Origin of the sequence: Variovorax sp. NFACC27, assembly GCF_048301545.1 — a bacterium.
GTDB classification, from domain to species: domain Bacteria; phylum Pseudomonadota; class Gammaproteobacteria; order Burkholderiales; family Burkholderiaceae_C; genus Variovorax; species Variovorax gossypii.
The window spans coordinates 392319-448130 of the sequence record NZ_CP157613.1 but is presented as its reverse complement, the minus strand read 5'-3'; the positions used below and the strand labels follow the sequence as shown (position 1 = coordinate 448130).

57 protein-coding genes (2 of these 57 running past the window's edge) are annotated in these 55812 nt (G+C 67.8%); 41 read left to right on the top strand and 16 right to left on the bottom strand.

Features of this window, described 5'->3' with window-relative positions; genetic code table 11:
- Together atzF and ABL840_RS02095 are read right to left on the bottom strand one after the other, a co-directional pair.
- On the bottom strand, window positions 1-360 hold the 5' end (the start) of the coding sequence (gene atzF, locus ABL840_RS02100; RefSeq protein ID WP_093301305.1) for an allophanate hydrolase. 1377 nt of this gene lie to the left of the window's left edge; the window shows 360 of its 1737 coding nt (coding positions 1-360); the start codon lies at window positions 358-360; the stop codon falls past the left edge of the window.
- Between the two features lie 219 nt (window positions 361-579).
- The gene (locus ABL840_RS02095; protein ID WP_093301303.1) at window positions 580-1440 is read right to left on the bottom strand and encodes a M48 family metallopeptidase; all 861 of its coding nucleotides are present in this window, start codon (window positions 1438-1440) and stop codon (window positions 580-582) included.
- Window positions 1441-1499: 59 nt separating this feature from the next.
- Here ABL840_RS02095 and ABL840_RS02090 point away from each other — a divergent pair, with 59 nt between their 5' ends.
- From ABL840_RS02090 to ABL840_RS02065, 6 genes are all read left to right on the top strand, one after another.
- Window positions 1500-2939, top strand: a complete 1440-nt coding sequence (locus ABL840_RS02090) for an AmpG family muropeptide MFS transporter (protein WP_093301302.1) — start codon at window positions 1500-1502, stop codon at window positions 2937-2939.
- A gap of 178 nt (window positions 2940-3117) precedes the next feature.
- Entirely contained in the window at window positions 3118-4320 is a 1203-nt protein-coding gene (locus tag ABL840_RS02085; RefSeq protein WP_176947454.1) for a beta-ketoacyl-[acyl-carrier-protein] synthase family protein, read from the top strand.
- Window positions 4317-5183 (top strand): beta-ketoacyl synthase chain length factor, encoded by an 867-nt coding sequence (locus ABL840_RS02080; RefSeq protein WP_240652255.1) that lies wholly within the window; start codon window positions 4317-4319, stop codon window positions 5181-5183. Before ABL840_RS02085 ends, ABL840_RS02080 begins: the two co-directional genes overlap by 4 nt.
- Window positions 5184-5300: 117 nt before the next feature.
- Entirely contained in the window at window positions 5301-6023 is a 723-nt protein-coding gene (locus ABL840_RS02075) for a response regulator (RefSeq protein ID WP_093206862.1), read from the top strand.
- Between the two features lie 112 nt (window positions 6024-6135).
- Window positions 6136-7338 (top strand): ATP-binding protein, encoded by a 1203-nt coding sequence (locus tag ABL840_RS02070; RefSeq protein WP_093429368.1) that lies wholly within the window; start codon window positions 6136-6138, stop codon window positions 7336-7338.
- Between the two features lie 162 nt (window positions 7339-7500).
- Window positions 7501-8772: an O-antigen ligase family protein gene (locus ABL840_RS02065; RefSeq protein WP_093301297.1), complete on the top strand. Its 1272-nt coding sequence runs from the start codon at window positions 7501-7503 to the stop codon at window positions 8770-8772.
- A 41-nt stretch (window positions 8773-8813) separates the two neighbouring features.
- Here ABL840_RS02065 and ABL840_RS02060 read toward each other — a convergent pair whose 3' ends face one another.
- Together ABL840_RS02060 and ABL840_RS02055 are read right to left on the bottom strand one after the other, a co-directional pair.
- Complete coding sequence (locus ABL840_RS02060; protein WP_093206858.1) at window positions 8814-9023, bottom strand: zinc-finger domain-containing protein; 210 nt, start codon at window positions 9021-9023, stop codon at window positions 8814-8816.
- 14 nt (window positions 9024-9037) lie between these two features.
- Window positions 9038-9991, bottom strand: a complete 954-nt coding sequence (locus ABL840_RS02055) for a branched-chain amino acid transaminase (RefSeq protein WP_093206856.1) — start codon at window positions 9989-9991, stop codon at window positions 9038-9040.
- Between the two features lie 143 nt (window positions 9992-10134).
- Here ABL840_RS02055 and ABL840_RS02050 point away from each other — a divergent pair, with 143 nt between their 5' ends.
- Entirely contained in the window at window positions 10135-11133 is a 999-nt protein-coding gene (locus tag ABL840_RS02050; RefSeq protein WP_093206855.1) for a recombination-associated protein RdgC, read from the top strand.
- A gap of 131 nt (window positions 11134-11264) precedes the next feature.
- Here the strand turns inward: ABL840_RS02050 and ABL840_RS02045 are convergent, their stop codons facing one another.
- Window positions 11265-12479 (bottom strand): M20 aminoacylase family protein, encoded by a 1215-nt coding sequence (locus ABL840_RS02045; protein ID WP_093301296.1) that lies wholly within the window; start codon window positions 12477-12479, stop codon window positions 11265-11267.
- 32 nt (window positions 12480-12511) lie between these two features.
- On the bottom strand, window positions 12512-13840 hold the full coding sequence (locus tag ABL840_RS02040) for an MFS transporter (RefSeq protein WP_093206852.1): 1329 nt from the start codon (window positions 13838-13840) through the stop codon (window positions 12512-12514).
- Between the two features lie 202 nt (window positions 13841-14042).
- On the opposite strand from ABL840_RS02040, the gene ABL840_RS02035 reads away from it, so the two are divergent.
- Entirely contained in the window at window positions 14043-14987 is a 945-nt protein-coding gene (locus ABL840_RS02035; RefSeq protein WP_093301294.1) for a LysR family transcriptional regulator, read from the top strand.
- On the opposite strand, the gene ABL840_RS02030 is transcribed toward ABL840_RS02035, so the two are convergent.
- Entirely contained in the window at window positions 14984-15421 is a 438-nt protein-coding gene (locus tag ABL840_RS02030; protein WP_093301293.1) for a glycerate kinase, read from the bottom strand. The two genes, ABL840_RS02035 and ABL840_RS02030, sit on opposite strands and share 4 nt — an antisense overlap.
- Window positions 15422-15570: 149 nt before the next feature.
- Between ABL840_RS02030 and ABL840_RS02025 the strand changes: the two genes are divergently transcribed.
- The gene (locus ABL840_RS02025; protein ID WP_093206848.1) at window positions 15571-16026 is read left to right on the top strand and encodes a hypothetical protein; all 456 of its coding nucleotides are present in this window, start codon (window positions 15571-15573) and stop codon (window positions 16024-16026) included.
- A 77-nt stretch (window positions 16027-16103) separates the two neighbouring features.
- Here ABL840_RS02025 and radA read toward each other — a convergent pair whose 3' ends face one another.
- A complete protein-coding gene (gene radA / locus ABL840_RS02020; RefSeq protein ID WP_093301291.1) occupies window positions 16104-17495 on the bottom strand; it encodes a DNA repair protein RadA in 1392 nt (463 codons plus the stop codon).
- Between the two features lie 35 nt (window positions 17496-17530).
- On the bottom strand, window positions 17531-18541 hold the full coding sequence (locus ABL840_RS02015; protein ID WP_093206845.1) for a Bug family tripartite tricarboxylate transporter substrate binding protein: 1011 nt from the start codon (window positions 18539-18541) through the stop codon (window positions 17531-17533).
- A gap of 105 nt (window positions 18542-18646) precedes the next feature.
- Between ABL840_RS02015 and ABL840_RS02010 the strand changes: the two genes are divergently transcribed.
- From ABL840_RS02010 to ABL840_RS01875, 28 genes are all read left to right on the top strand, one after another.
- On the top strand, window positions 18647-19159 hold the full coding sequence (locus ABL840_RS02010; protein ID WP_093301290.1) for a MarR family winged helix-turn-helix transcriptional regulator: 513 nt from the start codon (window positions 18647-18649) through the stop codon (window positions 19157-19159).
- Between the two features lie 127 nt (window positions 19160-19286).
- A complete protein-coding gene (gene hpaR / locus ABL840_RS02005) occupies window positions 19287-19724 on the top strand; it encodes a homoprotocatechuate degradation operon regulator HpaR (RefSeq protein ID WP_093206842.1) in 438 nt (145 codons plus the stop codon).
- Window positions 19721-20359, top strand: coding sequence for a fumarylacetoacetate hydrolase family protein (locus ABL840_RS02000; protein WP_093301288.1), 639 nt, complete (start codon window positions 19721-19723; stop codon window positions 20357-20359). Before hpaR ends, ABL840_RS02000 begins: the two co-directional genes overlap by 4 nt.
- The gene (locus ABL840_RS01995) at window positions 20356-21126 is read left to right on the top strand and encodes a fumarylacetoacetate hydrolase family protein (RefSeq protein ID WP_093206839.1); all 771 of its coding nucleotides are present in this window, start codon (window positions 20356-20358) and stop codon (window positions 21124-21126) included. The genes ABL840_RS02000 and ABL840_RS01995 overlap by 4 nt, the downstream gene beginning before the upstream one ends.
- 69 nt (window positions 21127-21195) lie before the next feature.
- Window positions 21196-22176, top strand: coding sequence for a Bug family tripartite tricarboxylate transporter substrate binding protein (locus tag ABL840_RS01990; RefSeq protein ID WP_093301287.1), 981 nt, complete (start codon window positions 21196-21198; stop codon window positions 22174-22176).
- A gap of 18 nt (window positions 22177-22194) precedes the next feature.
- Entirely contained in the window at window positions 22195-23661 is a 1467-nt protein-coding gene (gene hpaE / locus ABL840_RS01985) for a 5-carboxymethyl-2-hydroxymuconate semialdehyde dehydrogenase (protein ID WP_093301285.1), read from the top strand.
- Window positions 23658-24632 (top strand): tripartite tricarboxylate transporter substrate binding protein, encoded by a 975-nt coding sequence (locus tag ABL840_RS01980; protein ID WP_093301284.1) that lies wholly within the window; start codon window positions 23658-23660, stop codon window positions 24630-24632. Before hpaE ends, ABL840_RS01980 begins: the two co-directional genes overlap by 4 nt.
- A gap of 3 nt (window positions 24633-24635) precedes the next feature.
- Window positions 24636-24971 carry an aromatic ring-opening dioxygenase subunit LigA gene (locus ABL840_RS01975; protein ID WP_093301282.1) on the top strand — a complete coding sequence of 112 codons (336 nt, stop codon included), beginning with the start codon at window positions 24636-24638 and terminating at the stop codon, window positions 24969-24971.
- Window positions 24968-25795: an extradiol ring-cleavage dioxygenase gene (locus ABL840_RS01970; RefSeq protein WP_093301281.1), complete on the top strand. Its 828-nt coding sequence runs from the start codon at window positions 24968-24970 to the stop codon at window positions 25793-25795. Before ABL840_RS01975 ends, ABL840_RS01970 begins: the two co-directional genes overlap by 4 nt.
- A 16-nt stretch (window positions 25796-25811) precedes the next feature.
- A complete protein-coding gene (locus tag ABL840_RS01965; protein WP_093301279.1) occupies window positions 25812-26219 on the top strand; it encodes a 5-carboxymethyl-2-hydroxymuconate Delta-isomerase in 408 nt (135 codons plus the stop codon).
- 27 nt (window positions 26220-26246) lie between these two features.
- The gene (gene hpaH / locus ABL840_RS01960; RefSeq protein ID WP_093301278.1) at window positions 26247-27050 is read left to right on the top strand and encodes a 2-oxo-hept-4-ene-1,7-dioate hydratase; all 804 of its coding nucleotides are present in this window, start codon (window positions 26247-26249) and stop codon (window positions 27048-27050) included.
- 9 nt (window positions 27051-27059) lie between these two features.
- Window positions 27060-27881, top strand: a complete 822-nt coding sequence (hpaI, locus tag ABL840_RS01955) for a 4-hydroxy-2-oxoheptanedioate aldolase (protein WP_093301276.1) — start codon at window positions 27060-27062, stop codon at window positions 27879-27881.
- 32 nt (window positions 27882-27913) lie between these two features.
- Window positions 27914-28384 (top strand): ester cyclase, encoded by a 471-nt coding sequence (locus ABL840_RS01950; RefSeq protein ID WP_093301275.1) that lies wholly within the window; start codon window positions 27914-27916, stop codon window positions 28382-28384.
- A gap of 43 nt (window positions 28385-28427) precedes the next feature.
- Window positions 28428-30179: a dihydroxy-acid dehydratase gene (gene ilvD, locus ABL840_RS01945; protein WP_093301273.1), complete on the top strand. Its 1752-nt coding sequence runs from the start codon at window positions 28428-28430 to the stop codon at window positions 30177-30179.
- A gap of 36 nt (window positions 30180-30215) precedes the next feature.
- Complete coding sequence (locus ABL840_RS01940) at window positions 30216-31211, top strand: Bug family tripartite tricarboxylate transporter substrate binding protein (protein ID WP_093301272.1); 996 nt, start codon at window positions 30216-30218, stop codon at window positions 31209-31211.
- 19 nt (window positions 31212-31230) lie between these two features.
- Window positions 31231-32031: a class II aldolase/adducin family protein gene (locus ABL840_RS01935; protein WP_093301270.1), complete on the top strand. Its 801-nt coding sequence runs from the start codon at window positions 31231-31233 to the stop codon at window positions 32029-32031.
- A 19-nt stretch (window positions 32032-32050) separates the two neighbouring features.
- Window positions 32051-33028 carry a 2-dehydropantoate 2-reductase gene (locus ABL840_RS01930; protein WP_093206821.1) on the top strand — a complete coding sequence of 326 codons (978 nt, stop codon included), beginning with the start codon at window positions 32051-32053 and terminating at the stop codon, window positions 33026-33028.
- Window positions 33029-33249: 221 nt separating this feature from the next.
- Window positions 33250-33453 (top strand): hypothetical protein, encoded by a 204-nt coding sequence (locus tag ABL840_RS01925; RefSeq protein WP_170217205.1) that lies wholly within the window; start codon window positions 33250-33252, stop codon window positions 33451-33453.
- Window positions 33454-34400: 947 nt separating this feature from the next.
- The gene (locus ABL840_RS01920) at window positions 34401-35582 is read left to right on the top strand and encodes a polysaccharide biosynthesis/export family protein (protein ID WP_093206820.1); all 1182 of its coding nucleotides are present in this window, start codon (window positions 34401-34403) and stop codon (window positions 35580-35582) included.
- Complete coding sequence (locus tag ABL840_RS01915; RefSeq protein ID WP_093301269.1) at window positions 35579-36034, top strand: low molecular weight protein-tyrosine-phosphatase; 456 nt, start codon at window positions 35579-35581, stop codon at window positions 36032-36034. The genes ABL840_RS01920 and ABL840_RS01915 overlap by 4 nt, the downstream gene beginning before the upstream one ends.
- On the top strand, window positions 36031-38292 hold the full coding sequence (locus ABL840_RS01910) for a polysaccharide biosynthesis tyrosine autokinase (protein WP_093301267.1): 2262 nt from the start codon (window positions 36031-36033) through the stop codon (window positions 38290-38292). Before ABL840_RS01915 ends, ABL840_RS01910 begins: the two co-directional genes overlap by 4 nt.
- Before the next feature lie 267 nt (window positions 38293-38559).
- Window positions 38560-39339, top strand: a complete 780-nt coding sequence (locus ABL840_RS01905) for a sugar transferase (RefSeq protein WP_240652256.1) — start codon at window positions 38560-38562, stop codon at window positions 39337-39339.
- Window positions 39340-39467: 128 nt separating this feature from the next.
- Window positions 39468-40541 (top strand): hypothetical protein, encoded by a 1074-nt coding sequence (locus ABL840_RS01900; protein WP_418116176.1) that lies wholly within the window; start codon window positions 39468-39470, stop codon window positions 40539-40541.
- Window positions 40538-41683 carry a polysaccharide pyruvyl transferase family protein gene (locus ABL840_RS01895; protein WP_093206815.1) on the top strand — a complete coding sequence of 382 codons (1146 nt, stop codon included), beginning with the start codon at window positions 40538-40540 and terminating at the stop codon, window positions 41681-41683. Before ABL840_RS01900 ends, ABL840_RS01895 begins: the two co-directional genes overlap by 4 nt.
- Before the next feature lie 17 nt (window positions 41684-41700).
- Window positions 41701-42771: a glycosyltransferase gene (locus ABL840_RS01890; protein WP_093206814.1), complete on the top strand. Its 1071-nt coding sequence runs from the start codon at window positions 41701-41703 to the stop codon at window positions 42769-42771.
- A complete protein-coding gene (locus tag ABL840_RS01885; RefSeq protein ID WP_418116175.1) occupies window positions 42768-44081 on the top strand; it encodes a hypothetical protein in 1314 nt (437 codons plus the stop codon). The genes ABL840_RS01890 and ABL840_RS01885 overlap by 4 nt, the downstream gene beginning before the upstream one ends.
- A gap of 5 nt (window positions 44082-44086) precedes the next feature.
- A complete protein-coding gene (locus ABL840_RS01880; protein ID WP_093301266.1) occupies window positions 44087-45322 on the top strand; it encodes a lipopolysaccharide biosynthesis protein in 1236 nt (411 codons plus the stop codon).
- 33 nt (window positions 45323-45355) lie between these two features.
- Window positions 45356-46036: a phytanoyl-CoA dioxygenase family protein gene (locus ABL840_RS01875; protein ID WP_093301264.1), complete on the top strand. Its 681-nt coding sequence runs from the start codon at window positions 45356-45358 to the stop codon at window positions 46034-46036.
- Between the two features lie 12 nt (window positions 46037-46048).
- Here the strand turns inward: ABL840_RS01875 and ABL840_RS01870 are convergent, their stop codons facing one another.
- From ABL840_RS01870 to ABL840_RS01860, 3 genes are read right to left on the bottom strand one after another with little or no spacing between them, the layout of a single operon-like run.
- On the bottom strand, window positions 46049-46864 hold the full coding sequence (locus ABL840_RS01870; protein ID WP_176947453.1) for a hypothetical protein: 816 nt from the start codon (window positions 46862-46864) through the stop codon (window positions 46049-46051).
- Window positions 46865-46900: 36 nt separating this feature from the next.
- A complete protein-coding gene (locus ABL840_RS01865; RefSeq protein WP_093301263.1) occupies window positions 46901-47602 on the bottom strand; it encodes an alpha/beta hydrolase in 702 nt (233 codons plus the stop codon).
- A gap of 32 nt (window positions 47603-47634) precedes the next feature.
- Complete coding sequence (locus tag ABL840_RS01860) at window positions 47635-48570, bottom strand: DMT family transporter (RefSeq protein WP_093301261.1); 936 nt, start codon at window positions 48568-48570, stop codon at window positions 47635-47637.
- A gap of 118 nt (window positions 48571-48688) precedes the next feature.
- Here ABL840_RS01860 and ABL840_RS01855 point away from each other — a divergent pair, with 118 nt between their 5' ends.
- On the top strand, window positions 48689-49654 hold the full coding sequence (locus ABL840_RS01855; RefSeq protein WP_093206809.1) for a LysR family transcriptional regulator: 966 nt from the start codon (window positions 48689-48691) through the stop codon (window positions 49652-49654).
- Here the strand turns inward: ABL840_RS01855 and ABL840_RS01850 are convergent.
- Window positions 49608-50369 (bottom strand): hypothetical protein, encoded by a 762-nt coding sequence (locus ABL840_RS01850; protein ID WP_093301260.1) that lies wholly within the window; start codon window positions 50367-50369, stop codon window positions 49608-49610. The genes ABL840_RS01855 and ABL840_RS01850 overlap by 47 nt on opposite strands.
- A gap of 4 nt (window positions 50370-50373) precedes the next feature.
- Window positions 50374-51474 (bottom strand): alanine racemase, encoded by a 1101-nt coding sequence (alr, locus tag ABL840_RS01845; protein WP_093206807.1) that lies wholly within the window; start codon window positions 51472-51474, stop codon window positions 50374-50376.
- 182 nt (window positions 51475-51656) lie between these two features.
- Between alr and lplT the strand changes: the two genes are divergently transcribed.
- The 3 genes from lplT (at window position 51657) to ABL840_RS01830 (ending at window position 54466) form a co-directional block, all read left to right on the top strand.
- Window positions 51657-52961, top strand: coding sequence for a lysophospholipid transporter LplT (lplT, locus tag ABL840_RS01840; RefSeq protein ID WP_093206806.1), 1305 nt, complete (start codon window positions 51657-51659; stop codon window positions 52959-52961).
- Between the two features lie 111 nt (window positions 52962-53072).
- Complete coding sequence (locus ABL840_RS01835) at window positions 53073-53966, top strand: DMT family transporter (protein ID WP_093301258.1); 894 nt, start codon at window positions 53073-53075, stop codon at window positions 53964-53966.
- A gap of 11 nt (window positions 53967-53977) precedes the next feature.
- The gene (locus tag ABL840_RS01830; RefSeq protein WP_093206804.1) at window positions 53978-54466 is read left to right on the top strand and encodes a glutathione peroxidase; all 489 of its coding nucleotides are present in this window, start codon (window positions 53978-53980) and stop codon (window positions 54464-54466) included.
- A 19-nt stretch (window positions 54467-54485) separates the two neighbouring features.
- On the opposite strand, the gene ABL840_RS01825 is transcribed toward ABL840_RS01830, so the two are convergent.
- A complete protein-coding gene (locus ABL840_RS01825) occupies window positions 54486-54926 on the bottom strand; it encodes a hypothetical protein (protein WP_093301256.1) in 441 nt (146 codons plus the stop codon).
- 101 nt (window positions 54927-55027) lie between these two features.
- A protein-coding gene (glcF, locus tag ABL840_RS01820) for a glycolate oxidase subunit GlcF (protein ID WP_093301255.1) crosses the window boundary here: on the bottom strand, window positions 55028-55812 show its 3' portion. The gene runs 457 nt beyond the window's last position; the window shows 785 of its 1242 coding nt (coding positions 458-1242); its start codon lies beyond the right edge, outside the window; it ends in the stop codon at window positions 55028-55030.

Sequence of the window (55812 nt, the reverse complement as noted above, 5' to 3'; positions counted from 1 at the left end):
GCCGCCCGACACGTAGCGCGCGTCGAAGGCGTTGGGCACCTCCCCATACGGAGAACGGGTGCCGTTCAGGCCGCAGGCGAACTGGTCGAGGTTGGTCTTGCCGGCCAGCAATGCACCGGCTTCGAGCAGGCGCTGCACCACGGCCGCATGCGCCACGGGCAGGCGCTCGAAAGCCGGACAGGCGGCCGTGGTGGGCACGCCGGCCACGTCGATGTTGTCCTTGACCGCGAAGCGCAGCCCGGCGAGCGGCAGGGCGAAATCCAGCGCCCCCGCAGCCTGCGCGTGCGCCACGGGCGAGGCGAACCTGGCAATCCAGGCCGCTTCGGGCGATCCGCTCTTCGGGTTTTCTTCATGCACCATCTTCAGGCATCCAAACATGTACACATGTTGTGATGCAAGCGGCGTGCCAGTGACCGCCGGCGCGATGCGACTCACGCGCGGCGCGCGTCAGTCAGAAAAACAGAATGGGGAGTGGAGTTTTCGCGAAACACCGCGGAACCGGCTTTGCCGGGCCGCAGGTGTTGCCCCCGGTAGAGGGAAGGCGTGCGCGACACGAAGTGCGCGCAGCCTGGGGGCGAGCTATTTCTTTGCTTCGCGGTACAGCTTCTCGACCTTCGGCAGGTTCGACTCGAGCTTCGCGATGCGGTCAGGTCCGCTGGGGTGCGTCGAGAGGAAGCTCAGGCCGCCCTGGTTCTTCGAAGCCGTGGCCATCTTCTTCCACAGCGACACCGACGCCTGCGGGTCGTAGCCCGCGCGCGCCGCCAGTTCGAGCCCCACGAGGTCGGCCTCGGACTCGTCGCTGCGACTGAACTTGAGCGTGATGAGCTGCGTGCCGGCACGCGCGGCCAGGTCGCCCACCTGCCCCCATCCGAGCAGTTGCGCGCCGATGGAGAGCGCCGCGCCGGTGCCCGCGCTCTTGGCCATGCGGGCGCGTGCGTGTTCGCGCAGCGCGTGGGCCATCTCGTGGCCCATCACCATCGCGACCTCGTCGTCGGTGAGCTTGAGCTGGTCGAGGATGCCGGTGAAGAAGGCGATCTTGCCGCCGGGCATGCAGAAGGCATTGATCTGCTTGCTGCCGATGAGGTTGACCTCCCACTTCCAGTCGCGGGCGCGCGAATTCCACGGCGTGGCGAAAGGAACGAGGCGCCTGGCGATGGTGCGCAGGCGCTGCAGCTGCGGATTGCTTTCGCCCGCCAGCGCCCCCTTGGCGCGCGCCTGCTCGAGCAGCTGGCCGTACTGCTGCACGCCGGCCGCCTCGATCTGCTCGACCGGCACGATGTTGCGCGCCACCGAAGGCTTGCCCACCTCGACCTGCGCCAGCGCCGGCTTCGCGAGGACCGCGCCGGCGGCGGCCAGCAGGAAGGCCCGCCGGGGATTCCAGGCGGAAGCTGCGGAAGGAGCCGCAAGGGCGAAAACGGGGCGATCGCATCGTGTGCACATAGGAGCGGGATGATAGGAACAAATGAAGACAAGAAGGCGGGAAGCCCGGGGCCTTGCTCATGGACAATCCGGGGCACATGTCCGCCTCGCCCGCAGAAACCCCCACGCCCCCCTCACCGCCCTGGCGCGACGCGCTGAAGGTCTACCTGGAACCCGCCACCCTGCGCATGCTGGCGCTGGGCTTCTCGGCGGGGCTGCCGCTGCTGCTGGTGCTGGGCACGCTGAGCTTCCGGCTGCGCGAAGCGGGCATCGACCGCACCACCATCGGCTACCTGAGCTGGGTCGGGCTGGCCTACGGCTTCAAGTGGGTCTGGGCGCCGCTGGTCGACCGGCTGCCGCTGCCGCCGCTGACCACGCTGCTGGGCCGCCGCCGCGGCTGGCTGCTGCTGGCGCAGTGCATGGTCATCGCCGGGCTGGCGGGCATGGCGGTCAACGACCCGCGCCACGGGCTCACGCCAATGATCTGGTGCGCGCTGCTCGTGGCCTTCGGCTCTGCCACGCAGGACATTGCGCTTGACGCCTTCCGCATCGAATCGGCCGAGCCCCGCAAGCAAGCGGCACTGGCTGCGGCCTACCAGACTGGATATCGACTAGCGATGATCTGGGCCGGCGCCGGGGTTTTGTGGGTAGCCAATGTCGCCGAAGGCCCCGTAGTCGATTCGGTCGCTGCCAACTGCCAAGCCGTGACCGGTGCTGTCGCTGGTGCTATCACCCAGGCGACAACCGCGGCCAATACCTATGCCCAGGGCGCTTGGCGCACCGCGTATCTGGTGATGGCAGGCTCGATGGCTATCGGCGTGTTGACGGTGCTGCTCTCGCCGGAGCCGGCGCGGCGCGAAATGCCCAAGGCCCGAGGCGTTGCTGATTGGCTACGTAGCGCGCTGGTCGAGCCCTTCGCCGATTTCATTCGCCGCTACCGCTGGCATGCAGCCTTGATCTTGGCATTGATCGCCGTTTATCGGATCAGCGACGTGGTGATGGGCATCATGGCGAATCCCTTCTATGTCGATATGTGTTTCACCAAGAACGAAGTAGCCACGATCAGCAAGTCTTTCGGCGTAGCCATGACGCTGGTGGGAGCCTTCGTGGGCGGCGTTCTATCGATGCGCCTGGGTGTAATGCGGGTGTTGATGCTTGGCGCAGTGCTCAGTGCCGCGAGCAACCTGCTCTACGCTTGGCTGGCGACTCGTGGGCACGACACCACTGCGCTGATCGCGGTGGTCTCGGCCGACAACCTGGCCGGCGGCATCGCCTCGGCGGCCTTCATCGCCTACCTGTCGAGCCTCACGAATATCAGCTACTCGGCCACGCAGTACGCCCTGTTCAGCTCGCTGATGCTGCTGCTGCCGAAGTTCCTGGCCGGCTATTCGGGCGCCTTCGTCGACGCCTACGGCTACAGCAGCTTCTTCGTCGGCACCGCGCTGCTGGGCGCGCCGGTGCTGGTGCTGGTGGCGCTGGCCTCGCGGCTGACGACCACAAGCCCCCAGGGCCGTCAATAGGGGTCTACAGGGCCTGCGCCTTATAGGAAACGGCCGACGCTGCACGGGCCGCGCAACTGGTAGGCTGTACCGGTATACATTCGTTTCTTTCAATATCCTTTCTCCGCCGCGCCCTTTCAGGTTTTCCTTTCCGCGCGCCCATCGTCTGCCTGACCGACAGCCCAACACCTCCAAGATCGTGCCGTCCCGAATTTCTCCTCTTCAAATAAGTGCCTACACGGCCACCTGCGCCGTCGGTGTCGGCAAGGAAGCGCTGGCCGACGCTCTGGCGCAGTCGCGCAGCGGGCTGCGCGCCAACGACTTCGGCGACGCGCCGCTGCCCACCTGGATCGGCCGTGTCGAAGGGGTCGAGGACGTCCGGCTGCCCGAGCCGCTCGCGCAATGGGACTGCCGCAACAACCGGCTCGCCTGGATGGGCCTGCAGGCCGACGGCTTCGTCGAGGCGGTGGCCGCGGCGCGCGAGAAGTACGGCGCATCGCGCATCGCGCTGGTGCTGGGCACCTCCACCGCCAGCATCGGCGAGACCGAGCTGGCCTACACCCGGCTCGATGCACAGGGCATGTTCCCGCCCGAGCAGCGCCGCGCCGCGGTGCACACGCCGCATTCGCTGGCCATGTTCGCGCAGCAGCTGCTGGGCATCAGCGGCCCGAGCGAGACCATCTCCACCGCCTGCTCGTCGAGCGCCAAGGTGTTCGCCTCGGCGGAGCGGCTCATTCGCCTGGGCCTGGCCGACGCGGCCGTGGTCGGCGGGGCCGACACGCTGTGCGGCAGCGTGCTGTTCGGCTTCAACTCGCTCGAACTGGTGTCGAGCGAGCCGTGCCGGCCCTTCGACGCCGCACGCAAGGGCATCAGCCTGGGCGAGGCAGCGGGCTTCGCGCTGGTCGAGCGCGTGCAGACGGGCACCGATGCCGCGCCGCTGCACCTGCTGGGCTACGGCGAGGCCAGCGACGCGCACCACATGTCGACGCCGCACCCCGAGGGCCTGGGCGCCGAGCGCGCGCTCGACGAGGCACTGGCGCGCGCGGGCCTCGCCCCCGAGGCCATCGACTACATCAACATGCACGGCACCGCGAGCCAGAAGAACGACGAGGTCGAAGGCGCGCTGGTGGCGCGCCGCTTCCCGGCACGCACGCACGCCAGCTCGACCAAGGGCTTCATGGGCCACACGCTGGGCGCGGCGGGCATCGTCGAGGCCGTCATCAGCCTGCTGGCCATCGAGCGCGGCCTGATGCCGGGCACCGTCAACACCCACACGCTGGACGAAGGCTTCGGCCCGCAGATCCGGCTCGAGCCCGCGCGCGGCGAGGTGCGCTACGCGCTGAGCAACTCCTTCGGCTTCGGCGGCAACAACTGCTCGCTGGTCTTCGGCAAGGCGGCATGAACGACATGAACCAGGCCGCCCCCAAGCCCCCCACCCTCTACATCGAAGGCCCGGCCTTCTGGACTCCCACTCTGCCCGGCTGGGACGCCGCGCGCGCCGCCTTCCGCGGCGAAGGCGCGCTGGCCGATCCGCCCGCGAAGCGCCCGTCGCCGCAGGTGCTGGCCCCGGCCGAGCGCCGCCGCGCGCCCGACACCGTGGCGCTGGCGCTCGAGGTGGCCGCGGCCGCCCTCGCCGGCTCGGGCCGCAACGCGGCCGATGTGCCCTGCGTGTTCACGTCGGCGCACGGCGACCTGTCGATCAACGACTACATGTGCAGCACGCTCGCGAGCGATCCGAAGGGCCTGTCGCCCACCAAGTTCCACAACTCGGTGCACAACGCGGCCGTGGGCTACTGGACCATCGGCACCGGCTGCATGGCGGCCAGCAACGCGGTCTCCGCCTACGAGCACAGCTTCGCGTCCGGCCTGCTGGAGGCCGCGGTGCAATCCGCCTGCGACCAGGAACCGGTGCTGCTGGTGGGCTACGACGCCCCCACGGTAGGCGCGCTGACGTCCGTCACCGACAGCCGCGGCCTGCTCGCGGTGGCGCTGGTGATCGCGAGCGAGCCGAGCGAGCGCACCGTCGCGGCGCTCGACTGGTCGCTGGTCAGCGAAGACGGCACGGCCGCTGCAGCCACGCCGCCGCGCTCCGAAGCCGCGAAGTCGCTGGCCGAGATCAACCCCATGGCCGCGTCGCTGGGGCTGTTCGAATCGCTGGCACATCTCGATGACGGCAATGTCGGCGGCGCGGGCTCGCCGGTCGACCTGCCGCTTTCCGCGTCCCTGTCGCTGCGGCTGCAGTTGCGGCCGCTCGCACGGGGCTGAGCCCACGGCCACTGCGGCCGGCGCTATGCTTTTCGCAGCATCGCCGGTTGACAGGGGTTGCCGAGGTTTACCCAACTTTACGGAGCGTTCAAGCCCTCTTGCTCCCGGTGGACGACCATGAAGCGCATGAGCACCCCCCAACTCCTGATGATCGAAGACGACGCCCGCCTGGCGCAGATGGTGGGCGAATACCTGACGCAGTCGGGCTTCGCGTTCAACCATGCCGGCGACGGCGCCGCCGGGCTCGAGCAGCTGCAGCAGCACGCGCCCGACCTGGTGATCCTCGACCTGATGCTGCCCGACACCGACGGCCTCGAGATCTGCCGCCGCATCCGCGCGCTGCCCGGCCCGCTGTCGAAGGTATCGGTGCTGATGCTCACCGCCAAGGGCGACCCCATGGACCGCATCATCGGCCTGGAGATCGGCGCCGACGACTACCTGCCCAAGCCCTTCGAGCCGCGCGAGCTGCTGGCGCGCATCCGCGCCGTGCTGCGCCGCCGCTCCGAGAGCGCCACCGAGACCGAGGCTTCGTCGGTGATGCGCTTCGGCACGCTGGAGATCGACCGCAACGCGCGCACCGTGTCCGTGGGCGGCGCGATCGCCGACCTCACCTCCTACCAGTTCGACCTGCTGACGGCGATGGCCGAGCGTGCGGGCCGCGTGCTCACGCGCGACCAGATCATGGAAGCCGTGCGCGGCCGCGAGCTGGAAGCCTTCGACCGCTCCATCGACGTGCACATGGGCCGCATCCGCGCCGCCATCGAAGTCGATGCGAAGAACCCCAAGCGCATCCTTACCGTGCGCGGCGTGGGCTACGTCTTCGCCAAGCAGCAAGACTAGAAATGTCTGCCCCCCGGCTTTTCACTCGCTTCGCTCCGTGTAATGCGCCACCCCCCGAAGGGGAGGCGCGGCTCGCCTTGGGGCGGCCCGGCGGCGACCGCATCGCAACAACATGCTGAATCTCTATTCGCGCCACCTCTACGTCCGCATCTGGCTCGCGGTGGTGGGCGGCGTCGTGATCCTCACGCTGATGGCCAACTGGATCGTGCGCGAGGCCGCCGAGGCCGAGGCCGAGCGCGAGCGGCTGGCGCCGGTGCCGCGCAACGTGGTGGTGCTGGACGCGCAGGACAAGCCGATCGGTGCGGGCACCGCCCTGCGCGTGCCGGGCCAGGGCCTGGAGTTCGACGTGACGCTCAGCGACGGCAAGGCCATCACGCTGCGCGTGGCGCCGCGCGAGCGGCCCACCGGCACCGGCGGCTTCGCGCCGTGGCGCACGCCCTTCGGCCTGGGCTGGATGATCGCGCTGGTGGGCGTGGCGGTGGCGCTGGGGGTGTACCCGATCGTGCGGCGCATCACGCAGCGGCTGGAATCGCTGCAGCGCGGCGTGCAGCGCTGGGGCGAAGGCGATCTCTCGGTGCGCGTGACAGAAGAAGGGCAGGACGAAGTGGCTGATCTATCCAAACGATTCAACGCGTCGGCCGAACGCATCGAGCAGCTGGTGCGTTCGCACAAGTCGCTGCTGGCCAACGCCTCGCACGAGCTGCGCTCGCCGCTCACCCGCATCCGCATGGGCCTGGAGCTGATGGGCGAGCACCCGAGCCAGTCGGCGCGCGAGGAGATCTCGCGCAACATCGGCGAGCTCGACCAGCTCATCGACGAGATCCTGCTGGCCAGCCGTCTCGACGCCAGCGAGGCCGACATGGGCACCATCGAACCGGTCGACCTGACCGGCCTGGCGGCCGAGGAATGCTCGCAGGTCAACGCCGAACTCGACCTGGCCGACGGCACCGACAACGCAACGCTCACCGTGCCGGGCGTGTCACGCCTGCTGCGCCGGGCCATCCGAAACCTGCTGGAGAACGCGCGCCGCTACGGCGCCGGCGAGATCGCGGTGGAGCTGGGCAGCGCCAACGGCTATGCCACCGTGCGCGTGAACGACCGGGGCCCGGGCGTGCCGCCCGCCCTGCGCGAACGCATCTTCGAACCCTTCTACCGCCTGCCCGGCGCCAGCGAGCGCAACGGCGGCGTGGGCCTGGGACTGGCGCTGGTGAAGTCGATCGCCGAGCGGCACGGCGGCAGCGTGCGCTGCGAAGACCGCCCCGGTGGCGGTGCCAGCTTCGTGATCCGCCTGCCGGCGGCAGCCCGCAGCCACTGACACTGCCCCCGTCCCGGCAGTTCGCGGGGATGCCACGGAACCGGCTTTGCCGGGCCGCAGGCATCGCCCCCGGCGAGGGGGTTGGCGAAGCGACACGAAGTGCGCGAAGCCTGGGGGAGAAGTCAGGTCAGCTCCAAGATGCCAACCTAAAATCCCGCCCCTATGCAGAGATCGCACATCGTTCGGCCCGCGGCCATGTTCTGGGGGCTGGTGGTGTTCATGCCGGTCGGCGTCACCTATCTTTCGGCCATCCTGCTGCTGCTCACCATGCTGGTGGCCGGCGGCCTGGGCGAGCGCTATGCGCGGCTGCGCGCCAACCCGCTGTGGTGGCCGGTGATGGCCTACTTCGCCTGGACCCTCATCGTGCTGGCCATCGGGCCGCACTACCCCGAGACCGGCTCCAACCTGTTCCACGGCATCCGCATCGGCCTCACGATGCTGATCGCGATGGCGCTCACGCGCGAGGAAGCGATCTGGGCGCTGCGCGGCTTCCTGCTGGTGGCGGTGCTGAACATCGTGCTGATCGTCGTCTTCTACGCGGTCGGCGGCTTCAACATCTGGTCGCCGTTGCGCGCGGTGGTGATGGAGGTGGGCAACAAATCGATCAGCAACGCGCTGCTGTTCAGCGTGGTGGCTTCCACCGCCGCGGTGTGGGGCATCGCGCAGATCGCCGCGCACAGGCCGCTGCGCGCCATTCCGGCCTTCGTGCTGCTGCTCGGCCTGGGCCTGGTGGTGGCGCTGCCGCTGACCTCGCGCACCTCGGTGCTCGCGCTGCTGCTGGTGATTCCAGTGGTGTGCATCCACCAGTGGCGCAGCCACCTGAAGATGCTGGTGGGCGCGCTGGTGCTGGGTGCCGTGGTGATGGGCGCCGGGCTCTACCAGCTGCCGCAGCTGCAGCACAAGGTCGAAGTCGGCGTGCAGGAAATCGAGGAGGCGCAGGCCGGTGCGGTCTTCAAGGGCAGCTGGGCCATCCGCTACTACATGTACCGCGACACCGGCCTCATGATCGCCGACCGTCCGTTCACCGGCTGGGGCATCGGCGGCTGGACCGACCAGTGGCACAAGCGCGGCCCGGCGCTGCTCGCCGACTCGAACATGCCGCACAACGACTTCCTGTGGGTCGGCGCCCAGGGCGGCCTTCCCGCCCTGCTGAGCCTGCTCCTCATCATGGTTGCCGCCGTCTGGCAGGCATGGAAGCGGCCCGACATCGCCGGCCGCTATGCGCTGGCCGCGACGCTGATCGCGCTGATCGCCTCGAGCGTGAACTCGGCCATGCGCGATGCGCAGATCGGCCTGGCGCTGCTCTTCATCTCGATGGTCTACCTGCGGCTCGCGCAGGAGAAGAATGACCCGGCCCCGTGGCGCGGCCTGCTGCCCTCGCGCTTGAAGAGCCTGGAGAGCCTGGAAAAAGACCCCGCCCGCCCGGCTGCCTGAAGAGGCATCGGACGACCGGGGCCGGTCGGTTCAGCGGCTTATCAGTGCCGCGACGACACCACTTCGCCGGCCTTCAGCCGGTACACCGTGCCGCAATACGGGCACTTGGCCTCGCCGGTGCGCGCCACGTCGAGGTAGACCTTCGGGTGGCTGTTCCAGAGCTTCATGTCGGCCTTGGGACTGGGGCAGAACACGCCGCCCTGATGATTGAGCTCCTTGGCCAGGAGTTCGACTACTGCATTGGTGGACATGGGATCTCTTCTTCTCAGACTTTCGTGAGCCAGTGTGCGTACTTGGGATTCTTGCCGTTCACGATGTCGAAGAAGGCCGCCTGGATCTTCTCGGTGATCGGGCCACGCGCGCCGCCGTCGCCGCGGTTGCCGATCTCGACGCGGTCGAGTTCGCGGATGGGCGTGACTTCCGCGGCCGTGCCGGTGAAGAAGGCTTCGTCGGCGACGTAGACCTCGTCGCGCGTGATGCGCTTCTGCACCAGTTCGAGGCCCAGGTCCTTGCACACGTGCAGGATGGTGTTGCGGGTGATGCCGTTGAGCGCGCCGGCCGACAGGTCGGGCGTGTAGACCACGCCGCCCTTGACCACGAAGATGTTCTCGCCCGCGCCTTCCGACACGAAGCCGCTCGCGTCGAGCAGCAGCGCCTCGTCGTAGCCGTCGTCCAGTGCTTCCATGTTGGCCAGGATCGAGTTGGTGTAGTTGCTCACCGTCTTGGCCTGCGTCATCGTGATGTTGACGTGGTGGCGGGTGTAGCTGGAGGTCTTCACGCGGATGCCGCGCTTCATGCCCTCTTCGCCCAGGTAGGCGCCCCAGGACCAGGCCGCGACCATGGCGTGCACCTTGTTGCCCTTGGGGCTCACGCCCAGCTTCTCGGAGCCGATCCAGATCAGCGGGCGCAGGTAGCAGCTCTCGAGCTTGTTCTCGCGCACCACCTGCTTCTGGGCCTCGTTGAGCTGTTCCTGCGTGAAGGGGATCTTCATGCGCAGGATCTTGGCGCTGTTGAACAGGCGCTCGGTGTGCTCCGCCAGGCGGAAGATCGCAGTGCTGCCGTCGGCCGTCTTGTAGGCGCGCACGCCCTCGAAGGCGCCGCAGCCGTAGTGCAGCGTATGGCTCAGCACGTGGATCTTGGCGTCGCGCCAGTCCACGAGTTCGCCGTCCATCCAGATCTTGCCGTCACGGTCGTCCAGCGAGGGGGGGATCGAGCTCATTTCCTGATTCCTTTGTTTGGGAAGCGGTGTGGGGGTGGTGCGACGAAGGAGGGAAGTCGCAAAAGCTTGCGATTTTACGGCGGCGGAGTTTCCGGGGTGCCCGACAATGGCCGGCTGTCCAAACCGTTGGAAAAAGGGTTTCCGTGTCCGTATTCAAGAACGTCATCGTCTATCGCATCGAACCCGCCTGGTCCCAGACACTGGCCGAGGCGGAGGAAGGGCTCGGCAAGCAGCGCTTCGAGCCCTGCGGCCCCTCGCAGGAAAAGTCCGCCGGCTGGATCGAGCCGCGCGGCGAGGCCAACGGCCCGCTGGTGGAGTCCATCGACGGCCAGTGGCTGGTCGAATACATGATCGAGAGCAAGCAGGTCCCCGGCTCGGTGGTGCGCCGCAAGGTCGACGAGCGCTGCGCCCAGATCGAGGCCACCACCGGCCGCAAGCCCGGCAAGAAGGAAAAGAAGGAGCTCAAGGAAGACATCACGCTCGAGCTGCTGCCCATGGCCTTCACGCGCAGCGCCCGCGTCGCGGTGTGGATCGACAAGGCCGAGAACCGCCTGGTGATCAACACCGGCAACGCCTCGCGCGCCGACGAAGTGGTCACCAGCCTCGTGAAGTCGCTCGACGGCTTCGCCGTGGCCCTCATCAACACCCAGATCGAGCCCGCCGCGGCCATGGCCAACTGGCTGCTCACGCAGGAGCCACCGGCCGGCTTCACCATCGACCGCGAGTGCGAGCTCAAGGCGGGCGACGACTCCAAGGCCGTGGTGCGCTACGCCAAGCACCCGCTGGACATCGACGAGGTGAAGCAGCACATCACCGACGGCAAGCGCCCCACCCGCCTCGCGCTGACCTGGGACGACCGCGTGTCCTTCGAGCTCACGCACGGCCTGCTGATCCGCAAGATCGCCTTCCTCGAAGGCACGGGCGACGGCGCGGCCGGCGGCAAGAAGGAAGACAACTTCGACGCCGACGTGGCCATCGCCACGGGCGAGCTGGGCCAGCTGGTGCCCGCGCTGCTCGACGCGCTGGGCGGCGAGGCGGCCTTCTCGGCGGCGGCGCCGGACGAAGCGCCGAAGCCTGCTGCAGCCGCGCCCACGACGACCGTGCCGGCCGATGCGCCCGAGGAAGAAGACGCGCCGTTCTAGGCCTCAGGTCAGGGCGCGCCGAAGACGTGAAGAAACCGTCGCGAGCAGCCCGAGCTCGCATCGAGGACCGGAACCGTACTCGCGTACGGTGAGGACCGCAGGTGCGAGATCGGGTTGCGCAGCAGGTTTGTTCACGTCTTCGCCAGGTAGGTCTGGGCCAGGCGCACCCAGCAGGCCGCGCCCAGCGGCAGCACTTCGTCGTTGAAGTCGTAGCCGGGGTTGTGCACCATGCAGCCGCCGAACTCGCCCTCCCCGTTGCCGAGCAGCAGATAGCAGCCCGGCAACTCGGAGAGCATCCAGGCGAAGTCCTCGCTGCCCGAGAAGCCCTTGGGCGCCTGCCTGACGACGTTCTCCTCGCCCACCAGCTCGGCGCATACCTGCGCGGCCAGCTCGGTCTCGGCCGCGGTGTTGACCACCGGCGGCACGAGCTGGCGGTAGTCGATCTCGGCTTCCACGCCGTGCGCCTGCGCGGTGAGGCTCACGATCTCGCGGATGCGCTGCTCGACCAGCGCGCGCGTCTCGGGCCGGGCCGCGCGCACGTTCAGCCCCAGCGACACCGACTGCGGAATCACGTTGTGCGTGGCGCCGCCGCGGATGAAGCCGACCGACACCACCGCCGTGTCGTCGGGCGCCACGTTGCGCGCCACCACCGTCTGCAGGGCCGTCACCACCGCCGCGGCAGCCGCGACCGGATCGCGTGCGCGGTGCGGCATGGCGCCGTGCCCGCCCACGCCCTTGATGGTGACGTCGGCCACGTCGGACGACAGCGTGACCGGGCCTTCGATCGCCATCATCGTGCCCACCGGCACGCCCGGCGCGTTGTGCAGCGCGTACACCGCATCGCAGGGGAAGCGCTCGAACAGGCCGTCCTCGATCATCGCGCGCGCGCCGCAGAGGTTCTCTTCGTCGGGCTGGAAGATCAGGTTCAGCGTGCCGTCGAAGTCGCGCGCCGTCGCCAGCGCCTTGGCCGCCGCCAGCAGGATCGCCGTGTGGCCGTCGTGCCCGCAGGCATGCATGCGACCTTGGTTGCGGCTCGCGTACGGCAGGCCGGTGGCCTCGACGATGGGCAGCGCGTCCATGTCGGCGCGGATGCCCAGGCGGCGCGTGCCGCTGCCGAGCTTGAGCTGCGCCACGATGCCGGTGCGGCCGATGCCGGTGTGCACCTCGTAGCCCCAGCTGCGCAGCAGGTTGGCGACCAGCTCGCTGGTGGCGCTCACCTCGAAGCCGAGCTCGGGGTTGGCGTGGATCTGCCTGCGGATGTCGACGAAGGCCTGCGTGTCGACGTCGGCTTGCGGCAGCAGGCGCGAAAGAAGCTTGGTGGTCTGGGGGCTGAGTTCGCGGGTCATGTGAAGGAGGTCGTCGGATGGGGATTCGATGGTCAGCCGGCCTTGCGCTCGCGCAGGCTCAGCAGTGCGCCGAGGCTCAGCAGCCCGCAGGCCATCATGTAGAAGGCCGGCGAGAGCGGGTTGTCGGTCTTCGCGAGCAGCCAGGTGACGATGAACTGCGAGGAGCCGCCGAAGATGGTCACGCCCACGCTGTAGATCACCGAGATGCCGCTGGCGCGCACGCCGGCCGGCAGCATTTCGAGCAGCATCAGGAACATCGGCGTGGTGCCGATGTTCACGCTCGCGGTGAGCAGCGCCGACAGCGCCAGCACCAGCGGCACGCTCGGGTAGTGGCTGATGAGCCAGAACACCGGGCCTACGGCGACGACGCTGAAGAGCAGCGAGCCGATCACCAGTGGCTTGCGGTTGGGCAGCCGGTCGGCCAGCCGACCCGCCACCAGCGACACCGCGAACAGCGTGATGCCCGTGACGCAGCCCGACAGCAGCGAGAGCGAAGGCGGCATGTGCAGCACGCGGATCATGTAGGTGGGCATGAAGAACACCACGAGGTACATCGTCGCCGTGCCGGCGGTGGTGGCGAGGATGCCCTTGAGCACCAGGCCGCCATGGTTGCGCAGCAGCCGGCCGATGGGGCTGGACTCGTGGCTCTCGGCAACGTGCGTTTCCTCGAGGTGCGCGCGGATGTAGAGGCCCACCGGCGCGATCAGCAGTCCGAGCAGGAACGGCAGCCGCCAGCCCCAGCTCTCCAGCGAGGCCTGCGGCAGCGCGGCATACAACGCTGCGCCGGTGAGCGCGCCCAGCAGCGCCGACACGCCCTGGCTCGCGAGCTGCCAGCTCACGCGGAAGCCCCGGCCCTTGACGCCGCCCGCCTCCATCAGCATCGACGTGGCAGCGCCCACTTCGCCGCCGAGCGAGAAGCCCTGCAGCAGGCGGCCCGCGAGGATCATCAGCGAGCCGAACACGCCGGCCGACGCGTACGGCGGCGCGAACGCGATGCACAGCGTGCCGAGCACCATGAGGCCGATGGTCAGCGTCATCGCGGCCTTGCGGCCCTTGCGGTCGGCGTAGTTGCCGATGATCACGCCGCCCAGCGGACGCATCACGAAGCCTATGCCGAAGGTCGCCACCGCGAGCAGCAGCGAGCCGTAGGGGCTGTCGGAAGGGAAGAACAGCTTGCCGATCAGCAGCGAGAAGAAGCTGTAGACGGTGAAGTCGTACATCTCCAGCGCATTGCCCAGCGAGCAGGCGGCGATCAGGCGGAACTGGCTCTGCTTTCCCTTGCCCTGCGCGGCATGGGGCGCATGAGCGGCGGCTGGTGAAGAGCCCCCGATCGGGCTTGCGGGCAATGCGGCTTCGCTCATCTAATGTCACTCCACGTACAGGTTGCGGGGGGCCTCTGCATAACCCTGGGGCCCGTTCGCGGCGGAGTATTCAGGCAAAGCGCTGCGGCGAAGAATCACAAATTTTCATGCTGATAACCAAACGGCATCCCCGTCATAAACAGGCACCGGAAGCCATCAGGACAAGCCCCAAGGCGCATCTTTCCGGCAGATCGGCACCACGATGAAGCTGCAACAGTTGCGCGTCCTGCTGGCGGTGGCACAGCACGGCAGCATCCACGAGGCCTCGCGCAGCCTGCACACCACGCAGCCCGCGCTGTCGAAGACCATCTCGGAGCTGGAGCGCGAACTCGGCGTGACGCTGATGTCGCGCTCCACTCGCGGCGTGAGCCTCACGGCCTACGGCACGGCGCTGGTCAAGCGCGCGAGCGTGGTCGAGCAGGAGCTGCGGCACGCGCTGGAAGACATCGAGGCGATCCGCGGGCACGACGAGGCGCAGCTCAACATCGGCTTCACCGCCGTGGCCTCGAGCGGTCCGCTGCCCGATGCGATGGCCTCGTTCCGCAAGCGCTTTCCCAACGTGGCGCTGCGCGGCTTCGAGCTGCGGCCGCAGCAGATCTTCGAGGGCCTGCGCGAAGGCCGGCTCGACCTGGGGCTGGTCTCCACCTGCAACGGGCCGGGCACCAACGCCTTTCAATGGGAGCCGCTGTTCTCGGTGGCCATGCACCTGTCGGTGCGTACCGGCCATCCGCTGCGGCGCGTGCGCAGGCTGCAGCCGCTGCTGGACGCCGACTGGCTGGTGCTCGACCCCATCGACGACGCGGGCAGCCCGCTGGTGAGCACGATGAACATGCACGGGCTGGAAATGCCGAAGCGCATGGTGCAGAGCGCGTCGAACCTGCTGGGCCTGCAGCTGGCCACGCAGACCGACCTGATCAGCATGTGGTCGGATTTCGTGTTCCACGGAGCCGGGCCGCTGCGGCTGCAGCCCCACCTGCTCGAGAAGCTGCCGATCGCCGACGAGCTGCCGGACTTCGACGTGTTCCTGGTCTACCGCTCGGCAGACCTCATGACGCACGTGTGCGCCGAATTCGCGAAGGAGGCGCGCCACCACGCGAAGGCGAATCCGCCCTGGCGGCAGCCTCGGCGCAAGGGGAGCGCGGCCTAGGCTGCAGGGCTGTTGCTGCCCTCGTCGTCAGCGGGCGTCTCCGGGCGCGTCATCGTCCAGCTCTGCAGCTTGCCGCCGTTGAAGATCGCATCGACGTACGAGCCGCCGCCGTCGGTCCAGCGGTAGTGCTCGGGCTGCTCGTCCTTGGGCGAGCGCAGTTCGCCGAGGGCGCGCGTCATCGCGATCACGTGCATGAGCGTCACGCCCGGCTTGAGCTTGGCGTTGAGCATCACCGCGCTGGCCACGTAGCCCACGGGCCGTTCGGCTGCGCGCTTGAGCACCTGCATGGCGCGGTTGAAGTGCAGCAGCAGGAACATCACGATCGCGCCGCCGGCCAGGGCGACACCGCCCCATCCGGCCGCGCGCCAGGCCAGCGCCATGACGACGATGGCGCCCAGAGGCAATAGAAAGTTCTTGAAATTCATGGCGCGCATTGTCGCCGCCCCTCGAGTGCCCTTCGAAGTAGCCACCCCGACTACCGCAAGGGGCGAAAAACGGTACTCGGCCTCAAAAGCACTTTGCGCGGGCGCATCGGCTGGCACATTTCGCCGCACGGGCATCTGCCCGGGCCACCGAAAAGCGTATGACCATTCCGCGCTCCGTCACATTCGTTCGTCTCACCCTCGCCGCCACGCTCACGGCCGCCGCGCTCAGCGGTTGCTACGTCGTGCCGCTCGGACAACCCGCTCCCTCGGCGCCGCCTTCGCAGGCCTACGCCGTCGCACCGGGCCCGGTCGCACAGACCTTCGCCGCGCGGCTGTATCCGTCGAACGCCGAAGCCTCGCGCTACGGCGTCGTCGCAGGCACGGTGACCAACGACATGAACGGCCGCGGCCACTTCAACGCGCAGATCGGCGGTGAGCAGTTCCAGGGAGAGGCAACCCGGGTCGCCGGCTCGCGGACTGCCGGCGTGGCGAACGCCACCGGCAGCCGCGGCGGCAACCTGAGTTGCCAGTATTCGATGAACTCGGCCACGCTGGGCAGCGGCCAATGCGTGCTCAACAGCGGACCGGCATTCACGATGCACATAGGGGGATAGGGAGGGTAGGCCCGGCGCGCCACCGCGCGCGCCGGGTCATTTTTTCTCCCGGCATCCGGCTCCGGTGAAAGACCGGGTCAGTCGAGGCGGCGGACCACCTCCATCGCCTCCTCGATGCGATCCACCGCGTGGATCGTCAGCCCCTCGATTTCCTTCGCGCCCTTTCGGGGCGCGTTCGCCTTCGGCACCACCGCGACGCTGAAGCCCAGCTTGGCGGCCTCGCGCAGGCGCTCCTGCCCGCGCGGCGCGGGGCGCACCTCGCCGGCCAGGCCCACTTCGCCGAATGCGATGAAGCCCTTGGGCATCGGCTTGCCGCGCAGGCTGGAGGTGATGGCCAGCATCACGGCCAGGTCGGCCGCGGGCTCGCTGATGCGCACGCCGCCCACCGCGTTCACGAACACGTCCTGGTCCATGCAGGCCACGCCCGCATGGCGGTGCAGCACCGCCAGCAGCATCGCGAGGCGGTCGCGGTCCAGGCCCACCGAGAGGCGGCGCGGGCTGGGCCCGCCGTTGTCGACCAGCGCCTGGATTTCCACCAGCATCGGCCGCGTGCCTTCGAGCGTGACCAGCACCACGCTGCCCGGCACCGGCTCGGCATGCTGGCTCAGGAAGATCGCGCTCGGGTTGGTCACGCCCTTCAGGCCGCGCTCGGTCATCGCGAACACGCCGATCTCGTTGACCGCGCCGAAGCGGTTCTTGATGGCACGCACGAGGCGGAAGCTCGAATGCGTGTCGCCCTCGAAGTACAGCACCGTGTCGACCATGTGCTCGAGCACGCGCGGGCCCGCGAGCGCGCCCTCCTTCGTCACGTGGCCCACCAGCACCACGGCCGTGCCGCTGGTCTTGGCGAATCGCGTGAGATGCGCGGCGCACTCGCGCACCTGCGCCACCGAGCCCGGGGCCGAGGTGAGCTGGTCGGAGTAGACGGTCTGGATCGAGTCGATCACCGCGATGGCCGGGCGCGTGGCGTCGAGCGTGGCGATGATCTTCTCCAGCTGGATCTCGGCCAGCACCTGCACCTGCGAATGGTCGAGGCCCAGCCGCCTGGAGCGCAGCGCCACCTGCGAGCCGCTTTCCTCGCCGGTGACGTAGAGCGCGTTCTGCCCGGCGTGCTGCAGCGCATCGACCGCCTGCAGCAGCAGCGTCGACTTGCCGATGCCCGGGTCGCCGCCGATCAGCGTGACGCCGCCCGAGACGATGCCGCCGCCCAGCACGCGGTCGAGCTCGTCGATGCCGGTGGGCGTGCGCGCGACGTCGGTCGCCTCGATTTCAGAAAGCGTCGCGAGCTCCGATGCGCCCGCGAGCGATGCGAACTGGGTGCCGAAGCGGTTGTTGGCGGGTCCGCTGCCCGCGCCCGCCACCTGCTCGACGAGCGTGTTCCATGCGCCGCAGCTGGGGCATTTGCCGAGCCACTTCGGGCTGGTGCCGCCGCATTCGCTGCAGACGAAAAGTGTTTTGTCCTTGGCCATCCTTCGAGTTTAGGTGGCCGGACGGGCGAGGCCCCTCAGTCGTTCGCCTGGAAGTTCACCGCCTTCATGATCGCCGCCCAGCGCGCGATGTCCTCGCGCATCGTCTTCAGCAGCGCCTCGGGGCCGTCGCCCACCGGGTACATGCCGTTCTGCAGCAGCTGCTGGCGCACCTCGCGCGAGTTCACGGCGCGCATGAACTCGGCGCGCAGCTGGTCGACCACCGGCTTCGGCGTCTTCAGCGGCGCGTAGTACGCGAACCATGCGGTCGCCACCACGTCCTTCAGGCCGCCCTCGACGAAGGTGGGCACGCTGGGCATCAGCGGCGAGCGCTTCTCGCCGCTGGTGGCGATCACCTTGACGCGGCCGCCCGGCACCATCTGCAGCGCGCCGCCCACGGTGTCGAAGTAGACCGGCACGGTGCCGCCCATCACGTCCTGGCGCGCCGGCGTGGAACCGCGATAGGGCACGTGCACCATCGAAAGCCCCGCCGCGCGGTTGAGCATCTCGCCGAGGAAGTGCGAAGGCGTGCCCGCGCCGTACGACGCGAAGCTCGCGCCGCCCGGCTGCTTTTTCGCCCATGCGATGAACTCGGGGAGCGTGTTGGCCGGCACGTCCTTGTGCACCACCAGCGCGAGCTCGAAGCGCGCCGCGTTGATGATGGGCTGGAAATCCTTGATCGGGTCGTACGACAGGTTCCTGTAGGCGCTCGGGAACATGGTCATCATGCTGGCCGTGCCCAGCAGCAGCGTGCGGCCGTCGGGCGCGGCGGTCTTCACCGCCTCGACCGCGATGCGCCCGGCGGCACCGGAGCGGTTGTCCACGATGAGCGGGCCGAGCGATTCGCGCACTTCCTGTGCGATGGCGCGCGTGAGCACGTCCTGCGTGCCGCCGGCGGGCACGCCGATCAGCACGCGGATGGGGGTTCCCGGCGCGATGGCCGGCTGCGCCTGCACGGTTGCAGCCAGCGGCGCGAGGGCCATGCCGCCGAGCACGGCCAGCGCACGGCGGCGACCTGGCTGGTGCGGGAACTGCGGGTCTGTCGTCATCTGTCTCGTCTCCGTTCTCTTCCGCCGGTGGGGCGCGGTGGATCGCGGCCAATGTAGAGCGCGGACAATTGGTTCACCTAATCAATCATTGCCCGGGCAAACCCTATGCCGATGCACGCACAGCCGCGCACGCTCGACGACCTGCTGCTCTACCGCACCAGCCGGCTGCTGTCGGTGGCGGGCAGCATGGTGATCCGGCTGTGCGAGGGGCGCTTCGGCATCACGCGGCGCGAATGGCGGCTCATCGCCACGCTCGCGGGCCATGGCGCGCTGGGTTCGTCGCAACTGGCCGAGCATGCGCAGCTCGACCGCGCGCGCACCTCGCGCGCGGTGAGCTCGCTGGTCGGCAAGGGCCTGGTCTCGCGCGAGCAGCCCGCCGGCGACCGGCGCCATGTGCGCCTGCGGCTGACCGCGGCGGGCACGAAGCTCCATGCGGAGCTCTATCCGCTGGTCTGCGCGATCAACACCGAACTGCTGGGCGCGCTGAGGACCGACGAAGTGGCGCTGCTCGACGACATGCTGCAGCGCCTGCACGCGCGCGGCGAGGCGATGGTGGCGGCCGCGGCCGACCTGCCCAAGGCCGACCGGCGCCGCCGCGAGCCACCAGTCGCGCGCTGAAGCGCGCAGCTCCCGCGGCGCACGGCTCATCCGTGCATACCCTAGGTTTTCGAATCGATCGGAACAGCCACTAGGAAAGCTTCGACGATTCATTTAACATGTTAAGTAATTTCGGAAGAGACAAGCCTTGAGCACGACATTCACTCATCGCAACCTGCCTCGCCTGCTGCTGCAGGCGCGCGAGGCCGTGATGGCCCACACGCGGCCCAGCCTGCGCGAGCACGCGCTGTCCGACCAGCAATGGCGCGTGCTGCGCGTGCTGGGCGAGCACGGCGCGGTCGACACCGGCCGCGTGGCGCGCGAGGCCTTCATCCTCGGGCCCAGCCTCACCGGTGTGCTCGCGCGCATGGAGCGCGACAACCTCATCACCCGCGCGCGCGATCCGGCCGACCAGCGGCGCACCGTGGTCGAGGCCACGCCGCACGGCATGAAGCTGGTGAAGCGCCTGGGAAGCAGCATCGAGGCGCACTACGACTGGATGGAAAAGTCCCTCGGCAAGGCCAAGCTCGCGCAGCTCTACGGGCTGCTCGACGAACTGATCGCACTGGAGCAACCCTCGCCATGAGCAGCATCACTCCCCATTTCCTGCCAACGGGCACGGTGTACGGCACCCTGCTCAACTTCCGCGCCGAGGCAGAAGCCCTCGCGCCGCAGATGACGCAGCCGCCGTACAAGGCACCGCCGAAGGCGCCCGTTCTCTATGTGAAGACGGCCAACACCTGGAGCCCGCACGGCAGCGCCATCACCGTGCCCGCCGCGGTGCCCGAAGTGGAAGTCGGCGCGAGCATCGGCATGGTGATCGGCGCCGAGGGCGACGTCGAAGGCTTCGTGCTGATGAACGACCTGTCGATCCCGCACGCGAGCTTTTTCCGCCCGCCGGTCAAGTTCAAGTGCGTCGACGGCTTCCTCGGCATCGGCCCCGTGCTGCGCGATGCGCAGGAAGTGGCCGACCCCGCGAGCTTCCGCGTCGAGGTGCGCATCAACGGCGAACTCAGGCAGTCGCTCGACTTCTCGCAGCTCGTGCGCCCCGCACGGCAGCTGCTCGCCGACGTCGGCGACTTCATGACGCTCGCGCACGGCGATGTGCTGATGCTCGGCTGCGGCCCCGGCCGTCCGCTGGCACGCGCGGGAGACCGCATCGACATCTCCGCCCCGGGCTTCGAAGCCCTGAGCAACACGCTGGCGAAGGAAGCCGCATGAAGCACGCACGCGTCATCTTCGAGGGCCGCGAACATACCGGCACCAGCCACGAATTCAACGGCCAGCCCGACGCCGCCGTGCGGCTGGAAGACGGCCGCGTCGTGCCGCAGGAGCAGCTCGTGTGGCTGCCGCCGCTCGCGCCTACCGCGCGCCCGCGCACCATCCTCGCGCTGGGCCTGAACTACGCCGACCACGCCAAGGAACTCGAGTTCAAGGCGCCAGAGGAACCGCTGGTGTTCGTCAAGGGCCAGAGCACGCTCATCGGCCATCGCCAGCAAACGCACCGCCCCGCCGGCGTGCAGTTCATGCACTACGAATGCGAACTCGCCATCGTGGTCGGCAAGACCGCGAGGAACGTGAAGCGCGACGACGCCTACGACTTCATCGGCGGCTACACGGTGGCCAACGACTACGCCATCCGCGACTACCTGGAGAACTGGTACCGCCCCAACCTGCGCGTGAAGAACCGCGACACCTGCACGCCGCTGGGCCCGTGGTTCGTGGACGCAGCCGACATCGCCGACCCGATGGCGCTCGCGCTGCGCACCACCGTCAACGGCACGGTCACGCAGCAAGGCAACACGCGCGACATGATCTTCGACGCGCCCTTCCTCATCGAATACTTCAGCCGCTTCATGACGCTCTCGCCGGGCGACCTGATCCTCACCGGCACGCCCGACGGGGTTGTCGACTGCAAGCCGGGCGACGTGGTCGTCACCGAGATCGAAGGCGTCGGCGCGCTGGTCAACACCATCGCGGCCGCCTGAGCCGGCGCGCTGTCACGGCGCGCTTTTTCCTTGCCATATCCATAACCAGATCAGCGGAGACAACACGACATGATCACCGGCAGAAAGCTCCTCCAGTTCACCGCAGCCGCCTTGACGCTGGCCGTCTCGGCCACGGCCCTTGCACAGACCGCCTACCCCGCCAAGCCCGTGCGCTGGGTGGTCGGCTACCCGGCCGGCGGCGGCACCGACTTCCTCGCGCGCACCGTGGGCGCGCAGGTCTCGCAGCAGCTGGGCCAGCCGGTGCTGGTGGACAACCGCCCCGGAGCGGGCGCGATCATCGCGTCGGAGAACGTGGCGCGTTCGCCGGGCGACGGCTACACCGTGTTCTCGGCCGACAACGGCGTGCTGGTCTACAACCCCGCGCTCTACAAGAAGCTGCCCTACGACGCCGAGAAAGACTTCGCGCTCGTCGGCATGATGGGCCGATCGCCGCTCATCATCACGGCCGCGCCGAACGCAGGCATCGCCGATGCGAAGGCGCTGCTGGCCGCGCTCAAGGCCTCGCCCGGCAAATACAGCATCGCGACGCCGGGCACCGGCAGCCCGCACCATCTTGCATACGAACTGTTCCAGCGCGAGGCCGGCGTGTCGATGCTGCACGTGCCCTACAAGGGCGGCGCCCCTGCCCTGCAGGACCTGATGGGCGGACAGGTCGCGCTGATGATGCTCGACCTGCCCAGCGGCGTGAGCGCCGTCAAGGCCGGCAAGGTGATCCCGCTGCTGGCCATGTCGGGCGAGCGCGTGCCGCAGCTGCCCAACGTTCCCACCGCCAAGGAACTCGGCTTCGCCAACGTCGAGGCCTACACATGGCAGGGCCTCGTGACACCCGCGGCAACGCCGAAGGAAGTGCAGGCGAAGCTGGGCAGCGAACTGCAGAAGGCCATGGCCGATGCCGGCGTGAAGCAGAAGCTCTACGACGCCGGCTGGGAGGCACGCCCCGCCGACGCCACCGAAATGACGCGCTACACCGACTCGGAGCGCAAGAAATGGCACGCCCTCATCAAGGCGCGCGACATCAAACTGGACTGACTGAACCGGACTCTCTTCATGCAACAGATCGACCATCTCATCGGCGGCAAGTCCGTCAAGGGCTCGGACTACTTCGAGACCGTCAACCCCGCCACGCAGGAAGTGCTGGCCGAAGTCGCCTCGGGCGGCGAAGCCGAAGTCAACGCAGCGGTGGCCGCCGCGAAGGAAGCCTTTCCCAAGTGGGCCGGCATGCCCGCGCCCGAGCGCGCGAAGCTCATCCGCAAGCTCGGCGACCTGATTGCGAAGAACGTGCCCGAGATCGCGCAGACCGAGACCAACGACTGCGGCCAGGTCATCGCGCAAACGGGCAAGCAGCTGGTGCCGCGCGCGGCCGACAACTTCTACTACTTCGCCGAGATGTGCACGCGCGTGGACGGCCACACCTACCCCACGCCCACGCACCTGAACTACACGCTGTTCCATCCGGTGGGCGTGTGCGCACTCATCAGCCCGTGGAACGTGCCCTTCATGACCGCCACCTGGAAGGTCGCGCCCTGCCTGGCCTTCGGCAACACCGCCGTGCTGAAGATGAGCGAGCTCTCGCCGCTCACGGCAGCTCGCCTGGGTGAGCTGGCACTGGAAGCCGGCATTCCGCCCGGCGTGCTGAACCTGGTGCACGGCTACGGCAAGGAAGCCGGCGAGCCGCTGGTGGCTCACCCCGACGTGCGCGCCATCTCGTTCACCGGCTCCACCGCCACCGGCAACCGCATCGTGAAGAGCGCGGGCCTGAAGAAGTTCAGCATGGAGCTCGGCGGCAAGAGCCCCTTCGTGATCTTCGAAGACGCCGACCTCGACCGCGCGCTCGACGCGGCCGTGTTCATGATCTTCAGCAACAACGGCGAGCGCTGCACGGCCGGCTCGCGCATCCTGGTGCAGCAGTCGATCTACGCCGACTTCGCCGCGAAGTTCGCCGAGCGCGCGAAGCGCATCACGGTCGGCGACCCGCTGGACGAGAAGACCATCGTCGGCCCGATGATCTCGCAGGCCCACCTGGCCAAGGTGCGCAGCTACATCGAGCTGGGCCCGAAGGAAGGCGCGACGCTGCTGTGCGGCGGGCTGGAAGCGCCGTCGAACCTGCCCGACCGCGTGAAGAAGGGCAACTACGTCGCGCCCACCGTGTTCGCCGACGTGGACAACCGCATGAAGATCGCGCAGGACGAGATCTTCGGCCCGGTGGCCTGCCTGATTCCGTTCAGGGACGAGGCGCACGCCATCGAACTGGCCAACGACATCCAGTACGGCCTGAGCAGCTACGTGTGGACGGAGAACATCGGCAAGGCCCATCGCGTGGCCGCCGCCGTGGAGGCCGGCATGTGCTTCGTCAACAGCCAGAACGTGCGCGACCTGCGCCAGCCCTTCGGCGGCACCAAGGCCTCGGGCACGGGCCGCGAAGGCGGCACCTGGAGCTACGAAGTGTTCTGCGAGCCGAAGAACGTGGCGGTGTCGCTGGGTTCGCATCACATTCCGCACTGGGGCGTGGCGTGAACTCGAGCCGCCGCACGCTGCTGCAAGGCGCGGCCGCCCTCGCGGCCCTGCCCTCGCTCGCACGCGCACAGGGCACATGGCCCGCCAAGCCGATCCGCGTGATCGTGCCCTTCACGCCCGGCGGCACCACCGACTTCGTCGCGCGCCTCGTCGGCACTGAGCTGTCGAAGACGCTGGGCCAGCCGGTGATCGTCGACAACAAGCCCGGCGCGGGCACAGTGATCGGCGTCGATGCCGCCGCCAAGGCCGCGCCCGACGGCTACACCTTCGTCTGCGTGGCCAACAGCTTCACGGCCAACCAGACGCTGATCCGCAAGCTGCCCTACGACACGCAGAAAGACCTGCGCCCCGTGGCGCTCATGGGCATGTCGGAGCACGTGCTGGCCACGCATCCGGGCAGCGGCCTGAAGACGCTGGCCGACCTGCGCAACGCCGCCAAGGCGAAGCCGGGCACGCTGAGCTTCGCCTCCTTCGGCAACGGCACCTCGGCCCATCTCTCGGGCGAGATGCTGAAGCTGCAGATGGGCCTGGACATCGTGCACGTTCCCTACAAGGGCCAGGGCCCGGCGCTCACCGACCTGCTCGGCGGGCAGGTGACGATGATGTTCGGCAACTGGCCCGAGTTCCGCGGCCACATCCAGAGCGGCAAGCTGGTGGCGCTGGGCATGGCGACCGCGCAGCGCTCGCAGTACGCGGGCGCCATACCCACACTGGCCGAACAGGGTGTGCCCATCGAGTCCAATTCGTGGAACGGCCTGCTGGCCCCGGCCGGCACGCCCGACGCCGTCGTGCAGCGCATGAACGCCGAGGTGAACCGCGCGCTCGCGAGCTCCGCCGTGACCGATGCCTTCCAGAAGGGCGGCATCGCGTCGCTGTCGGGCACGCCGGAGCGCTTCGCGGCCTTCATCCAGAGCGAGATCGCGAAGTACGCCGACGTGATCCGCAAGGCCAACATCCAGATCGAGGGCTGAACGATGAGCCTCTATGCGATGCAGAAATTCCTGTTCGCGCTCAACCGCGAGCCGGAGGTGCAGCGGCGCTATGCCGAAGGCGGCGCAACGCGCGCGGCGCTGCTGGGCGCCTACGACTTCACGGACGAGGAACGCGAGGCCATCGACACCGGCGATATCGGCAAGCTCTATGTGCTCGGCTGCAACGGCCAGCTGCTGATGCACTTCGCGCCGCTGCTGGGCATTCCGTGGGCCGACTACCTCGAAGCCATGCGCGAGGGCGTGCGCAAGTACGGCCCGGTGCGCGCGGGCATCTACGCAATGACAACCGGAACCGACGAGAAAGTGGCGGGCGTATGAGTCTCGTATTCGCAGGCGTGTGCAGCCACGCCCCCGGCATCACCGGCCGCGCGCATCTTGCCGACCCTGCCGTGAAGGACGAGTTCCACGCGCAGTTCCATCGCTTCGGCGAGGCGATGCGCGCGACGAAGCCCGACGCGGTGATCGTGATCGCCGCCGAGCACTTCGCGAACTTCTTCATGAACAACATGCCGGCCTACGCGATCGGCATGGCCGACAGCTACGAAGGCCCCATCGAAGACCCGAAGTGGCTGGGCATCGAGAAGCACCGCATCCCGGGTGACGCCGCGCTGTCGCAGCGGCTGATCCGCGAGGTGATGCAGACGGTGGACGTGGCCTATGCGGAGGAATGGAAGTTCGACCACGGCATCATGGTGCCGCTGAACTTCCTCACGCCGAAGTTCGACACCAAGGTCATCCCCGTGAACATCAACTGCCAGGGCCCGCCGCTCACCCCGCTGCACCGCGCCTGGGCCTTCGGCGAAGCGCTGCGCCGCGCCTGCGACAAGGTGCCCGAACGCATCGCGCTGGTGGGCACGGGCGGCATCTCGCACTGGCCGGCCACGCCCGACTCGGGCAAGGTCAATGCCGAGTGGGACGCGGAGTTCATGCGCCGCTGGTGCGCCAACGACCGCGAGGCGCTGCTCTCGCAGGCCGACTACGGCGACGAGGCCACCTACCGCGAGGCGGGCCAGGGCGGCTTCGAGATCCGCACCTTCATCAGCGTGGCGGCGGCCGCCCGCGGCAAGGGCGAGATCTTCCACATGAAGGCGATCCCGATCTTCGCGGTGACCTGCACGGCCGCGACGATGTCGGTGGAATGAACGGAGAGCAGCACCCATGCCCCATCTCGTGATCCTCTACACGCCGAACATCGAGGCAGAGACCGACATGTCGGCCCTGTGCCGCACGCTGGCCGACACCATGCTGAAGCAGCGCGACGAGGCCGACAAGCCGGTGTTCCCCATCGGCGGCACGCGCGTGCTGGCCTACCCCGCCGCGCACTACGCGGTGGCCGACGGCAAGGCCGACTACGCCTTCGTGTACCTCAACATCCGCATGGCCGCCGGGCGCTCCGAGGCGGTGAAGAAGAAGGCCGGCGACGAGCTGCTGGCCGACGTGCGCGCGCATTTCGCGTCGATCTTCGACAGGCGCCACATCGGCATCACGCTGCAGATCGACGAAAGCCCGGGGCAGGTGTACGACGGCAAGCACAGCAACCTGCATCCGCTGTTCAACAAGAGCTGAACGACGACAAGAGAAGAACGGACCCACATGCTCTCCAAAGCCACCATCGCCCAACTGGCCGCCGAGCTGCACGAAAGCGAGAAGTCGCGCGTGCAGGTCGAGCACTTCTCCAAGCGCTTTCCCGAGATGACCGTCGAGGACGGCTACGCCATCTCGCGCGAATGGGTGAAGACCAAGATCGCCGAAGGGCGCACCGTGAAGGGCCACAAGATCGGCCTCACCTCGCGCGCCATGCAGCAGTCGAGCCAGATCGACGAGCCCGACTACGGCACGCTGCTGGACGACATGTTCTTCGAGCAGGGCGGCGACATCCCGTTCAAGCGCTTCATCGCGCCGCGCATCGAGGTCGAGCTGGCCTTCGTCCTCGGCAAGAAGCTGCAGGGCCCGAACGTGACCATCTTCGACGTGCTGGCCGCCACCGACTACGTGGTGCCCGCCATCGAGATCATCGACGCGCGCATCGAGCAGTTCGACCGCCACACCAAGGCCCCGCGCAAGGTGTTCGACACCATCTCCGACAACGCGGCCAACGCCGGCATCGTGATGGGCGGACGACCAGTGAAACCCGATGCGGTGGACCTGCGCTGGGTGAGCGCGCTGCTCTTCAAGAACGGCGTGATCGAGGAATCGGGCGTGGCCGCGGCCGTGCTCAACCACCCGGCCACCGGCGTGGCCTGGCTCGCGAACAAGCTCGCGCCCTGGGACGAATGCCTGGAGGCCGGTGAAGTGGTGCTGGGCGGCTCGTTCACGCGGCCGACCACCGCCGTGCCGGGAGACACCTTCCACGCAGACTACGGTCCTCTCGGTTCGATTTCCTTCCGCTTCGCCTGAACGAACACCATGCACACCCCCATCAACACCTTCAAGCAGGCCCTCGCGGCCGGCAAGCCCCAGATCGGCCTTTGGGTCGGGCTGGCCGACGGCTACGTGGCCGAGATCCTGGCCGGCACCGGCTACGACTGGCTGCTGGTCGACGGCGAGCACGCCCCCAACGACGTGCGCTCGGTGCTCGCGCAGCTGCAGGGCATTTCCAGCGCATGGTCGGCGCAGGCCGAGGCAGACCGCTCGCACCCGGTCGTGCGCATTCCGGTGGGCGACACGACGCTGATCAAGCAGTACCTCGACATCGGCGCGCAGACGCTGCTGGTGCCGATGGTCGACACCGCCGAGCAGGCCGCGCGGCTGGTGCAGGGCATGCGCTACCCGCCCGAAGGTATCCGCGGCATGGGCAGCGCACTGGCGCGCGCCTCGCGCTGGCAGGCCTACCCCAACTACCTGCACGAGGCCAACGCGCAGACCTGCCTGCTGGTGCAGGCCGAGACGGTGGAGGCGATGAAGAACCTCGATGCCATCGCAGCCACGCCGGGCGTGGACGGCGTGTTCATCGGCCCGGCCGACCTGTCGGCCTCGATGGGCTTCGTGGGCCAGCCCAACCACCCGGAGGTGCAGGCGGTGATCGCCGACGCCATCGCACGCATCCTCAAGGCCGGCAAGGCGCCCGGCATCCTGTCGACCACGGAGGAGCAGGCGCGCAAGTGGCTCGCGGCCGGCGCGCTGTTCGTGGCGGTGGGCGTGGACACCATGGTGCTGGCGACCGCGGCCAAGCAGCTGCTGGCCAAGTACAAGGTGGCGCCCGGCGCGGCCTCGCCCAACGGCTACTGATCTCTTTTCTTCTTCACACGGGAGCACTCGCCATGCAACGCACGACCCTCGCGGCCCTGGCCGCGGCAGCCACCCTGTTCCTCGCCGCCTGCGCGCCCATGGGCGGCGGCAAGCAGGGAACCACCGCCCAGCAGGAAGCCAACCGCCAGGCCGTGCTCGCCTTCTACGAGAAGGGCCTCAACCAGAAGGACGCCGACGCGGCCCTGCAGTACGTGGGCAACCGCTACGTGCAGCACAACCCCACGGCTGCCGACGGCCCCGAGGGCTTCCGCAAGTTCATCGCCTTCCTGCGCGAGAAGTTCCCGAACTCCAGGAGCGAGATCAAGCGCAGCTTCGTCGACGGCGACTACGTGATCCTGCACGTCAATGCGATCCGCGAGCCGGGCACGCGCGGCAGCGCCATCGTCGACATCTTCAAGCTGGAGAACGGGAAGATCGTCGAGCACTGGGACGTGGTGCAGCCGGTGCCCGAGACCGCCGCGAACAAGAACGGCATGTTCTGACCGACCTTCTTCTTCCACGACCAGCCAGCCCCGACGCCAGCCGATGACCACGCCCGACGATCCGAACAGCAGCAACAGCGGCAACAAGCGCTTCCGCTCCGCCACCATCCGCGAGGGCACGATCCGCGCGACCACGCGCAGCTTCCTGCACGCGCTGGGCCAGGACGACGAGGACATCGCGCGCCCGCACGTCGGCGTGTTCCACACCGGCGGCGAGATGAGCCCGTGCAACCTCAACCTGCGCGAGCAGGCGCAGCACGCCAAGACCGGCATCTACGCCGGCGGCGGCACGCCGCACGAATGCCCGGTGGTGTCGATCAGCGACGGGCTGACGATGGCGCATTCGGGCATGCGCTTCTCGCTGATCTCGCGCGAGCTCATCGCCGACAGCGTGGAAGCCTCCACACGCGGCCACCAGTGGGACGGCATCTTCGCCATCGGCGCCTGCGACAAGAACCTGCCGGGGCTGATGATGGGCATGGTCCGCTGCAACGTGCCCAGCGTGTTCGTGCACGGCGGTTCGGCGCTGCCGGGCCAGATGCCGGGGCCCGACGGGCAGGACCTGAACGTGGTCGACACCTACGAGACCATCGGCAAGGTGCTGGCCGGAACCGCCACGCACGACGAGCTCGACGCCATGAGCCGCGCCTGCCTGCCCACCGCCGGCGCCTGCGCGGGGCAGTTCACGGCCAACACCATGGGCATGGTGTCGGAGGCGCTGGGCCTCGCGCCCATCGGCTCCAGCATGGTGCCGGCCGTGTTCAGCGAACGCGCGCCGCTGATGCGCCGTGCCGCCAAGACGCTGATGAAGGCGGTATTGGGTGACGGCCCGCTGCCGCGCGACATCGTCACCCGCAAGGCGCTCGAGAACGCCTGCGCCATCGTCTCGGCCACCGGTGGCTCGACCAACGCGGCGCTGCACCTGCCGGCCATCGCGCACGAGGCGGGCATCAAGTTCCACCTCGACGACGTGGCCGAGATCTTCGCGCGCACGCCGCTCATTGCCGACCTGCGCCCGGGCGGCAAGTACCTGGCGCGCGACGTGTTCTACATCGGCGGCGCGGGCGTGATCCTGCGCACGCTGCTGGAGCAGGGCTTCCTGCACGGGGACGCGCTCACCTTCACCGGCCGCACGATGGCGGAGGAGTTGGCCGGCGCCCTCGCGCCAGACGGCCGCGTGGTGCGCGAGGCCGGCAACCCGATCACGCGCGACGGCGGGCTGGCGGTGCTCAAGGGCAATCTGTGCCCCGACGGCGCGCTGCTCAAGACGGCCGGGCTCAAGGGCCTCGTGTTCCGCGGCCCGGCACGCGTCTTCAATTCGGAGGAAGAGGCGCAGACGGCCGTGCAGAACCGCAGCTACGAGGCGGGCGACGTGATCGTGATCCGCAACGAAGGGCCCAGGGGCAGCCCCGGCATGCGCGAGATGCTGGGCATCACCGCCCTGCTCTACGGCCAGGGCATGGGCGACAAGGTGGCGCTGCTGACCGACGGGCGCTTCTCGGGCGCGACGCGCGGCCTGTGCATCGGCTACGCGGGGCCCGAGGCGGCGGACGGCGGCCCGATCGCTGCGCTGCGCGACGGCGACATGGTTTCCATCGACGCGCGGGCGGAGGCGCGCTCGATCACGGTCGATCTCGCGGCCGAAGAAATCGCTGCGCGGCTCGCCGGACGTGAGGTAAACGCGGGGGTCGCGCGCGGCGGCCTGCTGGAAAAATACGCGCTCACCGTGCGCCCTGCCCACCAGGGCGCCGTGACCCACTCGGGCGCGGTCACCTGGCTGCGCGACGAGTCCTGATCGACCCTCCATAACCACCGTCCGGAGAGAGACACCATGAGCTTCACGCGCCGCCAGATCCTGCAGACCACCAGTGCATCCGCCTTGATGGCCAGCCTTGGCCAGAACGTCTTCGCGCAGGCGACGACGAACATCGAGACCGCGACCATCGTCACCGGCTTCGCGGCCGGCGGCACGTCCGACACCACCTGCCGCCGCCTGGCGACGAAGCTCGGCGGGGACTACGCGAAGACCGTGGTGGTGGAGAACCGCACCGGCGCGGGCGGCCAGATCGCCGTGGGCTACGTGAAGGGCAAGCCGGCCGACGGCAGCACCATCCTGCAGACGCCGACCTCGATCCTCACGATCTACCCGCACATCTACAAGAAACTGCCGTACGACCCGATGGTCGACATCACGCCGGTCAGCCTGGCCTGCATCTTCGACTTCGGCTTCGCCGTGGGCCCGGCCGTGCCCGCCAGTGTGAAGACCGTGCCCGAGTTCCTGGCCTGGGCCAAGGCGAACCCGGCAGGTGCCAACTACGGCTCGCCGGCCGCCGGCTCCACGCCGCACTTCATCGGCGCTCTGCTGGGCAAGAAGGGCGAGGTCGAACTCAAGCACGCGGCCTACCGCGGCACGCAGCCGGCCATGCTCGACCTGCTGGGCGGCAACATCTCGGCGGTATCGGGCCCCATCGGCGACATCACGCAGCACCTGCCCACCGGCAAGGTGCGCATCCTGGGCGTGTCGGGCGCCAAGCGCAGCCGCTTCGCGCCCGAAGTGCCCACCTTCGGCGAGCAGGGCCTGAAGGACATGGCGCACAGCGAGTGGTTCGCCTTCTTCCTGCCGGCCAAGGCCTCGCCCGAACTGGTGGCGAAGCTGAACGCCGCGATGAAGAGCGCGCTCGCGCAGAAGGACGTGATCGACGGCCTCGGCACCTTCGGCCTGGAAGCGATGTCTTCCACGCCGGCCGAGCTGACCGAACTGCTGAAGAAAGACACCGCCAAGTGGGCGCCGATCGTGAAAGAGGTTGGCTTCACAGCGGAAGGTTGAAACACATGAAGGAACTGCCATGAACACACTCGCCACCAGTGCGCCGTCTTCCACGTCGGCGCTGGTCCATCCCTCGATCCACCCGGACGAGCGCGCCGCGCGCGAAGAGCTCGCGGCCTGCTATCGCGTGTTCGCGATGCTGGGCTGGACGGAGATGATCTACAACCACATCACCGTTCGGCTGCCCGACAGCGTGACGGGTGGCGAGAAGCAGTTCCTCATCAATCCCTTCGGCCTGCACTACAGCGAGGTCACGGCCAGCAACCTGGTGAAGATCGACCTGCAGGGCAAGGTGCTCGACGGCTCGTCGTATCCGGTGAACCCCGCCGGCTTCACGGTGCATGCGGCGATTCACGACGGCCTGGAAGGCGCGCACTGCGTGATGCACACGCACACCACGGCCGGCGTGGCCGTGGCCTGCCTGCAGGGAGGCCTGCAGCAGACCAATTTCTATACGGCGCAGCTGCACGGCATGGTGGCGTACCACGACTTCGAGGGCATCACCATCCATGCCGACGAAGGTCCGCGCCTGCTGAAGAGCATCGGCGACCGCAACGCGGTGATCCTGCGCAACCACGGCCTGCTGGCCTGGGGGCAGACGCTGCCGCAGACCTTCGCCATTCTTTGGACGCTGCAGCGCGCCTGCGAGATCCAGATGGCGACCTTCTCGATGGGCCAGGCGATTCCGGTGAGCGAGGAGATCGCGCGGCGCTGCACGCGCGACGCGCTGCAGTTCAGCCCCGAGCACGGCGCGGGCCAGGACGTGTTCAATGCGCTGGTGCGGCAGGTGGACCGCATCGATCCTTCCTACCGCAACTGAACCGGAACGACCCAAGCTCATGAAGATCTGCATTTACGGCGCCGGCGCGATCGGCGGATGGATCGGCGTCGGCCTCGCCCAGGCGGGGGAGCGCCTCAACGTGGTGGCGCGAGGCGCCACGCTCGAAGCATTGCAGCGCGACGGCCTGTCGCTGATGCGCGGCGACGTGCGCACGCGCGTACCGGTCAACGCGGTGGCCGACCCCGAGGCCCTGGGCGTGCAGGACCTGGTGGTCATCGCGGTGAAGGCGCCCGCCCTGGCCGGCGTGGCCGAGCGCATCGGGCCGCTGATCGGCGCCGACACCATCGTGCTGGTGGCGATGAACGGCGTGCCATGGTGGTTCCTGGAGGGCGGCTTCGGCGGCCCGATCACCGGCCACCGCCTCGCGGCCGTGGACCCCGACGGCGCCATCGCGCGCGCCATTCCGTCGCGCAACGTGGTCGGCTGCGTGGTGCACGCGAGCTGCTCGCTCGACGCGCCGGGCGTGGTCCGGCATCACTTCGGCAACGGGCTGATCATCGGCGAGCCCTCGGGCGAGGCCACGCCGCGCGTGCAGAAGCTGCTGGCGCTGCTGAAGAGCACCGGCATCGACACCACGCTGTCGCCGCAGATCCAGAAGGACGTGTGGTTCAAGCTGTGGGGCAACATGACGGTGAACCCGATCAGCGCCCTCACCGGCTGCACCACCGACCTGATCATGGGCGACGACTACGTGCGCGGCTTCATCTCGGCGGTGATGCTGGAGGCCAAGGAGATAGGCCGGCGCATCGGCATCGAGATCACGCAGAGCCCGGAAGACCGGCACGAGATCACCAAGAAGCTGGGCGCGTTCAAGACTTCCATGCTGCAGGACGTGGAGGCCGGGCGCTCGGTGGAGCTGGACGCGCTGGTGACGGTGGTGCGCGAACTGGGCGAGCTGACGGCGGTGGCCACGCCGTTCACCGACGCGCTGCTCGGCCTGGCGCGGCTGCGCACGCGGCAGCTCGGGCTGTACTGATCCCCGGGGCGGGATCGCCGACCGGGGCCGGCCGGCACCAGTCAGGCCGCGCACAGGTTCGGCTCGCAGACTGAAGAACGACGGGTTGGGGGTTGCGGGGGGCCGCAAACCCTGTACACCCGCGTTTCTTCTTGGGCTATCCTCTCGCCACTCAAAATGCACGTAGCGATTTATTACACACCACCAAGGCTGCCTGCATGTCTGAGAACAAGGGGAGACGGATGCGTTTGATCTTCATCGAGCTGCTGGTGGCGCTGGTGTTGCTGCCCATCAGCGGCCTGTTCTGGTGGTGGGCCTTCGGCATGGGCGGCCTCGCCGTGGCCGGCTTCGTGGTGGTTGCCGGCGGCGCGCTCTACCTTGTCGTGCGAGGCGTGCGCTCGGCCAAGAACCAGCTCGGCCACCCCGGCGACGACCGCGAGCAATGAGCCGCGGGGCCTGCAACGGGCCCCATTTCGCAGCCCGGCACAGAAACATTCGCATTCAATTCGCCGGGGGTCGGCACAATATTTCTCCTGTATTTGGCGCCTCGAGCGGCAGTGGCAGCCGCTCATGAACCCTTTTTTCTGATTTATCCGGCCCTTTGCACCGATCGGCCCCGGTTTCAATGATCGGTAATATGAAACATATTCCGGCTCCAGGAATTGCGGGCATCAACAGGCAATACAAAAGTCTTGCCCGGCTCCGAGCAAATCAGAACCCGTACGGAATACGCTCCAGATTAGCCTGAAATCATTCTTCGGCTTCATGGAACGCCATTGCACGCAGTTGGTGCTTCCAGCCCCGTCGAGGGGCGCTCAATTTCCGGATTAATTAGAAAAACGTACTGTCTGCCGGATTCCGCAGCATTCCAGTCGATCATTGCCTCGCCGAAGCCATTTGTTGCCTCCGGCAGGCACTTTGATGTTCCCGGCCCACGGCTTGTCAGCCGCCTCCTACCGGGACACATTTCTTTACAAATTCGAACGCAATATCAAAAACCCTATACAACCTGACTTTGTGGATCGAAAACCACAATCTCCCGGCTATGCGGGGTAATAAATAGGTCGCAATTTCCGGTCTTCGGAAGAGCCTGCAAAACGGGCGTTCCTCGCCTCATTTCCCCAGTGAAAACAGGCAGGCGACAGGCCTGCCGGAACATGACCCTGTGGCCGGCATGGTCGACGCACGAATAGACACGTCACTTGCGTCTACTCCACCAAAAAGTTGCCTTGCGAAGGCAGCGACAATTCGCGCTCTCGCCGACCTGCCGATAAATCGTCGACTGCCCGGAATAAACCTCCCTCAATAAAAAGAATTAACCGGCGCAATCGATGCCAAATCAGGCTCGGGCTTTGCATGTGCAATCGCAGTTTTTGAAATAACCAAGTTCGCAATGGAGTTCCATTTGACCCGCTACCTGTACCTGACGGGGTGGATCGCCGCCCTGGCCGGTGCGCTGGCGCTTCAGGGCTGCGCGCCGGGCTTCGGCTCGGTGGTGGCCTACGAGCCCGACCAGAGTCCCGCGCCGGCCCTCGCGGCCGACGGCATGCCGGCCGAAGGCGGGCTGGTGCCGATCTCGCCGAGCCTCATCCGGGCCATGGCCGACGCACGGCCCACCGCCGTTCCGCCGGACGTGAAGGCGCTGTTCGGCGAAGCGCCGGTCTACACGATCGGGCCGGGCGACGTGGTGGGCGTCGTCGTCTACGACCACCCCGAGCTGCTGCCGCACGCCGGCGCGGTGATCTCCCAGCAGGTGGACCCCACCGGCATCAGCGTGGCGCCCGGCTTCATCGTCGACGCCTCGGGGCAGATCAGCTTTCCGTACATCGGGCGCGTGAAGATGCAGGGCCTGACCGAGATCGAGGCCTCCGACCTGATCGCCAAGCAGATCGCCAGGTACATCAAGGACCCGCAGGTGACGGTGCGCATCCAGTCCTTCAGAAGCCGCCGCGCCTTCGTGGAAGGCGAGGTGAACTCGCCGGGGCTGCAGATCTTCACCGACGTGCCGATGACGCTGGCCGAGGCGCTCAACCGCGCCGGCGGCATCACGGCCGCGGGCGACCGCTCGTTCATCACGCTCACGCGCGGCGACAGGACCACGCTCATCGACCTGCCGAAGCTGCAGGACATCGGCGTCGGCGCCAGCCGCATCCCGCTTCAGAGCGGCGACGTGGTGCAGGTGCGCAACCGCGACGAGAGCAAGGTGTTCGTGATGGGCGAAGTGCTCAAGCCTTCCGCGCTGACCATGCACAACGGCAAGCTCAGCCTCAACGAGGCGCTGGGCGAGGCCGGCAGTGCGAACCTGGGCACCGCGAACACGGGGCAGATCTACGTCGTGCGCAACGGCGGCGGCAGCAACGACGCCGGCGGCGCCAGGAGCACGCCGGCCGTCTTCCATCTCAACGCGAAGAACCCCGCCGCGCTCGCGCTGGCCGACCGCTTTCCGCTGCAGCCGCGCGACGTGGTCTACATCGACTCCGTGCCGCTGGTCACCTGGTACCGGGTGGCCAGCCTGATCCTGCCGGCGACCCAGGCGCTCTACAACAGCGACCAGGTCTACATGAACCACCGATGAGATCCGTGCTGACCGTCTGCATCGGCAACATCTGCCGAAGCCCCATGGCCGAGGGCCTGCTCGCAGCGGGACTGCCGGGGCTGCGCGTGTTCTCCGCGGGCACCGGCGCGCTCATCGGCAAGCCCGCCGACGCCAAGGCCCAGGCGCTCATGAAGAAGCGCGGCCTCGACATCTCGGGCCACGTCGCGCAGCAGGTGAGCCAGCTGCTGTGCCGGCAGGCCGACCTGATCCTGGTGATGGACCGCGATCAGCGCCGCCACCTCGAGTCGACCTACCCCTTCGTGCGCGGCAAGGTGTTCCGCATCGCCGAATTCGACGGGCACGACGTGCCCGATCCCTATGGAAAAGACGAAGCCGCGTTCGAGCACGCCCTGGCGCTGATCGATGCCGGCACCCGCGCATGGATCGACCGCATTCTGAAAATCACAAAACCCGAGCAGCAAACGACATGAACGCAACCCAGCAAGCCGCGCTGCCGCTGCAAGCCATGGAAGAGGATGGTGATGGCATCAACCTGGCCGAGTACCTGGACATCCTGATCGACAACCGCTGGCTCGTCGCGGCCATCGCCGTCGTGGCCGTGCTGCTGGGCACGGCGTACGCCTTTCTCGGCAAGCCGGTCTACGAAGGCAACGTCGCGGTGCAGGTCGAAGACTCCGGCAACTCGGCCGGGAGCTTCCTGGGCGATGCGGCCTCTTCGCTGCTGAGCGTGAAGACGCCGGCCGCGGGCGAGATCGAGATACTTCGCTCGCGCGCCATCCTCGGCAAGGCGGTGGAGAACACCAAGCTCTACATCAGCGCCCGGCCGCGCTACGCGCCCTTCGTGGGCAGCTGGCTCGCGCGCCGCGCCACCGAGCTTTCGGACCCCGGCTTCATGGGGCTTTCGGGCTACGTGACGGGCACCGAGAAGATCCTCGTGCCGAAGTTCGACGTGCCCGTCGACTTCGAGGACAAGAAGTTCACGCTGACCCTCGGCACCGACGGCCAGTACGAGCTGAGCAACCCGGACATCGACACGCCCATGAAGGGCCGCATCGGCACCCTGATGGAAGCGAAGGTGCCGGGCGTTCCCAACGGCAACCTGAGCCTGATGGTCACGAGCATCGAGGCCAAGCCCGGCGCGCAGTTCGTGCTCGTGCGGTCTTCGACGCAGCTCACGCTGCTGGCGCTGCAGGACGCGCTCAAGGTGGTCGAGAAGGGCAAGCAGTCGGGCGTGCTCGACGTGAGCTGGAAGAACCCCGACGCCGAGAAGCTCACGCAGCTGCTCAACGAGATCGGCCGGCTATACGTGCGCCAGAACATGGAGCGCAAGGCGGCCGAGGCGGAGAAGACGCTGGGCTTCCTCGACGGAGCCCTGCCGCAGTTCAAGAAGCAGCTCGAGCAGTCGGAAGACATCTACAACCGCTACCGCAACCAGAACGGCACCGTCAGCCTCGACGACGAGGCGAAGAACGCGCTGACCCAGACGGTCGACCTGCAGTCCAAGCTGCTCGAGGCGGAGCAGAAGCGGCGCGAGCTCACCTCGCGCTTCACCAGCGAGCATCCCAACGTGCAGACGCTGGACGCGCAGGTCGCCGCCTGGAAGAGCGCGCTGGCCACCGTCGACGCGCGCATCCGCAAGATGCCCGAGCTGCAGCAGAACACGGTGCGCATGCAACGCGACATCAAGGTGAACACCGACCTGTACGTGTCGCTGCTCAACAGCTCGCTGCAGATGCGGCTGGCCAAGGAGGGCAAGGTGGGCAACGTTCGCCTGCTCGACGAGGCCATCGTTCCGGAAGAACCGGTGTGGCCCAAGCGGCCGCTGGTCATCGCGCTGGCGGCGATCCTCGGGCTGGCCGCCGGCTTCGGCGCCGCGATCGCGCGCAGTTCCTTCTTCGGCGGCATCCGCAATCCGGCCGAGATCGAGAACCACACCGGCCTCAACGTCTACAGCAGCGTGCCGCTCAGCGCCGCGCAGCGCACCATCGACAGGAACATCGAGAACAAGCTTGCCGGCAAACACGTGCTGGCGCACCTTCAGCCGGAGGACCCGGCGGTGGAAAGCCTGCGCAGCCTGCGCACGGCGCTGCAGTTCGCGATGCTGGAGGCGACCAACAACCGCCTGCTCATCTCGGGCGCGACGCCCGGCGTTGGCAAGACCTTCATCTCGGTCAACTTCGCGGCGATCACCGCGGCCACCGGAAAGCGCGTGCTGCTGATAGATGCCGACCTGCGCAAGGGCCGGGTCAGCCAGTTCTTCTCGATCCCGCGCTCCTCCGGCCTGTCGGAACTGATCGCCGGGACGCTGGACTTCAAGCAGGCCATCCGCCCTGCCGTGCTGCCCAACCTGGACATCATGACCACGGGGGTGCTGCCGCCGAACCCTGCGGAGTTGCTGACCAGCGAGTCCTTCGTGCACGTGCTGGAAAAGCTGTCGCCGCAGTACGACCTCGTGGTCATCGACACCGCCCCGGTCCTGGTGGCCGCCGACACCGCCTCGGTGGCACCGCTCGCCAGCACCCTGCTGCTCGTGGCACGAGCCGAAAAGACCCAGCTGGGCGAATTGAACGAAACCGTCAGAAGGCTCGCCCATGCTGGCAGAACTGTAAATGGCGTAATTCTGAATGCTATTGATTTAAGCCGCCGCCACGCTGGAAGCGGGGGTTACAAATACGGCGCTTACAAACAGTTGCAATACACATACAATACCAACAGGGATTCCACTTAGACCGACTGAATTGGAGTTAAATTCAAAATCATGCGACGGGTTTCAGCCTGGCGCATCGATTAAATACTCAAATAGTATTCGGAATAAAAAGGCACTACAAATGGCTGTTAGTTCATTCGTATTGCCTTCATCGAGTCATTTGGCCGCGCAATAGTTTCTGCACTGCAGACACTAAGAGGCATTTGTGCGGGTAGTGTCGGCCAAAAATACAGGGCCATAACCGAGGATCTGCGGGCATTTGCCCGCATGAGGAAAGGTGCGTCAAAAATGAAAGCATTTCGACGGGAAATCTTGTCGCGCTTCAAATCCGGATGGAAAAACCCCATGGGCAATCTCCGTCCCGAGGAATCGCTCGTACCGCAAGGCTGGGATATCTCCGAGGCCAGCGGTGAAATGGCCCGCGGCGGCTCGCAATCCGGAATCAGCCATTCGCCATTGCTGAAGGTCGCGAAAAGATCGGTGGATATCGGCGCCGCTCTTTTCTTCTTTGCCGCCTTCGGCTGGCTTTTCGTGCTGCTCGGCCTGTGCGTTTTCGCCAGTTCCGGCGCGCCGGTGCTCTATTACCAGCCGCGATACGGAAAGAACGGGCGGGTATTCCGCTTCTACAAATTCCGCTCGATGATCGCCAATTCGGCCCAGGTGCTGGAAGAGCACCTGAAGAACAATCCCGAGGCGCGCCGCCAATGGGACGAATACCAGAAGCTGGACGACGACCCGCGCATCACCCGGTTCGGCAAATTCATCCGCAAGACCAGCCTCGACGAATTGCCGCAATTCTGGAACGTGCTGATGGGCGACATGAGCCTGATCGGCCCCCGCCCCTGCATGCTCGAGCAGAAGGAGCTCTATGGCCACAACTGGTCGCATTACTGCGCCGTGCGGCCCGGAATTACCGGCCTCTGGCAGGTCAGCGGGCGCAACCAGCTGACCTACAACGCTCGCGTCGCGCTCGACGTGAGATATGTCGAGACCCTTTCCGTCGGGAAGGACGTCGACATCTTCTTCAGGACCATCTGGGTGGTTGCTGCCGGTCACGGGTCGCGATGAATCTCGTCGGTCCCGGGTGATCGGCTCCGGCCGGATCGGTCGGAGTACGTCTTCCACGGAGTCCGCGCCGCAAGGCCGGACAGACCTTCTTTCGCTTTGCAAATGATCGGATTGGAATCCACATGCGGATGAGCCACGCCATTCCAGGTCCGGCCGCGACACCACGAACAACAACAAGAAGAGGCACGCGCCGCTTCAACCAGTACTCGATTGCCGGAGTGCTGATCGTGTTCGTGTACGTGATCATCTATGCGTATTTCCGGGAAATGCTTCCCGAGAAATGGAGCGTCGATTCGGCAAAGATCCTCGAGATCCTGAATTACGGCGGAACGGACGAAATGGACAATTCGTTCGCCGTCACGGCCGCGCTGTTCAGCATCATCGGATCGGACAACCTCGACGTCTTCACCTGCATCAGCAGCGCGATATTTCTTTTTTTCGCGACGCACAAGATCCGCAGGGCCGGCGATTTCTTTTCGCGGCTGCTGCTGATCGCGCCCTGCATCATGCTGAACATGTTCGCTCCGTCAAAAGAGACGGTGGTGCTGCTCATGACCATGTGCATCACCGTGACGACGATCTATTTCCGGACTTCCAGATTCCTCACCATCGGGGCCTTCCTCGGTCTTTATGCGATTTATGGCGTTTTCGTCCGCAATTACTATTTGCTGATCGTCGGCGTATTCTTCATCGTCCATTACCTCTGGCGCCGCCCGCTCAAATACCACGTGCTGGCCGCCATCGTGATCGCCGGTGCGGTTCTGGCCGCGCCCTCCAGTCTTTTGCAGACGCTGCAATCGCCGCGCGACACCTCCAATGCCTATGCGGAACAGATCGGCAGCGACAACCGCACGGCATTCACCAATATCGCGTCGCCCGCCACGGGCCCCGGGTTCCTGGTGAATTACGTCTATGCGGCAACGGTGCTGATCACGCCCGTCATCTATTTCCAGACGCCGAGCGACGCGTTCATGCAATTGATGATCTTCGCCATGCTGCTGATCCTCTACAAGGCGCGGCGAAGGTCCAGGCGACAGCCGGAGCAATTCGAGCCCCGTTTCTTCGGCAGTCTTTTCGTCGCGCACATCCTCGTTCAATTGATATTCGAACCGGACCTCGGCAGTTTCACCAGGCATCTGACTTCCGTAATGCTTTATCTGATCGCCATCAAGGTTTCCGGAAACAAGCCAACTCAAAGATGAAAAAAATCCTGATTTGCGCGGTGCCGTTTAGCGACAACCTGGGCGACGGCGTCATCGCGGCGTCGCTGGCCCACATCGCGGACATGAAGTACCCGGGCGTGAAGGTCGAGTTCCTCGACATCGCCGGGCGCGTCGCGTTCGACGAATCCAACCTGCGCGGCGGCGGCGCGTTCGGCGTCTTCCAGAAGCTGCCTTCGGTGCTGCGCTCCGCAATCGTTTTCGCGTACTGCCTGAAGAACTACCTGCTGAACTGGCGCAGGCAATGGCAGGCAGCGGTGGCCGATGCCGACCTGGTCATCGTCGGCGGCGGCCAGCTCTTCTGCGACGTGGCGCTGAACTTTCCGTCGAAGCTCTTCTTCCTGGGCAGGCTGCTGCGCGGGAAGAAGGTGGCCGTGGTGTCGGTCGGGGTCACGGCCAGATGGTCCTTCTGGGGAAAACTGCTCGTGGGCAAGTTCCTCCAGAACGCCGCGCCGGTCTTCTACGCAACGCGCGACGTGGATTCAGCGAACAACCTGCACGCCTTCTTCCGCATTCCGCGCAGCCGGATCAGCGTGGTTCCCGACCCGGCGCTGGTCTGCGCGAGCGCCTTCTCGGAAGAACTCTCGCCCGAGAAGAAGTGGGACGTGGGCATCTGCGTCAGCAGCCTCGATGCCCTGGTGATGAATTCCGAGTACGGAAGCACGCGCACCGTCGGCTCGGCGGAGTTCTTCTCGGGCCTGGCCGAAGCGCTGCAGGCCGAAGGCGCCCGGGTGCTGTACTTCACGAACGGCGCGGCGGAGGACAACAAGGTCCTGGCCGAGATTTCCTCCCGCGCCACGGCGGCGAACTTCTCGTTCGCCGTTCCGAAGCGCCCCGACGACCTCGTCACGCTGATCAGCGCCTGCTCCTGCATCGCCGCCCACAGGCTGCACGCGAACATCGTCGCCTACAGCCTGGGCATTCCCTCCCTGGGCATGAATTGGGACAAGAAGGTCGAGTCCTTCTTCCAGCTCACGAACCGCACCCAGCACCTGTTCGGCCTCTCGCCCAGGCACGACGAGCTGAAGGCCTCCGTGCTGGCACTGCTCCAGGCACGAAACGACCGCGAGCGGCTGCACGAATTGCAGTCCGCCGTCATCGCCGGAACCCACGCATTGATCTGAGCCGAGGAGTGAATTCCATGAAAGTCCTGCACGTCGCGGAAACACTCAAGGGCGGACTGGAGACCTATCTCCGGATCGTCTCGAACTTCCAGCGGAACTCGCCGGAAATCAGCCAGGTGAAGTTCATCCTGCCCGGCAACGTCGACTGGCTGAACCCCGAAAGCGCCCACGTGGTGCCCACCGCGCGCAGCCCGCTGTCGCTGGTGGGCTACGCCGCGCGCGTGAAGAAGATCATCGAGACGGAGCGCCCCTCGGTGCTGCACCTGCACAGCTCGATCGCGGGCGGCATCGTGCGCTCGATGGCACTGCTCGGCCAGATCCCCAGCGAGGTGAAGATCGTCTACTGCTCCCACGGCTGGGCGTTCGACCAGGCGGCGTCGCGCTACAAGAAGTCGGCCTACCGCTGGATCGAGCGGCTGCTTTCCTCGCGCAGCGACGCCATCATCTGCATCAGCCGCCACGAGGTGCGGATCGCGTCGAAGTCGGGCATCCGGCGGTGCACCTGCATTCCCAACGGGATCGACTCCGTGAGCCCCGCGCCGGCGCGCCTGCCGCTTCGCGACGGCGAAGCCGGGCCGCGCACGATCCTCTTCGTCGGCCGGCTCGACCGGCAGAAGGGCATCGACCTCCTGCTCGACGCCTACGCCAGGGTCAGGCCCGACTTCAGGCTGATCGTGGTCGGCGACTCGGTGCGCAAGGACCTCCAGCTCGCGCAGCCCGCGCGGGTGGAGTTCAAGGGCTGGCTCGAGAAGGACGCGCTCGACGCGGTCTACCAGTCCTGCGACGCCATCATCGTTCCGTCGCGCTGGGAAGGCTTCGGCCTCGTCGCCGTCGAGGCGATGGCCAGGAGCAAGCCCGTGTTCGCATCCGCCGTGGGCGGCCTGGTCGACATCGTCGAGAACGACCGCAGCGGCCGGCTCTTCGAGCTGGACCACATCGACCAGATGCTGCGCGAGATCGACCGCATGCCCGAACTGGCCCTGCGGCAGATGGGGCAGACAGGGCGAAGGATCTTCGAGGAGAAGTTCACCTCGCAGCGCATGAACACCGCCATCGTCGACCTGTACAAGGAATCGGTGCTGCCATGAAGACCGCCATGACCTCCAGGACTTCCAGCCCTCTTTCCCGCAGGCTCGCCGGATGGCTCGGCGCCCTGCTCGTCGCCGCCACGGCGGTCACCGCGGCCGGGCCGGCCGCCGCACGGGGCATCGGCACGCTGAGCTCGGAGTACCCGGTCGCGCTGAGCGTGCAGATCGACCCGGCGACCATCACCGACGACGACCTGCGCGAGATCCGCGCGTCCGGTTTCGAGTTCGTGCGCTTCGGCGTACGGCCTCCGCTGAAGAGCGTCAACCCCACGCTGATCGACTATCCGAAGCTCATCCAGCGCGTGCGCAAGGCCAGGCTCGACGCCATCGTGACGCTGTTCGGCGGCAAGGAAATCTGGGGCCACGAGCCCGGCGACCTGCGCCGCGGCCCCGGCAATGCCAGCAAGGAAAGCCTGTTCGCCGACTTCGCGGGCGACTTCATCAAGGCGCATTCGGCCGACGTCGCCGTCTGGGAAGTCTGGAACGAGCCGGACCTCAAGACCTTCCTGCGGCCCGAACTGGTGCCGGAGTTCGGCGCGGCCTCGTCGGCGCTTTGCAGCAAGCTGGAGCAGCAGCAGATCCGGCCGAACATCATCATCGGATTCGGCTTCGCGAAGCTGCCCTTCGTCGGCGGCAGCAACGGCAAGGTTCCTCCCGAGCTGGAAGACGCCTTCGTCTCGGCCGCCAAGAGCGACTGCCTGACGGACATCTCGATCCATCCCTACCGCTCGGTGCCCGAGACGGCGCTGGCCGACTACGAGAAGCTGCGCGTGCAGCTCGACCGCCGCCAGCTGAACAAGACCGGCATCGTCGCCTCTGAATGGGGCTATGCCTCGTACATGCCGGTGCGCAACCAGGGCGCGCAGGCCGCGCTGGTCTTCCGGGAATACCTCATCAACGTCGCCGCGGGCATCAAGCTGCTGAACCTCTATTCGTGGCGCGACCGCGGCGACTCCTACTTCTCGAAGGAAGACAACTTCGGCCTCAAGTCGAAGGGCGGCGAGAAGAAGGAAGCCTACTCGGCGCTCACCGAATTCCTCAAGATCGTCCGGCACTCGCAGAAGGTGTCCTACCAGGATGCCGGCGGCACGAGCCGGCTGGTGCTGCGCCGCGGCCAGTCGCTGCTGAACGTGGTGTGGACGCAGGGCGGCGAGAAGACCGTGTCGGTCCCCGCCGGCGCGAGCGGCAGCAAGTGCACGCGCGTCGACTTCTTTCCCCAGATGCGCGAAGGCAGCTGCGGCAGCCGCTCGGGCGAGGGGTTCACCGTCAAGGCGACGTCAAGTCCCGTATTGCTTTCGATATCGGACTAGGTGGAATGAAACGTCTGTCCGGTCTGGCAAGGCGCCTCGGTGGTCCGGTCTTCGCCGTTGCCGACCAGTGCATCTACAGCGCGAGCCAGCTGCTGCTGAGCTTCGCCCTCGCGCGCGTGCTCTCTCCCTCCGATTTCGGCGTGGCCTCCGCCTTCCTGGCGGTGGTCAGCTTCCAGTACATCCTGCACATGGCGATGGTGCACGAGCCCCTGCTCATCAGGCGCTACTACGTCGACCGGTCCACCGCGTGGCTGGCGTGGGCGCTGGTGGTCCTGTTCTCCCTGCTCGGCTACCTGGCCTGGCAGATAGCGGCCTTTCCGGGGCAGCTGCAATGGGTGGGCGCGGCCCTCATCGCGGGCTACGAGATCTTCTGGATCTCGCGCAGCCTGCTGCTCGCGGGGCGGCGCTACGGCGTGCTGTGCGCATCAGGCGCGCTCATCGCGGCGGGCTATGTCGTCGTGCTGAACGCCGAGAGGCCGGCGAGCTGGAAGGAAGCCCTGCTGCTGGTTTCCGTTCTCCAGATCCCGTTTCTCTTCCTCGTGCTGCGCAACGTGAGGAACACGGTTCAACCGCTGCCGGCGGCCAGGGACGCGCAGGGCCTGACGGTCGGCGAATCGATGGCCTACGGCTGGAAGGCCAGCCTCTCGCAGTTCATGAGCTGGATCATGACGGGCGGCGCCATCCTGCTGCTGGGCTCCTCGGCCGATGCCGAGCAGGGCGGCCTGCTCAAGATCTACATCACCTTCCTGCTGCCCATGCAGTACGTGCTGTCGGCGCTGGGCTACTACCTGCTGCCGCAGCTGGCGGCCAACTGGAAGTCGGCACAGGAGGCGCAAAGGAAGAAGTCCTTTCGCGACTTCGCCGGCTTCGTGCTGCTGGGCTTCGTGGTCGCCGAGGCCGTGGGCGTGGTGCTGGGCCTGCTGGGCCCTCGCCTCGTCGTGCTGGCCTTCGGCGCGAACTACAGGGGAATGGATTTCTCGCCCTTCTTCTACGCGCCCGCGATCTTCGGCCTGACGATGTGCCTGCGCACCGGCTTCAGGGCAGCCTCGCGGCCCGGCGCCCTGCTGCTGTGCTCGGTGATCGGCGCGGTGGTGTTCGCCGTCGCGATGCTCGCGGCGGGCACGCCCGTCTCCTACATCCAGACCGTCCACGCCATGACGTGGGGCTTTGCCTGCATGGCCGCACTGATGATCGCCTGGCTGTTCTTCCTGATGCGGGCGAACGGGGAGCAACGCGCCTGAACCCGCTAGGGACCGGCGCTGGAGGAGATCCTTATGAGCAACCCACTGCTTCGCGGCGTGAGCTTCGACGAGCGCCTCCGGTTCCTGCGGGATGGCGTCGTGTGCCTGCGCGGGATCGTCTCGCCCGGGTGGATAGAGCTGGCGCGCGACGGCATCGAGCAGCGGCACGACGGCGTGCTGCAGCGCGTGGTGTCCGAATCGGGCGCCAGCGAGATCGCCGGGCAGCTCACCGTGACGCGGCGGCTGCGCTGGATCTGCGACCAGCTGCTCTTCGACAAGGACGTGAGCGCCGCGACCGCGACGCCCTGGCACCAGGACATGTCCTACGGCCTGGCGGACAGCCACCGCATCGTCCACCTGTGGATGCCCGTGGACCACATGCCTCGCGAGACGGCACCGGAAGTGGTGCGCGGCTCCCACCTCTGGAAGACGGGATACCGCCGAGCCGGCTGGATCGGCCCGGCGGACGACGAGGCGCAGGCCCCCGAGCTGCCCGACATCGAGGCCAACCGAGGCGCCTTCGACATCGTGGGCTACGAGGTGGACCCGGGCGACGTCGTGGCCTTCAACCACCGCTCGCTGCACCACGCCGGCCCCGTCATGAGCTTCGGCGAGAAGCACCGGGCCTTCGCAATCCTGTGCGCCGACGACGAGCTGCTGGCGATGAGGCAGCCGAGCCGCCAGCCGGCTGCCGAGGCGTTTCGCGCGGCGTAGCCGGGGACTGGCCTACCAGAACTTTTCGGGCGTGGCCGCGAGCGTCTCCGTGCAGCGCGCGACAGCCTTGGCGCGCTCCTCGCGCAGCCGCTGCCAGTTGTCGGCCTGCCATTCGTTCCAGGCGACCGGCTCCGACTGATAAAAGCATGTGGCAGGCGGACGCATGAAGCCCGCGCGGCCAAGCTCGGCGCCGAACTTCAGGCGGAACAGCTCGTCCGAGCCCGTGAGGCTCTCGTAGACCAGATGCCAGGACCCCGGAAGCAGCGGCGTGTCGGCCACCGCCTGCACCTTGCGCGCTTCCTCGATCTCCTCGGGTGTGGAGCCGTCCGTCAGGGCCGTCGCGTACGCGGCCTCGGCGCGCTTGCGGTAGATGCCGGTGGCGACCTTGCTGAGCGCGTCGACCAACTCGCTCATGGCGGGGTTGGCGCCCGCCGGATCGTCCTTGAGCGCCTCGAGCGTGGTGCCGCCGAGATCGTCCTTCGAGAACCCCTGCGCGCCGACGCTCACGCGGCCCGCGATCGCCGTCAGCGCGATGTTCAGGGCGACCTGCCCCGCGATGTTGTTCATCGTGTTTTCGCGGCGAACCACGCGAAGCTGTTCGATGCCGGGCTTGTACATGCCCCGGCTGAAGCGCACGCGGGTCTGCGGCGTCACCGGCTCGACCGCCGCGACAGGTGTGGCGGGCGCATCGGCCGCGGCTTCCGTGGATTGTTGTTGCACCGCCGGTGCCGGCGCATCGGGTTCGGCGTGCGCCGAGAGGCCGGCGAGCGCCAGCGCGATACCGCATGCGCGCCAGGCGGCGCGCCCTCCTTGCTTGTTCGAGATCATGTGAACGTAATTCCTCCCGGCGCGGATTCTCTCCGGCTAAGAGGCCAACGTTCTCAGCGCCGCGTCGAGCACCCGCTCATGGTCCCACGGATGGGACTGGAGCCAGTCGTGCAGCTTGTGCCCCGCGCCCTCGAGCCGCACGACCTCGACCGACTTCGCCCTGCAGGCCCGGCTCTCGTACTGGTCGAGGACCTGCGTGGGAATCACTGCGTCCGCCGTTCCGTACACCAGCAGCAGCCGGCCTTCGAAGCCTTCGAGCGCCGTGAAGGCCGGTGAGCTCGCATAGTCGGTGGTCGAGCGCAGGATAGCCTGGAAGCTCGGGCCGAAGGGCGCGTCCTGCGCCTGGGCCACGTAGGCGGCCGGGCAGAAGAGCACCAGCGCGGGCGGCTGCAGCCGTTCAATCAGGGAGCACGCGATGTGGCCGCCCATGCTCGTACCTATCAGCGACAGCGCACGCCCCGGCGCCACATGGCCGGCCACGGCCAGCGCCTGCGCCACTCGCTCACTCAGGCTGGAACCCTCGACCTGCCCGGTGCTTTCTCCATGGCCGGAGAAGTCGAAGGACGCGCTGGCCACGCCGCTATGCGCGAGCCCCGCAAGAAGGTACTGGATGCCGCGCCGCGAGGACTGGCCGCCGCCGTGCAGCGCCAGCACGCGAGGCGCATCGCCCGCCGGGTTGCCCGTGATCGTGCCGCGCAGCGTCTGGGCACCCGCGGAAACGGAAAAGTCGTCGTTCATCGCACGAGCATGACACGGCGGACGCGCTCCCCTCAGGCTGTGTCGCCCGCGACAGCGCGGCCCGAGCCCTCCCTCGCCGGCATCGTCACCCACCACGCCGCGCCCACGATCAGCAAGCCCCCTGCCCAGCCCCACGGCCCGATGCGCTCGCCGAAGCCGTACGCCGCGATCAGCGCGCCGAACACCGGCTCGCTGCCCATCAGCAGCGACACGCGGCTCGGGCTCGAACGCGAGGCCGCATGGTTCTGCGCGAAGAAAGCGAAGACGGTGCACAGCAGCACGAGGTACGCCATGCCCCACCAGAAAGAGGCCGTGGCGGGCGGCATGTGCCAGGCACCGCCGGCCGGCGAGGCGATGAGCGAGAGCACCGCCGCACCGAGCGCCATCACGCCCGACTGCACGGCCGTGAGCGTCAGCGCCGGCATCGCGTGATGCCCGGCGAGCCGCCGCGTCATGCAGACCATCACTGCGCGCAGGAAGGCCGCGATCACCATCAGGCCGTCGCCCCAGCCCACCGAAAGCTCGGCGGGCGACGTGGCCGAGAGCATGGCCGCGCCCAGCGCCGACAGGCCGGCGGCCCAGAACATGCGCCGCGCCGGCCGCTGGCCCAGCAGCCACCATTCGACGAAGGGCGTGAGCGCAACGCACAGGCTGATGAGAAAGGCGGCGTTGCTGGCCGTGGTGAGCGATACGCCGAAGGTCTCGCAGACGAAGATCGCCAGCAGGTTCGCGCCGAGCAGGCCGCCGACCGCGAGGCCCTGGCGCCACCGCGCGCCGAACAGCGGCTTCAGCGCGGGCAGCAGCACGACGAAGGTGAGGCCGAAGCGCAGCGCGATGAACTCCAGCACGGGCAGCTGCTGCGTCGCCTGCTTGGCCACCGCGTAGCTGCCGCCCCACACCGCCGCCACGAGCAGCAGCATCACTTCGGCAAGGCCGATGCCCGCCGGCTTCTTCGTCTTTGAATCCATACTCCGCTTCCGCCGTCCGTGAAAATTTCCGACAAGCCCGACACATCCATCGGGCGGGAAATTGTTCCGGGCTTCACCCGGGCCGCACAGCCGTCGGCCGGAACAGGACTATTGCGTCGTGGGAACGAATTCATTTCTCAAGGTGCTGCCGGAGATGGTGACCTTCGTGCGGGTCGCCGAGCTGGGCAGTTTCTCGGCCGCGGCCGACCTGCTGGGCATGACGCCGTCGGCGGCGAGCCGGCAGGTGAAGCGGCTCGAAAAGGAGATCGGCGTGCAGCTGCTGCAGCGCACCACGCGCCAGCTGCGGCTGACCGAGCCCGGCGCCGAGGCCTTCGCGCGCTGCCGCGAGCTGGTGCTGGCGGCGCAGGGCGCGATGGAGATCGGCGAGCAGTTCGCGGCCGGGCCCAGCGGGCTGGTGCGCATCAGCGCGCCCAAGGCCTTTGCGCGGCGCGTGCTGCACGCGCACGTCCTCGAGTTCCTGCGGCGCTATCCCGAAGTGGACGTGCAGCTGATCGTGGCCGACCGCGACGTCGACCCGATCCGCGAAGGCGTCGACCTGGTGGTGCGGCTGACGACGAAGCCGCCCGAGGGACTGGTGGCGCGGCAGCTGATGCCGGTGGAGCACATCCTCTGCGCGTCGCCGCGCTACCTGGAGCAGCACGCCGCCATCGCGCACCCGGGCGACCTCGCGGCGCACAGCTGCCTTTCACTGGGCGAGCACGAGCGCGACAACCATTGGCGGTTCAGGAAGAAAGAAGAGGGAGAAAAAGAGGAGACGGAAGTCATCGTGCGCGGCCGCTACGTCTCGAACCACAGCGAGGTGCGGCTCGAAGGCGCGCTCGCGGACCTGGGCGTGGCCGTGGTGCCGGCCTTCGTCGCGCAGGAGGCGCTGGACGCGGGCAGCCTCGTGCGCGTGCTGCCCGGCTGGGAGTACCGCGGCAACTACCAGGGGCACGCGTACATCCTGTACCCGCCCAACCGCTTCATGGCGCCCAAGTGCAGGGCGCTGGTCGATCACCTGCTCGGCGCGCTCGGCGTCAGTGCTTCTTCATCAGGACGCGCACGGCCTCGGGCAGGGAATTGACCTGCGGCATGAAGTGGTCGAGCAGCGCGCCCAGCGCCACCGCGCAGATCACCGCGCCCAGCAGCGGCTTCCAGGTGAGCCGCACGGCGGCCATGAGCCAGCCCTCGCGCGCCACGCGCACCGCCGCGCGCGCCGACACGTAGGAGAACGCGATCTCGATGGCCACGGCCAGCAGCGCGTCCCAGCTGAAGTACAGCAGCACGAGCGAGCCCGCGCCGAACAGGACGGCCGCGCAGATGAGGAAGATGGCGATCACCGGAACGACGACGACCGCGCCCTCGTCCGCGCCGCCGGCCACGTCGAGCGCGCCGCTGGCGATGTCCGAGAGGCCGCTGCCGCCACCATCGCCCGAGGCCTCGCCGATGCTCGTGTGGCCGTGCGAGCCGCCGCTGCTGCCGCTGCGTCCGCCGCCGAACTCGAAGTCGGGCGCGTCGACGTTCAGGTCGAGCCCGCGCTCCTCGACCAGCCGCTTCGCCCACCAGCGCAGCACCAGCAGGTAGCCGAGGTAGCCCGCGCCCAGCGTGAGGAAGTAGCGCACCGCCAGCGAATCCACGTGCAGCAGGTGCATCTGCAGTGCGGAGACGCCCCACATCAGCAGCAGCGTGAAGCTGCCGATCAGGATGCCGTGCGTGCGCAGGCTGTACTTGCGGTGGAGCTCGCGCTCCACCTGTGTTTCCCACAGGCGCACGGAGCGCCAGTTGGAAAGGACCTTCACGGCTTCAGGCGGGTTCCGGCTCGGCGAAGGGCACGCGCGGGGCCACCGCGCACATGAGTTCGTAGCCGATGGTGCCCCCTGCCCGCGCGACCTCGTCGATGGGCAGCACGGCACCGGTCTTCTCCGACTTGCCCCACAGCGTGACCTCGCTGCCGAACTTCGCGTCGGGCACGCCGGTGAGGTCGACGGTGATCATGTCCATGCTCACGCGCCCGACCATGCGGGTGCGCACGCCGTTCACCAGCACCGGCGTGCCGGTGCCGCAGTGGCGCGGATAGCCGTCGGCATAGCCGACCGCCGCCACGCCGATGGTGAGCGGGCCCTCGGCCGTGAAGTTGGAGCCGTAGCCGACGGTGTCGCCGGCGGCCAGCGTCTGCACCGAGAGCAGCTTCGTCGACAGCGTCATGGTGGGCTGCAGCTGCCAGTGCGCCGAATCGTGCTCGGGAAAGTCGGGCGCGACGCCGTACAGCATGACGCCGGGGCGCACCCAGTCGCCGCGCGTGCGGTCGGGGTGGCGCAGCGTGGCGGCGCTGTTGGCGATGGAGCGCTCGCCCGGCAGGTCGCGGGTGGCGCGCTCGAAGGCCTCGAGCTGGTGGGCGATGCCGCGGTCGCCGTCGGCGTCGCTGAAGTGGGTCATGAGGGAGATCTCGTCGACCTGCGTGAGCGCGTTGAGGCGGGTCCAGGCGGAGCCGAAGCGCTCGGGCGTGAAGCCCAGGCGGTTCATGCCGGAGTTCATCTTGAGGAACACGCGCTGCGGCTTCAGGGTCTTGTGGGCGGCGAGCATGTCGATCTGCTCGTCGCAGTGCACGGTGTGCCAGAGGTCGAGGCGCGAGCACAGCTCCAGGTCGCGTGCCTCGAAAACGCCTTCCAGCAGCAGCACCGGGCCGCGCCAGCCGAGGGCGCGCACGCGTTCGGCCTCGGCCAGATCGAGCAGCGCGAAGCCGTCGGCACCGCGCAAACCCTCATAGACCCGCTCTATTCCATGACCGTAGGCATTGGCCTTGACGACGGCCCAGACGCGGGCTTCGAGGGCCGAACGGCGCGCCCGCTCCAGGTTGTGGCGCAGGGCTTCGGTGTGGACGGTGGCGAGGATGGGGCGCGGCATGGGGGTCTTCGGGAAGGGCTCGGGGAGAATGCAGACCACGTTTTAGCATCTTCGGGAATGGGGTCGAACACGGTGGGGATGCAGGATTCGATGTCGCACCCCCGTGCTATAACCGCCCATTCGCCCTTGCGGCGACACTTTTTCACTACCGCCAGCAGACCCTCTGGCCAGCCAGCCCATCGATGAAGCGCGGTTTCTACACGATCATGTCGGCCCAGTTCTTTTCGTCACTGGCCGACCAAGCGCTTTTCGTTGTTGCGGTCGACCTGATGCGAAGTTCCGGCGCGCCCGAGTGGCAGCGCGCGGCTCTGGTGCCCATCTTCGCGGTCTTCTACGTGGTGCTCGCCCCGCTCGTTGGCGCCTTCGCCGACGCCCTGCCCAAGGGCAAGGTGATGTTCATCAGCAATGCCATCAAGATAGTGGGCTGCGTGATGATGCTGTTCGGCTCGCACCCGCTGCTGTCCTATTCGATCGTGGGGCTGGGCGCGGCGGCCTACTCGCCGGCCAAGTACGGCATCCTGACCGAGCTGCTGCCGGCGTCGCAGCTGGTCAAGGCCAACGGCTGGATCGAGGGCCTGACCATCGCTTCGATCCTGCTGGGCATCGTGCTCGGCGGCACGCTGGTGGGGCATGCCGTCTCCAGCAAGCTGCTGGCCTTCGACCTCCCGCTCATCGACACCGGCATCGACACCCCTGCCGATGCCGCGCTCGCGGTGCTGATCTTCGTCTACATGCTGGCGGCCTGGTTCAACACGCGCATTCCGCACACCGGCGTCGAGATGCGTCCGCTGCGCTCCAACCCCGAGCAGGGCCTGGCGCGCAACATCGCCGCGCTGCTGCCCGACTTCTGGCACTGCAACGCCCGCCTGTGGCGCGACCGCCTCGGCCAGATCTCGCTGGCCACCACCACCCTCTTCTGGGGCGCGGGCGGCAACCTCAAGTACATCGTGCTGGCCTGGGCCTCGCTGGCGCTGGGCTACAACACCACGCAGGCTTCGGCGCTGACGGGCGTGGTGACCATCGGCACCGCCGTGGGCGCGATCGTCGCCTCGATGCGCATGCGGCTGGACATGGCCACGCGCGTGATCCCCATGGGCATCGCGATGGGCCTGATGGTGATCTGCATGAACCTCATCGGAAACGTGTGGCTGGCCGTTCCGTTCCTGATCCTGCTGGGCGGCCTGGGCGGCTTCCTGGTGGTGCCGATGAACGCGCTGCTGCAGCACCGCGGCCACAACCTGATGGGCGCGGGCCGTTCCATCGCGGTGCAGAACTTCAACGAGCAGGCCTGCATCCTCCTGCTCGGCGGCTTCTACAGCGTGTGCACCGGCCTGGGCCTCTCGGCCTACGGCGCGATCACCGCCTTCGGCCTCGTGGTGGCCGGCTGCATGTGGATCATCAAGCGCTGGCACGAGAACAACCTCAAGAAGTATCCCGAGGAAGTCGAGCACCTGCTGGCCATCGCCCGCAGCGATAAACATCATTGACCTCCCCCAGGCTGCGCGCACTTCGTGTCGCTGCGCCAACCCCCTCGCCGGGGGCGGCACCGGAGGCCCGGCAAAGCCGGTTCCTCGGTGCCCCACGAAAATTCCACCACCATGCCAGCACTCGCCCTGCTACTGAACGCCTTCGTCTGGGGCGTGTCCTGGTTTCCCTTCCGCCAGATCGCGGGCCACGGGCTGCATCCGCTGTGGACCACCTGCCTGATCTACCTGGCCATCGCCGTCCCGATGGGCGTGCTGCGCCGGCATGCGTGGAAAGGCTTCGCGGCCTTCCCGATGCTGGCGGTGCTGGGCCTGGCGGCCGGCTTCACCAACGTGGGCTTCAACTGGGCCGTGACGCAGGGCGACGTGGTGCGCGTGGTGCTGCTGTTCTACCTGATGCCCCTGTGGAGCGTGCTGCTGGCCTGGCTGCTGCTCGGCGAGCGGCCCACCGGCGGCGCGCTGGCGCGCGTGGCGCTCGCGCTGACCGGCGTGGCGGTGGTGCTGAAGGCGCCCGGCACCGACTGGCCGGTGCCCTCGAGCCTGCCCGACTGGCTGGGCATGGCCGCGGGCTTCGGCTTCGCCGTCACCAACATCGCGCTGCGCCACCTGCGGCAGGCGCCGGGCGAATCGCGCGCGCTGGCGATGTTCTGCGGCTGCGCCTTCGTGGCCGGCGTCGCGGCGCTCGGCGGCACCGCGCTGGGCGCGTTCGATTCGCCGCTGCGCGCCTCGCCTGGCTGGCTGGGCTGGGCCGCGCTGCTGGGCACGGCCTTCGTCTTCGCCAACGTGTGCCTGCAGTACGGCGCGGCGCGGCTCACGGCTTCCGCGACCTCGGTGATCATGCTGTCGGAGGTGCTGTTCGCGAGCGTGTCGTCGGTGGCGCTGGGCGCGGCCGAGATGGACCCGCGCATCCTCATGGGCGGCGCGCTGATCGTGCTCGGCGCCATCTGGGCGGCGTTTGCGCGAACGCCCGCGCGGCGCGATGATCGCGCCTCTTCTTCTCCCACCTGAGGAAAAACAGCATGGCCAGCGTCTACGACTTCGAAGCGAACCTGATCGACGGCAAGCCGGTGAAGCTCTCCACCTTCAAGGGCAAGGTGCTGCTGATCGTCAACACCGCCAGCAACTGCGGCTTCACGCCGCAGTTCGCCGGGCTGGAGGCGCTGCACGAGAAGTACGCGGACAAGGGGCTCGCGGTGCTGGGCTTTCCCTCGAACCAGTTCGGCGGGCAGGACCCGGGCACCAACGAGGAGATCGGCGCCTTCTGCACGAAGAACTACGGCGTGAGCTTTCCGATGATGGAGAAGATCGACGTGAACGGCAGCAACGCCGCGCCGCTCTACCAGTGGCTCACGAAGGAAAAGCCCGGCCTGCTCGGCAGCACGGCCATCAAGTGGAACTTCACGAAGTTCCTGGTCGGGCGCGACGGCACGGTGCTCAAGCGCTACGCGCCGCTGGACACGCCGGCCTCGCTCGAGCGCGACGTCGAAGCCGCGCTGGCCGCGGCCTGAACGGCCTGCGGCCGCCTCGTCAGAACCTGAAGTCGGCCGTCTTCGGCCCGCCGCCCACCGTCACGGTCTGGCTCTTCACCGCGCCGCCGGGCGCCGCGACGTCGATCACGTAGCGCCCGTTCGGCACGTCGACCAGGCACACCGGGCCGCTGGCGCGGAACGCCAGCGCCGCGGCGTTGTTGGCATCGCCGCCCTTGATGGTCACGTCGACGTTCGCCATGTAGGCGCCGTCGGCGCGCGCGAACAGCAGCGCGAGCGGATGTTCCTTCATGGCCGCGCGCATCGCCGTCGATTCGTCGGAGCCGATGCCGCCGCACACGTAGCGCGCCGAGCCGGCGCCCTGCCATGGCGGCATGGCGCCCTGGGCCTGCGCGGCCATCGCACCGCCCGCGCAGACGCAGGCCAGCAGCACGCGGCGCAGCGTGGCGGGGGTGAAGGATGCAGGCAGAAGATGAGACATGGCGCTTTCTCCTTGCAGATTCGGTGCGGCCATGATGCGCCGCGAACCGGCGCCGGGCGAGTCGGACCAACCCCCTCACCCTTGTCCGACGATGCCTGCGATCAGGCCTTGGGATTCGGCAGCAGCGCCGCGTCCAGCAGCTCGACCCAGTGCCGCACCGGCGTGTCGCCGCTGCCGCTTTGCAGGTGCGTGATGCAGCCGATGTTGGCCGAGGCGATGGTGGTGGGCTGCAGCTGCTTCAGGTGCCCCAGCTTGCGGTCGCGCAGCGGATAGGCCAGCTCGGGCTGCAGCACCGAGTAGGTGCCGGCCGAGCCGCAGCACAGGTGCGATTCGTTCATCGCCACGCGCATGTCGAATCCCAGCGCGCGCAGGTGCGTCTCGACGCCACCGCGCAGCTTCTGGCCGTGCTGCAACGTGCACGGCGGGTGGTAGGCCACCACGCCGGCGGGCGCCTTCACGCGGGCCTTCAGCGCAGGCACCAGATCGGGCAGCAGCTCGCTCAGGTCGCGCGTGAGCTCGCTGATGCGCGCGGCCTTCAGCGCATAGGCCGCGTCGTGCTGCAGGATGTGGCCGTACTCGCGCACGGTGACGCCGCAGCCCGATGCATTCATGACGATGGCCTCGACCTCGTTGCGCTCCACGTACGGCCACCACGCGTCGATGTTGGCGCGCATCTGCGCCTTGCCGCCGTCCTGGTCGTTCAGGTGGAACTTCACCGCGCCGCAGCAGCCGGCCTCGGGCGCGATCACCGCCTGGATGCCGGCCGCGTCGAGCACGCGCGCGGTGGCGCTGTTGATGTTGGGCATCATCGACGGCTGCACGCAGCCCGCGAGCATCAGCACCTTGCGCGCATGCGTGGCCGTGGGCCATGCGCCGGCCTCCTGCT

Bases quoted from the DNA above. Each gene is read 5' to 3' on its own strand.
- ABL840_RS01920 (WP_093206820.1), top strand. From the start codon at position 34,401: ATGGAGTTCCATTTGACCCGCTACCTGTACCTGACGGGGTGGATCGCC.
- ABL840_RS01910 (WP_093301267.1), top strand. From the start codon at position 36,031: ATGAACGCAACCCAGCAAGCCGCGCTGCCGCTGCAAGCCATGGAAGAG.
- ABL840_RS01825 (WP_093301256.1), bottom strand. From the start codon at position 54,926: ATGTCTCATCTTCTGCCTGCATCCTTCACCCCCGCCACGCTGCGCCGC.
- ABL840_RS01975 (WP_093301282.1), top strand. From the start codon at position 24,636: ATGAGCCTCTATGCGATGCAGAAATTCCTGTTCGCGCTCAACCGCGAG.
- ABL840_RS01935 (WP_093301270.1), top strand. From the start codon at position 31,231: ATGAACACACTCGCCACCAGTGCGCCGTCTTCCACGTCGGCGCTGGTC.
- alr (WP_093206807.1), bottom strand. From the start codon at position 51,474: ATGCCGCGCCCCATCCTCGCCACCGTCCACACCGAAGCCCTGCGCCAC.
- hpaH (WP_093301278.1), top strand. From the start codon at position 26,247: ATGCTCTCCAAAGCCACCATCGCCCAACTGGCCGCCGAGCTGCACGAA.
- ABL840_RS01900 (WP_418116176.1), top strand. From the start codon at position 39,468: ATGAGCCACGCCATTCCAGGTCCGGCCGCGACACCACGAACAACAACA.
- ABL840_RS01905 (WP_240652256.1), top strand. From the start codon at position 38,560: ATGAAAGCATTTCGACGGGAAATCTTGTCGCGCTTCAAATCCGGATGG.
- ABL840_RS02010 (WP_093301290.1), top strand. From the start codon at position 18,647: ATGCCGATGCACGCACAGCCGCGCACGCTCGACGACCTGCTGCTCTAC.
- ABL840_RS01885 (WP_418116175.1), top strand. From the start codon at position 42,768: ATGAAGACCGCCATGACCTCCAGGACTTCCAGCCCTCTTTCCCGCAGG.
- ABL840_RS01915 (WP_093301269.1), top strand. From the start codon at position 35,579: ATGAGATCCGTGCTGACCGTCTGCATCGGCAACATCTGCCGAAGCCCC.
- ABL840_RS01930 (WP_093206821.1), top strand. From the start codon at position 32,051: ATGAAGATCTGCATTTACGGCGCCGGCGCGATCGGCGGATGGATCGGC.
- ABL840_RS02095 (WP_093301303.1), bottom strand. From the start codon at position 1,440: ATGTGCACACGATGCGATCGCCCCGTTTTCGCCCTTGCGGCTCCTTCC.
- ABL840_RS02080 (WP_240652255.1), top strand. From the start codon at position 4,317: ATGAACGACATGAACCAGGCCGCCCCCAAGCCCCCCACCCTCTACATC.
- ABL840_RS01880 (WP_093301266.1), top strand. From the start codon at position 44,087: ATGAAACGTCTGTCCGGTCTGGCAAGGCGCCTCGGTGGTCCGGTCTTC.
- ABL840_RS02060 (WP_093206858.1), bottom strand. From the start codon at position 9,023: ATGTCCACCAATGCAGTAGTCGAACTCCTGGCCAAGGAGCTCAATCAT.
- ABL840_RS01965 (WP_093301279.1), top strand. From the start codon at position 25,812: ATGCCCCATCTCGTGATCCTCTACACGCCGAACATCGAGGCAGAGACC.
- ABL840_RS01990 (WP_093301287.1), top strand. From the start codon at position 21,196: ATGATCACCGGCAGAAAGCTCCTCCAGTTCACCGCAGCCGCCTTGACG.
- ABL840_RS02035 (WP_093301294.1), top strand. From the start codon at position 14,043: ATGAAGCTGCAACAGTTGCGCGTCCTGCTGGCGGTGGCACAGCACGGC.
- ABL840_RS01860 (WP_093301261.1), bottom strand. From the start codon at position 48,570: ATGGATTCAAAGACGAAGAAGCCGGCGGGCATCGGCCTTGCCGAAGTG.
- ABL840_RS01870 (WP_176947453.1), bottom strand. From the start codon at position 46,864: ATGATCTCGAACAAGCAAGGAGGGCGCGCCGCCTGGCGCGCATGCGGT.
- hpaI (WP_093301276.1), top strand. From the start codon at position 27,060: ATGCACACCCCCATCAACACCTTCAAGCAGGCCCTCGCGGCCGGCAAG.
- lplT (WP_093206806.1), top strand. From the start codon at position 51,657: ATGAAGCGCGGTTTCTACACGATCATGTCGGCCCAGTTCTTTTCGTCA.
- ABL840_RS01875 (WP_093301264.1), top strand. From the start codon at position 45,356: ATGAGCAACCCACTGCTTCGCGGCGTGAGCTTCGACGAGCGCCTCCGG.
- ABL840_RS01835 (WP_093301258.1), top strand. From the start codon at position 53,073: ATGCCAGCACTCGCCCTGCTACTGAACGCCTTCGTCTGGGGCGTGTCC.
- ABL840_RS02000 (WP_093301288.1), top strand. From the start codon at position 19,721: ATGAGCAGCATCACTCCCCATTTCCTGCCAACGGGCACGGTGTACGGC.
- ABL840_RS02015 (WP_093206845.1), bottom strand. From the start codon at position 18,541: ATGACGACAGACCCGCAGTTCCCGCACCAGCCAGGTCGCCGCCGTGCG.
- ilvD (WP_093301273.1), top strand. From the start codon at position 28,428: ATGACCACGCCCGACGATCCGAACAGCAGCAACAGCGGCAACAAGCGC.
- ABL840_RS01925 (WP_170217205.1), top strand. From the start codon at position 33,250: ATGCGTTTGATCTTCATCGAGCTGCTGGTGGCGCTGGTGTTGCTGCCC.
- radA (WP_093301291.1), bottom strand. From the start codon at position 17,495: ATGGCCAAGGACAAAACACTTTTCGTCTGCAGCGAATGCGGCGGCACC.
- ABL840_RS02030 (WP_093301293.1), bottom strand. From the start codon at position 15,421: ATGCGCGCCATGAATTTCAAGAACTTTCTATTGCCTCTGGGCGCCATC.
- ABL840_RS01865 (WP_093301263.1), bottom strand. From the start codon at position 47,602: ATGAACGACGACTTTTCCGTTTCCGCGGGTGCCCAGACGCTGCGCGGC.
- ABL840_RS01890 (WP_093206814.1), top strand. From the start codon at position 41,701: ATGAAAGTCCTGCACGTCGCGGAAACACTCAAGGGCGGACTGGAGACC.
- ABL840_RS02065 (WP_093301297.1), top strand. From the start codon at position 7,501: ATGCAGAGATCGCACATCGTTCGGCCCGCGGCCATGTTCTGGGGGCTG.
- ABL840_RS02045 (WP_093301296.1), bottom strand. From the start codon at position 12,479: ATGACCCGCGAACTCAGCCCCCAGACCACCAAGCTTCTTTCGCGCCTG.
- ABL840_RS02070 (WP_093429368.1), top strand. From the start codon at position 6,136: ATGCTGAATCTCTATTCGCGCCACCTCTACGTCCGCATCTGGCTCGCG.
- ABL840_RS02075 (WP_093206862.1), top strand. From the start codon at position 5,301: ATGAAGCGCATGAGCACCCCCCAACTCCTGATGATCGAAGACGACGCC.
- hpaE (WP_093301285.1), top strand. From the start codon at position 22,195: ATGCAACAGATCGACCATCTCATCGGCGGCAAGTCCGTCAAGGGCTCG.
- ABL840_RS02090 (WP_093301302.1), top strand. From the start codon at position 1,500: ATGGACAATCCGGGGCACATGTCCGCCTCGCCCGCAGAAACCCCCACG.
- ABL840_RS01995 (WP_093206839.1), top strand. From the start codon at position 20,356: ATGAAGCACGCACGCGTCATCTTCGAGGGCCGCGAACATACCGGCACC.
- ABL840_RS02025 (WP_093206848.1), top strand. From the start codon at position 15,571: ATGACCATTCCGCGCTCCGTCACATTCGTTCGTCTCACCCTCGCCGCC.
- ABL840_RS01970 (WP_093301281.1), top strand. From the start codon at position 24,968: ATGAGTCTCGTATTCGCAGGCGTGTGCAGCCACGCCCCCGGCATCACC.
- ABL840_RS01940 (WP_093301272.1), top strand. From the start codon at position 30,216: ATGAGCTTCACGCGCCGCCAGATCCTGCAGACCACCAGTGCATCCGCC.
- ABL840_RS01895 (WP_093206815.1), top strand. From the start codon at position 40,538: ATGAAAAAAATCCTGATTTGCGCGGTGCCGTTTAGCGACAACCTGGGC.
- ABL840_RS02055 (WP_093206856.1), bottom strand. From the start codon at position 9,991: ATGAGCTCGATCCCCCCCTCGCTGGACGACCGTGACGGCAAGATCTGG.
- ABL840_RS02040 (WP_093206852.1), bottom strand. From the start codon at position 13,840: ATGAGCGAAGCCGCATTGCCCGCAAGCCCGATCGGGGGCTCTTCACCA.
- ABL840_RS01950 (WP_093301275.1), top strand. From the start codon at position 27,914: ATGCAACGCACGACCCTCGCGGCCCTGGCCGCGGCAGCCACCCTGTTC.
- ABL840_RS01830 (WP_093206804.1), top strand. From the start codon at position 53,978: ATGGCCAGCGTCTACGACTTCGAAGCGAACCTGATCGACGGCAAGCCG.